The following is a 45,896-nucleotide window of genomic DNA, read 5'->3' as shown; positions in this document are numbered from 1 at the left end:
TAATTCTACGATTAGAACCTTAAAATCGTTTTCATGTTTTCTTGCCATATGTTAAATTTAATCATTTAGGGCTTAATTAAGTTGTCACAACAAATATAGACACTCCAGTCATACTAAACCCAAACCTCAACCCACAAAATCCTGGATACTAATGAACGCTATCAATAAAACTATACGCTCTTATGATAAGACAATTAGCCAGCTCCCCATACTTTTTTTCATGTTTGTTTTGGCCTCCTGCCCCATTTTGGGGCAGCAAGGGCCAGCAAAATCGTTGTTGCAACCAAAGGATTATGATATGTGGCACCACTTGAGAAACACCCAAATTTCAGGGGATGGTTTATGGACTTCCTATAAAATAGACTATGAAAAGGCAGCGGACACCTTGTTTGTTTTGAGCCTTGACGGCAAGACGGAATATCAGTTTCCCAATGCCCATAGCGCACAATTCCAACCCTCTAAAAAGACCGGATATTTCGCTTTTAAAGATGATCAAAAAGGAATTGGGGTACTCAATTTATCTACAGGCAAGACGGTCTGGGAAATGGAAGCGCAACGCTTTGATTTTGATAGTACTGGGAATTTCCTTGCGCTTTATAATCCGCAGCAGCAAGAGGGATATTTAAAATTATGGAATCTGGAAAAAGACCAAACGACAATTTTAAAAGGAATCAGAGACTTTAAATTTGACTCCCTAGGAAAACGGGCTTTGCTAATAAGCAAGGATGCCACCGAGACATCAATAGCCTTGTTGCGGTTAGAGAATATACAACAGTCTGTTATTATTAAAACAGAAAAATCAGAATTCTTGTACCCCACTTGGAACGAATCTGGGGATGGCTTAGTATTTATTGAAAGCACCCAAAATTCGGGGCAGCGACTCTATTATTTTGAAGATAAAAACACACCGAGGCTATGGGAATTAGACAATATAGACCTACGTGAAAATGGAAGGCTAGCAATAAGCAAACTAGACATTTCCTTTTCAAAGGATGGGGAACGGATATTTTTTTGGACCCATATACCAGACAATGATTCAAATGATAAACCGAAAGACAGCATAAAAGTACAGGTCTGGAAGGGGACGGACAAATGGATATATACGAGGCAGCAATTGGACTGGGAATATAACAAGGCAGATAGGCTGGCAGTTTGGTGGCCAAAAAAAAAAAAAGTGTTTCAAATAGGCACAGTAGAACGGCCGGAGGTCATTCTTACAGGAGAACAAAAGTATGCCCTAAGCTTTAACCTCTTGACTTACGAACCGCAATACAGGCAATCTCCCCAATCCGATTTTTATATAACCGAGCTGGAGACAGGGAATACATCCTTATTGTCCAAGGGTTTAGAAACAGCCTTGGGCTATATCAGTATTGATCCCTCGGGTAGGTATATAGCCTATTTTAAAGATGGTGACTGGTGGTTGTATGACATCCAAAAAAGAGAACATTTTAATAGTACAGAAAACCTACCTTTTCCCCTAACCTACGAGTATGCTCCACATACCATAGCAATTACTCCCTTCGGCACAATGGGTTGGACTACCACAGGGGATTTTTTGGTTTACGATGAATTTGATGTGTGGAAAATCAATATAGAAGGAAAGTCGGCAATGCGCCTCACAGATGGTCGGGAAAAAGGAATATGTTATAGGGAGTACAAAGGCCTTTATAATGGATTTCACTCCCTATCCGATATATCCCGAATTAAGCCGAAAGATTTTGCCAAGCCTATTATTCTATCAACGGAGGACTCCCTTTTCAATAAAGGATTTGCCTTATTGAATCCAAATAGTGATGTAGCGAATTATTTAAACGAAACCGGAAGAATCTCCGAATTGAGAAAGGCAAAATTTACCGATTCCGTTATTTATGTGAAAGAGAGTAGTGACGCGCCACCCGCACTCTGGAAAAAATCAGGAAAAGAAGCCAAGCTCTTGGTGCAATCAAATGAACAACAGCATAAATTTTTTATTGGCAAAACGGAATTGATTACCTACATAAATGATCAAGGACAAAAGTTGCACGGAATTCTCCACTATCCCGATAATTATGAAGCGGGAAAACAATACCCAATGATAGTGCACGTATACGAAATGATAGGATATAAATATCAAAAATACCAGAACCCAAGTGACCATAACGGAACGGGTTATAATTACAGGAATTTTACAGCGGCTGGGTATTTTGTACTGGAACCTGATATTTTAATCCAAAAGGAAAACCCTGGGATGTCAGCAATGGATTGTGTTACACAGGCGGTGAATAAAGTTTTGGAAAAGGGAATTGTAAACAAAGATGCCTTGGGACTGATTGGCCATTCCTTTGGGGGCTATGAGAGTGCTTTTATTATCTCACAGACAGATCTATTTGCTGCTGCCGTGGTGGGCGCAGGGGTTTTTGATCTTACAACAACCTATCACACCATAAACAGGGACACTGGCAGGGCGGAACATTGGCATTATGAGGACCATCAGTGGCAGATGGGCAAAAGTTTTTATGAGGCCAAGGAACTTTATAAGCGGAACTCGCCTGTGGAATATGCTCAGAACATAAAGACCCCTACTCTGATCTGGACGGGGAACAAGGATTATCAGGTAAATTGGCATCAAAGCGAGGCCATGTACCTAGCCTTGCGCCGCCTAAGTGTGGAAGTGGAATTACTGATTTATGAAAACGAAGGCCATTCTCTTGCAGTACAAAAAAATCAAAAGGATCTTACAAGAAGAATTCAAGATTGGTTCAATACATATTTAAAAAAGTAAAAATAAATTAGTAGTTATAAATTAAAAGATGCCCCATTTGGGGCATCTCCTTTTTAGGCAAATCAAGGTTGCCAGTTCATAAATAAAGGCAAGGAACAAGTCGTTGGTCCATTCTTACCAAAAACAATTCTACCTGTGTTGTCTGTACAAGTTGCGTTACTTGTCAGATCACATTTCCCATGGGGAACGCAGACACCGTTTTGGTAAATGTAACCCTGCACTAGGGCTGTTTCCTCCTTACCATAGTCCTGTGAGGCAAAGGCCGCTGCAATAGCAAGCATAAAGGCCGCCACAGGTAACAAAAACTTGAATTTTAAATTTCGCATGATTTCTAAAATTTAAATTTATAAATATTGACCTACTCTCTTCTACAGGTTTTCGATCTCATCCCTGTTCTTGCAAGAAAATTCGTTTATTCAAAATGTCTATCAACAATTTTATAAGCCACCAAATAATTACCTTGGAGCGCATATAGCATTCCGTTACTTATTAAAATCTCGCGTGCCTTGTTATTTTCATGTTTGTATAAGTAAAAACTGAATTGATAGCTTTGGTCGGTGAGCCTATATACATCTATTATATTAGCCTGGTCGATCATATTCTCTGGCTCCAGCTTTCCGAGTCGGGGGGAATCGACCAATAAAAGTTCTTTTGTGGTGGCTGTATTTCTATTCACCAAAACAGTATTACCACCCAATTTACGTTGGCCCTTAGCGCTGTTCTCTGCTATATTGAGTTGCGCCACACTAATGGTATCAATGGTTCTTCCGCGATGTTCTAGCTTTAAATCGGGATTTATAACCATATATTCATTACGGTAGTAATAGGTAAATATGAGTTTATCTAGATTGGCATTATAGATTAATCGGCCATCGGTATCAAATCGGCCGTCAATTTGTTTTTCGAGGAGTTGGTTGCTAAAGATTCCTTTAATGGAATCGTCAAGAGTAATTACGCCAAGTATGTTCTCACGGTTTGCGCTACTGGTAGATTGAAGGGCTAGTGTTTTGGAGTTAATAGGTATAATGTGGTTAAAATAGTAGTCATCTTGCATTTCTGTGGTTGCTTTCCAATCGCTTATTTTCCCCTGCAGAATTATGGGCACGGTGCCGTCGGTAACGTAAAATTCTGGCGGAAGAACATGAAGTTTAACTGCGCGATAGGGAAGATCCATTTGGTCCAATTGGATCATTGTGGTCGTAGTATCCTTAAAATTGCTATCTATCAAGGTCAATAAAAGAGGAGCTGTACTATTCCCTAAATAGACCTTGCCGTTGCCAATCCCTGCAAAATAATAGGAACTATATTTTAGGTCAAAACTGTGTATCTTTTCAATGGGATGAGGGATATACCTCCGCTGAAACGCATTGTTCCGATGCATCTTCTTTTCAGAAAAGGCGAACAATATCGTAACGGTACCAACACCAAAAATGGCAAGGGTGGTCAGCATCAGCAAGGTCTTTTTGTTATTCCTTTGCGCAGTAAAAAAGACCGCCACCCCCGCCAGGATTATGAAAAAAATATTAAAAATAAGATGTTGCGTCCAGCTCAATTTTTCCAGCACCCCACCGCAGGAGCAGGGGATAAAGTCGGAGAAATTAAGAATGATATAAATATAGGCCGTAAACATCATCATTAGGGTAAAGGCAGCATTAAAAGCTAGCGTCCTATATTTGGGAATTGTCAATAAAACGGCAATGAGAATTTCCAGACCCGGAACTGCCCAGGCAATAACACTGGCATACGCACTAAGAAGCGGCGACTGCGCCAATTGCACCGTAAAAGTTTCAAAATCCAAAATTTTACTAACTGCAGCATAAACAAACAATAAGACAAATAAATAAGATACTCCACTAACAAAGTGCTTTTTCAGAAACTTCAATATGGATTTTACAAAGGTCATTTTTTGAACTTAAGACTATCTCTACTTAACATTCATAAAGTTAACAAACTAAAGAACGAACATAGGTTGTTTCTGCCTTACTATTAGAAGGGTTCAACCTTTCTATTTGTAAGGAATTTCCGCCATAAGTAAGATTGAAATAATGAAAAAGTAAGAAAATTTAAATAATTGTTGAAGTCTTATGTCTTACGTCTAAAAGTCCTATGTCTAAAAGAACTATGCCTAAAAGACCTATGTCCAGACATTTCACAATCCTAAATGCCATTAATCCTTAATAATTTGCGATAGACCATTTCAAATAAATCCAAGCTCCCGGGCCTTTAGTAAAAGCTGTCGGTCATCCGCTTCTCCTATATCAAAAAGTAATTTTATATGCCGCTTTCTCTTTTCGATAGCAGCAATAGAAAAAGGTAATATTTCTGGTAATTCTTTCATTTTTATTCCTTGCGAAAGTTCATACAGCAGCATCCTATCCCATTTATCAAGTAAAAAATTATTACTTATAGATTTCCGCAAGTATTTCAGTACACTTTTACTGTAAAAAGGAGGATCACTCAAAACATCTAGAATTGCTGGTAATAAAATGCCCGTACTAATATCACCCTTGATTAAAAAACCATCTGGGTTAATGCTTTTAAAAATAGTGTGTATTCTGTAATTATTACTAAACGTAGTCGCTATAATAATCTTTGAATTTGAAAAACGTTCTCTAATCTCTAAACCAATATCTTCTCCAGATAAATGAGTCCCCTTATTCGACGCTGGAATTTCTATGTCCAAAAAAACCAAATCGATATGCTGTCCCGTAGCCTGTAACCTATCAAGAAGTTCCAAAGCAGTATCACAACTATTTGCTTCCGAAATAGTAAAATTCCATGTAGCATTGGCAGCCTCAATATCCATTAAAGAATTTCTATAAGCTTCAATAAGCAATGGATGGTCATCTATAATTATCGTATTTAACTGTTTTATACTCATAATTTATCATTTATTGGAATTGTTACGATGATATCAGTCCCTTTTCCTTCAGTATTGGAAATATTAAATATCCCTTTTAACCTTTTTACCCAAGATTTCATATTGCGCAAACCAATCCCATTTGCGAATGGAACTTATAAAACCCTTTCCAGTATCACTTGTTTTCAATTTAACAAAATCACCTTCTTTTCTAAGGAAAACACAAACTAGTTAGGCTTCCGCATGCTGTATGAAAATTTTTAACGCCTCCTTCAAGATTCTATAAATATTGGTTTAAAAATAATCATCAAAACCCTCCCCATTCTATTCTAGAATTTTCATAATATTCATATTCAAAACCGCCATTATCGCCCCTCTCTTTAATAAACGGTTCCATCCATCGATTACATCTTGTATCACTCAGCATAATCTCACTTCTTAAGTTGTGGCTAATTTTTCTCATTTCTCTTTCTACCAAATCTAAATGATTAAGCAACTTCCAATGCGTTTCTATAACCTCCCTTTTCCCTACTACCTTTAATAGCTCCCAATTCAATATAATCCCAAAAATTCTTGCTAGAATCCCATCATATAACTCTTTTGAAATTCTGGGTCTTTCATCAAGCTTCCCTTACTATAAACTTACTATTTCCTTTCAAATCAATAAATAAATCTGTTCATCCCCTTGTTGCAGTTTAACCTCAAATTCCAATGCCATATTTTGAGATCATTGCCTAAGAAGCACCACAATTAAAATCAAAATTGTTATCAAAAAAATACTACCAATAACTATCCACAATCGTGTTCCTTCCAATCTTTTGGCTTTATGAATATAACTATCGGTTTCACTGTGTATCCTGGTAAATTCATTTCAAACCTCTCTCCGATTTAGTTCTTCGGTAAGTCTTATATACTCCTTCAAATAATAGTTGCTTCTTCCACTATTCGTTTCCGCTTAAAGTAAAATAGCTTCCAATACATCGCGTTTTAAATAAATTTTATTTGCCAAATCAAAAGCATTTTCAGTATTAGTCTTGGCCTTCACCGTATCTCTTACAGCCAAATAATATTGTGAAAGATGGATATGGCTTATCACAAGCCCTTGTAAATTTTCAATACTTACTTTTAGCTGTAATGCTTTATAAAACGGCCAAACATTAAATTTTGCTATAATAAACCATTCGAACACTATCATTTTTAGCCAAAGTATTTTGTTGATAGCCAGCTCTTAGATTTTTCAATCTTTCTTCAGGGATTAATCTTGAATCCATGCCTTAGCAAGAAGTGAATCTATTTTTGTTATTGCTGTCACAACAGCCAAAATTCTTTCATTACAATTTAAAATGATTGTACTTAATGAAACTACTGCTAAGCTGCGAATAAGAAAAGAATGGTACGCTTCTAAAACAATTCATATAAGGGTAACAAAAGTTTAGTTAAGTCTTTCCCTTTAAAAATAGACCCTACGTTACAAGTCATTCTTTGATCCTTATCGTTATCGGGCCTTACACTGTCATCATTTCCTGTGTTTACAACTGTTGGTACATCGTTGGTTTTAGTTAATGAGGTAGGTGTGCACGGGACAAACAATCCCGATAATAGCAATATCAAACATAAAAGTGATAAAATTTTCATGATAAAATTATTTAAATGAAATAATAGATAATTCAGATCACCGCTTTGATGATCAGTATTCACTCGTGCACAAGGAAAACCAGTTGGGGAATACCAGCTAGAAGAACAACTTCCTTACATCGAAGATAAAATAATAAGTCAATAATATAAGTAAGTTTTAAACTGTTATTTGTGAAACCATTACTCCCAATGGTATAACCTCAAATTTCCATGGTAAAATTTAAAAAGAACGATTTCTAACTAAGCGTTCCAAAATCTCCATATTATTCAAATATTTCTCCGAAAAAGGTATCCGTTCCTTTCTTTTTTTTAGCATTATAAAATGCTTACAACGATTGATTCTAAAAATCTGGGAGGCATTTATAATATAGCTCCTTTGAATTCGCACAAAGGGAGCCGATAGTCTATTTTCAAAATGCTTGAGAGAATTAAAAACAGGTAGTATCCTCCCGTCTTTTAAATGGATATCAACATTATTGTTATCTGCTTTCAAATAAAGAATCTCCGATACACGAAGATAGTACGCCTCTTTCGGTGAAGAAATTTTTAGAATGCGCTCTTCCTTGATAATTTGATTTCTGCAAATTGATAAAGATTCAAATAATGCTTCCCTTGAGAAAGGCTTAATTCTAACATCAGTAAAACCATTTTTTACGGCATAGAATGCTTTCTTATAATCAGAAGTCAGACCTATAAGACAAGCACTCCTAAAAACCCTATTCTTTAAAATAGGTTCTTCTTCAAAGTCAATATCTAAAATATCCAAATCCAACACTATAATATTTGGATTATAAGTTATTAGAGACGCTAAGGAATAGCTTGATTCCTTTGATTTACCCACCATTTTATAATCCGAAGAATTTAAACAAAATTCCGTCATATAATCGTCAAGTTTTAAGTTGTCGGATATTGTGTAGATGGTAATCAAAACTGTAATTTTCCAGACCAATAATAATATCCATATTTAAAATAAGAAAAGTATGGTTTCACCTTACTTTTTGTAGGGAAAATCCCTTACGTTTATTTATTATATCCTTCTACCTCAGTTTTCTAAGAACGCCCCAATTTATATAAAACTAAAATTACTTCAACCGCAACCTACCATAAAATACTGAAACCTAATTATAGCCAATTTGGTACGGAAAATTCAAAAAATAAATTCCGAATCCAAAAATATTTTTGAGGAAATCGAATTGGCAATCTTCCACAGTAAAAAAACATTGTGAAAGCTACCTATCAAAATAACATCCAATGGCTATTTAGCTTCTGCAGAGGAATTCCTATTTTTTTTTTGACCATAAAACCAAAACCCCTGAGATACTGGATATATTATCTCATGCTGAATATCTCTCAAACCAGCCGGCCCCAAAACAGTAATAAAAAGATTAAAAACATATCGAAAACCGCATAATGCAATATCAAAGCTATTTTATAAAACATAAAGCATGCTACCAATATTTAGAACGCAAAAGAACGGATAGAGATACAGAATGTTTTTTTCGTTACAATGGCATAATCAAGTTTCATCCAGATGCTTTACCCTATTGTGTTGATGAAGTATTCTCTACTTCCCACGATTTTATTGTAGCAAAAATTTTCGCCCATAAGTTGCATATCAAAAAACGCAATAATGAGTTGAAAATTCTAAATTAGCTTATCACTTCAAAAGCCTCCTCCTCATCAAATATGAACTGGACAGGGATAAAATCAGATTTAATTAATTTATACACTTCACGAAACGGGAAGAATCAACAAAGGCAGTTCACATATAAAAGATTTAGCAGACCTATTTCAGCAAGTTCTAAATATTGACCCTGGTGAAAACTACCCCACCTACATAGATATACGCTCACAGAAAAATAACCAAACCAAATCCCTAGACCGAATGAAAAAAAATCTTATTTAAAAAATCACCGCTACGGCATTCAAATAAAGACCACCCAAGAAAAGATTTGACAATCAACAATCTAAGTCAATTTTCCAATTAATGTTAAATATATTTTACAAAGTACACTATATTTGTAAAATATAATTTACGTTATGACTAAAAAGAAAATGGTGATTTTACCGAAAGCTAGAAAGATTCTCAACAAATTGGGAGAAAATATTAAGCTCGCTCGCTTGAGAAGAAAATTTAGTTCCCAACAAATAGCGGAACGGGCAAATATTAGCAGACCCACTTTATCCGCAATTGAAAAAGGAAAACCTACGGTAAGTATTGGTTCGTACCTCCTAGTTTTACAAGTCTTAGGTTTAGAAAAAGACTTTCTCCTTCTCGCCAAGGATGATGAATTAGGGAGGAAATTACAAGATGCTCGTATCTTCACAAAAAAAAGAGCACCAAAAGGAAAAGATGAAAATGTATAAATAAAATTCAGAAAATGGCAACAAGGGTTTAGCATACGATATTAATCCAATTGAAACTGGCACAGGTTTAAATCTGAACATTTCTGATGAAGATAATTCCTTAGACTTAAACTTAGCCCTGGAAGTAGCAGAGTTTTTCAGACTTTCAAAAAAAAGAGCAACATAAATAATGGAAGAGGTCTTAAATGCTGTGGCAGATCGGAGAAAATTAGCGACGAAATTTGGTATTTCAAGAGCTGAACAAGAATTAAATTCAATAGCTTTTAAAACCACAAAAGATTAACCTAAGAAACTAAATCTAAAATTCTCTATGATTGTTGAGCTTGCCTGTTCAGAGCAGCTTGTCCTGAGCTGCCTGTCCTGAGCTGCCTGTCCTGAGCTGCCTGTCCTGAGCTTGTCGAAGGGCCGAAGGGCCGAAGGGCAGTCGAAGGTCTTGTCATTCTGAGCGCAGTCGAAGGATAACCCACATCACCATCAACCTCAGCGAAAAAGAAACAAAAATTCATTATGATCACCGTGTCCAAAGTCCCCTAAGCGGAATGCTAAACGTTAGTGGCTACGACAAAAATAATAAAGTTAAAAAAAATGAAAACTCCCTCTTTCTGGCCATGGTTCTCCGACAACGAAAATAAGCTCAAACAAATTCACACACTCCCTAAGACTGAACAAAAAGAGCTATTGTACTGGCTTAATAAGCATATAGAATATTACAATCCTAGAATTAAACCGCTACTAAATATACCAACTAACAATGATGGACCATCTACACTTACTTTTACGGTCTATTGCGAACACGAAATTCGTACCTCATTACTCCACTTATTAGAAACAGCGCCACTCTATAAAGATTGGATTATTAATACTTGCCAAGTCGAAACTCCAGATGAATCCAACAAACGTCATCAATCCCAGGAAGAGCAGGATATTCAAGATTTAATTAACTTACTAAATAGTTTCTCATAGAGGCATAATCTTACTATACCCTTTCAAAACATAAATTTTGACAAAAATTACCAGTGAAAAATTTTCAAGAATGAAGCCCCCCCTTGTGCGTTTCCGAAATTTCAGGAGTATCGCGTTCCTCTTCGTTGATCAGTTACCTAGTTTTTAAAAGTAACATCTACCGAGCCAAGTTAAAGTAAATAGTTTAGCCTCTTTAATTCCCCCAAAATCACTATGTATTCCCTAGTAGAAATACTGGTAGGAGGACATTTGTATTGCGTCAGTACCTATTCCGCTTTCAACTCAGATAACGCTAAAGCAAGATCCTGCCAAAATTCATTTTTAGTTTTAATATTATAGGCTTCTAAGTGAATTTTAATTGTATTTATTCTAAAATAATCTTTATTGTCTAGGCAACCTATACCTCTTTTATCCCTAATACTAAAGTTGCCATTGTCCCTTGGAGTCGAGTATCTATAATAACAATTCGATAGATTCGTTGTAATAGAACTATATTTTGCTATAAGATTTGGAAGAATAGACCGAAAAATTTTAAGCTCTATATTTTGGGTGAAGGCAAGCTCAATATAGGATTCTGAATCATCAGGACCTTGAATTCCATACTTTGAATATAAAGTCTGGATATTAGGATTAGAGTTAATTTCAATCAACTTTTCTTTTAAAAACCCATTATCTAACGCCCAGAACCCCTCCTCCATCATTAACAAATTATTGAAGTCCTCCATATAGTAATCCTTCAATTTTGGATTTAAAAATATATCTTCCATTATAAAACTTTTTGAATTTTATCTGACAGTGTGACCAAGTTTAGATTGTACATCTATCTATCCATCGCTAGTACCTACGTCCTCTCCCGAAAACAAATAGATTTTTGAACTCTATAAGCTTTAGTTGTATTTGAATGAACTTTAATTGTGAAGGAAGAGAAAAATAATTTTAAAAATGATTAAAAAAACTACTCTAGGTCACGTTTCAATAGCTCTTTAGGATCAATTACCGGCATAATAAAACTTTCTAAAGCCGTCCCTTGAAAACGTGTCATTAGTACACCTCTTGAAGTGGAGTGAGAAATAGCAGCTAATGCATTCCCTAAATTAATATCTACATCCAATAAACCTTCGGAATTATTAGTGGCAAGTTCCTCTAAATTATGGATATAATAAGTGTAAACAAAATGAAAACTACCCTTAGCTTCCTCAGCGGTGGAAACTGTCGATTTTGTCTCCACAAACACCTTGAAATCTGCCTTTACAAGAGATTCTTGAATATTGAACCCCATCCGAAATTCAACATTAAAAGTATGACCGTCAATAGCCGACATGTCAAACTCAAAAGGGCTTTCTATTTGTCCCTTAATAATCCTGAAATCGACAATCTCGATTTTATCAGCACAAAACTTACTCTCCTGCATGGGCTAATGGTTGAAAAGTTTTAGGTATTCTAAGCGTCTTTTGACCCTCTTCAAATTTTACAGTGGGATCAAATTGATGATTTTTATAAACAGTAAATTGTCTTTTTATAGATTCCTTTTCTGAAAAAGCCACCCGTCTAGGAACGTGGATGATAGGCTCTCCAAGTTCCGCCTGCATTTTGGCAATAGATTTCAAGGTAAGATTATGGTTCCCAGTAAGCCATTTGTTAATTTCAGAAGGACGTTTGTCCAACTTTTCAGCAAAGGATTTTTGAGTATGCCCATTTTCCTTTAAAAGTTGTTTAATTCTTACCAAAATATCTGCATACAGATTCACAAATATTTTTGTCTCTTCTGGAGTCTCAGCCAAAATTCGACGTGCTACTTTGCTTCTCATAATTGTTAAGTTTTGGTTTATAAGATAATATCAGATGACCCATCAAATGATAATAAAATTCGTTTCTGCTTATTGATAACTATGCTGCCATCTTTTAAAGATTGAATGATTCTCTTCGCATAATTACAAGCGTCAACCCATTTATAATGTAAACTGCTCTCTTGATTGGTTCTTCCATCCTTTATTCCACCGCCAAATAAAATCACGATCTCATTTGTAATTCTAAGGGCATAAAGCCGTAAGGGAAAATTTGGAAAGTGATAGTGAAGCTCTCCCAAGTGCAAATGACCATGTGAAGGTAATCCAGCCACTTCATTTTCATATCTATTAAAGAGCTCATCAATTGCCCCATGTCTGTCCCCAATGGCATTAAGAACAAAGGATATTAATTGCTGAATATGCTCCTTATAAATAACGTCATTTTCGTATTTCTCAAAAAACATATCTGTTTCATTAAGGTCTGCACCTTCATCCTTTACAGTGTAAAAAGTACAACACTTAGCTTCATCATCCCATATTTCGAGTTCAAATGTATTCACTAAAAACCTAATTTGCAAACAAAAATACACTTTTAAGTGTATTTTAAGATTAAATATATAATTGTTATCCCGCAAGTTCCAACAATACCCTGATTTAAGTTTTAACTTTAATTATATTAATGTGCTTATTTATTGACACCTGTATAAATAACTAATAAAATAAATTTAGCCTCGCTAATGTCCGAGTCCACTCGAGTGACCTTCCTTCATCATCAAGTAAAATCAGAAAGCCTCTCTCCTAAACCCCACTAAAAAACTCCGCCAAATTCTCACTCTGAGCAATAACCCTATCCGCTTCTATTCGAGCCAAATCAGGAGGGTAGCCATAACGCATTAAAATCTTTCTAACCGTTAACCTCAACTTTGCACGAACATCATCACGTTTACTCCAATCAACGGTAGCATTGTTTCTAACAACATCGACAATGGTGTGAATTAACTCTTTCATTTTTTCATCATCCAACATCTTAGTCGAATCATTCTGAGAAAGAACACTATAAAACGCATACTCCTCTGGACTCAATCCTAACTCCTCACTCTTGTGATCTTCCAATCGCATCTCTTTGGCAATTTCTGATAGCTCCTGAAGAACTTGAGCCGAATCTATCTGATTATTGTGATAACGCTTCACTACCGATTCCAATAACTCCGAAAAACGCTTCCCTTGGGCTATATTTCGGGTCTTACGAATCCGAACCTCATCACTTAATAATTTCTTTAATAACTCGAATGCAACATTCTTTTGCTGCATATTCTTTACCTCAAGTAAAAACTCATCCGAGAGAATACTAACCTTCGGACTCTCAATACCAGCAGCTTCAAATACATCAACAATTCCATCACTAGCTAGTTTATCATCAATAATTTGCTTGATAGCTGTTTCTACTTCATAATCCGACTTCCCACTCCTGCCTGTAAATTTATTAATCCTACTTTTTATAGCTTGAAAAAAGGCAACCACATCCTTAATGGCATTCGCTTCTGGGCTTGGTATAGACATCGCATAAAGCTTTGAAAGCAGCGTTACCTCTTTTAAAAACCTATCTTTTAGTTTCTCACTGGATAGAATAAAGTTCTGACCCGCCAAAATAATTTGCAGCCTTCTGCTTGTTTCAGCCTCGAAGTATTCTTTATAGTCGAAACCATGAAACATCTGCTCTACAATTTCGAACTTCTCTAACATACCAGCAATAGCTTCTCGAATGTCTACAACAGGAGCGCCTTCACCTCCACTTTGCATATAAACCGCCATAGCATTCCTAAGATCTTGACCTATTCCAATATAATCTACGATAAGCCCGCCAGGTTTATCTTTATAAACTCTATTTACCCGAGCAATCGCCTGCATTAAGTTAGCTCCTTGCATTTTCTTATCCACGTAAAGGGTGTGTAAACTTGGTGCATCAAATCCTGTAAGCCACATATCACGTACAATCACCAATTTTAATTCGTCGGTGGTGTCCTTCATTCTAATGGCAAGATCTTTCCGCTGACTTTTAGTGGTGTGATGAGGTTGTAAAATAGCTTCATCGTCTGAAGAACTGGTCATTATTACTTTAATACCCCCTTTGTCCATATTGTCATGGTGCCATTCGGGGCGTAACCTGACGATTTCATTATATAGCAAAACACATATCCTTCGTGTCATACCCACAATCATCGCCTTTCCTTCAAATACTTCCTGCCTTGCTTCAAAATGCGAAACGATATCGGCAGCTATATCTCTAACGCGCTCTGGGTGACCAATTATAGCATCTATATTGGCCGTTCTTTTTTTAGCATATTCTAATTGCTCCTCAGATACTCCTGCTATTTCTTCTATTTCAGAATCGATAGATTCAGTTGTCTTTTCATCCAATTTAATTTTAACCAATCGAGACTCATAGCTAATAGGAACAGTAGCGCCATCATCAACAGCTCGTTTTATATCGTATACATCAATATAGTTTCCAAATACTGCAGGGGTACTTTTGTCCTCTTTTTCAATTGGCGTTCCTGTGAATCCAAGATAAGAAGCATTAGGCAACGCATCCCGCAAATACTTGGCATTTCCATAACGGATCTCTGATCCTTCATCGGTTTCTACTTCACGTGCTTTAAAACCATATTGGCTACGGTGCGCTTCGTCTGCAACAACCACAATATTGGTGCGTTCTGATAGTGTATCGAAAACATTGCCCTCCGCAGGTGCAAATTTTTGAATAGTTGTAAAAATCACTCCACCACCAGACACTTTAAGAAGTTCTTTAATATGATCTCGGCTTGTGGCTTGTATGGGAGTTTGACGCAGTAAATCTTTACAATTTCCAAAAGTGCTAAATAACTGATCGTCTAAATCATTTCTATCGGTTAGAATTACCAATGTTGGATTTTCCATCTCTGGTTGCACAATAATTTGCCCGCTATAAAAAACCATAGACAATGACTTTCCGCTTCCTTGCGTATGCCAAACTACGCCAACCTTACGGTCGCCATCCTCGCTATGAGTAGCACGAATGGTTTGTTCTACAGCTTTTTGTACTGCGTAATATTGATGATAGGCAGCAACCTTCTTAATTTTGATTTGAAAAATTAAACCTGTTTTTTCATCTTTTTTCTCTTCTTGCTCAAAAACAGTACAGTACCTGATTAGCCTTACAAGCACCGTTTTATCCAACATATGTTCTGTGAGAATCTGCAATTCTGTACGTGGATCATTTTCTATAAGCTCAGGCGCGCGCCAGCTTAGAAAACGAGAAAAGGGAGCAGATAAACTAGAGGTCTTTGCTTCTATACCATCGCTAATAACACAAATAGAATTATAATAGAAAATACTAGGAGTCGCAGTTTTGTAGTTACCAATTTGTTGGTGAGCTCTACGCAACGTGGCTTTTTCGTTTAAAGCACTCTTTAACTCTATAAAGACTAGTGGTAAACCATTGATAAACAAAACGACATCAAATCGTTTTTCACTATTGTTTTCTTTAACCACCAACTGATTGACAACCCAAAACGAATTGTTCGTTGGATTTTCAACATCCATCAACCTGGCATTTACCCCAACCGTTCGTCCCTCTTTATTAAATTCAACCGTAACACCGTTAGTTAGATAAGTATGAAAACGCTCGTTGTTTTCCATAATATCTTCTGTCCCTAGGTTGATGACTTTTTGGTAAGCTTCCGCTAGTGCTGATGCTGGAATATTAGGGTTTAGTCGTTCAAGCGAATCTTTAAAATGATTCTCTAATAATACAGAAGCAAAATTTTCTCTTTGTGGATTGTCACCAAAAGGCGCAATGTCTGGACCATAATAATAAGTATAGCCTTGTGCAATTAATTGCTCAATTAATGATTGTTCTATGGTGTTTTCGGTTAGCATATTATTCTTTTGTTTTAAACCGCCGTTCAATGTTCTTTTTTTATTCTTTAAAACCTATATTTGGTTGAGTATAATTTGTAGGCTTGTTTATAACATCTATTTTTATTTGTTTATATTGAATATTATATGTACTTTTGTGCTATCTCAATAACCATGTGTTAAAGGAGAAAAGAAGCCGCTTTAATCAGCGGTTTCGGCATTTTTATAAGCTTCGTATTCCTTTAAAAATCTTCTTAATTGGTTCTTATATTCGATGAAGTACGCTGTCCAAGGTAAAATATAGTCGTTTCTATCCTCAAGAACTACAACATATCTTTCTTCTTCATATAAAATTAAAATTCTGTTTTTAGTTCCTCTTTTATTACGCCATACTTTTAATGATATAGAAGTGGAATGATCAATTATTGGTTTTGGATACCCTATCCTTTCCATTCTTCTAAAGTCAGGAGTTCTTTCATTTTCAATATCTCCAGAGTGTGTGAAGTGATAATAGGTATATTCTTTACCATTTACTATTGGATGCTTCTTTAAGGCTAAACGTTTCCCTCTATATATCGGTTTATTGATAACAAAATCCTTTCTGAAAATTTCATATACAGCCTCATTAAAAGCATTAAAATTTCCTCCGAAATCATTTAATTCTATTATTTCTGGTAGTTCAACTAAATCCATATATTCAACTAATTCTAGGTTTCCAAATGAATAAATTTAATTTTGATTCTCTAAAAAGTGTGGAACTAAATAAATTATAACCCGACCTTTGTTGAATTCTATTTATGAGCGCTAATTTGGCGGAATTAGTTTTTAAACCGCGGTGTAAATAACCTATAGCACCTATAAATAAATCTGCAAGAGGCAACAACTCTACTTCGTGCGATCTAATTTGTTGAACCTTCTTGACTATTTTCTTGTCATAATCGTAATGACTATTTCTTAGAATGTTTTTCAATTTGTCAACCTTTTCTTGACCTTGCGTATCCTTTATATCGATATAGATATTATATGAATTACTTGGCTCTAATATCACTTTCAATAAGTCAAAATACATTTTATAGTAAAATTCATCGTGCGTTTGATTGTGTTTATCATGATCAAGTATGGTTTTATTCACAACAAGCCCTCTGAAATGGAGATCATCATCATCAAAAAAATAATCAATTAGATTCATATAAAAGTCTAGTTTTCCCGGCGAAACTTTATTCCATTTTACTTCAAATTTCTCAGGTAATCCATGTTGAACTTTTATTTCTCTTAGCCGCTTAAAAATCTCTTCCTTCTTATCCTTTAAACACCAGATACCACCTAGAACCATATAATCACAAGTGTCGTTTGGTAAATGACAGCTTTCGTCACAATATATATTATACTCCATATCTTTTATTTTTTAAACCCCTCAACCCGCAACTCCCCACTCATGAGTTTAGGCAATAAAGTGTCTCTAGTTTTGGTTAGAGATTGGATTTGTTTGGAATTATTTAAAATTTTATCGAAAACAGGTTTTATTAATTTATCAAAATCTTTTAAAGCTTGATTAGATGGTATAATTGTTTCGTAGTACCTTAATATATCGGTTTTTAAATTCACAAATACGCTCCCGCTACCTTGTTGAACTAATTTTGGTCTAATGTGTAAAAAGAGTAAATACAAATACTCATTTGATACGATCGAGCTAGGGAAATGCATCCAACCATCATGAACACAAGTGTCAACAGCTAAAAACTTTGGCATACCTGGTGTAGCACTATTGGATAAAACTAAATCACCTGCTTTCTTTAAGGTTGTTTTACTTAATCCTTCAACTTTAATATGTTCTTTTATTTCAAAAATATACGGAGAGTCAGTTGCGGTTGCATCTGAAATCTTTAACCATCTATAACCAGAATCTGAAATATAATCTTTAATCGGTCTGGGGGAGCCACCTCTCTTAATTACTGTCAAATCACCAATTTCACCAACACGCCAACCCTCCGGCAATTCATCCCCCACCTGATATTTCCCACCTGCCTGCCGGCTAGGCAGGAACCACGCTGCAAAAATGGTTTGTGCCAAGGTTTCTAGGGTTTGGTTTTGAGCACGTAGGTTTTCTATTTTATCATCAAAGGCGGTTAAGACTTCGGCTATGGCTTTTTGTTCTTGGAGGGGTGGGAGATTTATTGGAAACATCGCAAAATCGTTTGCATTTGCTCCACCTTGTGCTGAACCACTTTTTACAGATTTAACAAAACCGCTCCATAACCTTGAGCGAACTAAAAAATCAATAAAATTATAGTCAGCTATTTCTGAATTGAGTTGAAATCTAATTAAATATGATGCAAATACTGCGTTTATTTCTTCTTTAATTGTTGCAGTAGCACCTGTAGAATTACCTGTTCTAGCTATTACAACATCTCCAATTTTTAGTTTATATTTTTCTAAATCTGAATCTGAGATAAGACAGAAAGGAACTGTCTTCCAATTAATAAAATCATTCTGGATATCGGTAATTCTTAGAAATTTTGGTCCAATTTCCTCATTAGATGCACTTTCAGTGTATCCGTATTGCTTTCTAATCGAAACTTCACCCAAAGTAGTTTCCACCCAACCTTCAGGAATTTTGTCTTCTACACTACTCATAACGAAAACCCAATTTTAGCCAGTTGTGTTTTAATTTCTTGGTTTAGGGCTTCTTCTTCCTGCATTTGTTGTTTAAGTGTTGTGGTAAGGTCAGCCATTTTATCTTCAAAGGGGATGCCGTCGTCCTCTTCGTCTGGAATACCTACATAGCGGCCAGGAGTTAATACGTAGCTGTGTTTTTGTATGTCTGCAAGCGATGCGCTTTTGCAAAAGCCTTTTTCATCTTCGTATTTAGATGCTGAGCCTGTCGAAGCACGCCAATTATGGTAAGTATCACAAATCTTAGCAATGTCTTCTTCAGAGAAGTCTCTATGCACACGAGATTTCATAAAGCCCAGTTCAGAGGCATCAATAAATAAGGTTTTGTCGCTAGTTTTATTCCTACGCATAAACCAAATACAAGCAGGAATACCCGTGTTGTAGAATAGTTGTTTTGGTAAGGCTACGATGCACTCTACTAAATTTTCATCCACAAAGTTTTTACGGATATCGCCCTCGCCTGAGGTGTTAGAACTCAACGAACCATTTGCCAATACCGTTGCCATAACACCCGTAGGCGCTAAGTGATAAAGCATATGCTGTAACCAACCGTAATTAGCATTCCCTTTGGGTGGGATTCCGTATTTCCAACGTGCATCCTCTTGCAAAATATCCACACCCCAATCGCTTTGATTAAACGGTGGATTGGCAATAACAAAATCGGCTTTCAAGTCAGGGTGTGCGTCTTTTAAAAAAGAACCTTCTGTATTCCAAGCCACAAACTTAGAGTTGATATTGCGAATAGCCAAGTTCATCTTAGAAAGCTTCCAAGTCGTTTGGTTACTCTCTTGCCCATAAACCGTAATATCTTTTATGTTTCCTTGGTGTTCCGTAACAAATTTTTCACTCATCACAAACATTCCCCCAGAACCACTTGCTGGGTCATATACCCTACCTTTGTATGGCTCAATCATTTCAACCATTAATCTCACAATAGCTTTAGGAGTATAGAACTGTCCGCCTTTTTTCCCTTCGGCATTGGCAAATTCGCCTAAGAAATACTCATACACTCGACCAAAGAGATCTTTAGAGTTTTCATTTTCGGCTTGTAAATCTGTATTAGAAATCAAATCGATCAGCTCACCCAAAGCAGTTTTGTCTAGATTGGCTTTTCCGTACACCTGCGGCAGCACGTTTTTAAGTTCTTTGTTTTCCTTTTCTATAGCTTCCATAGCTTCATCCAAGGTTTGACCAATAGAAGGAAGCTTGGCTTGTGCATGAATATGACTCCAGCGTGCCATTTTAGGAACAAAGAAGACATTCTCGGCCAAATATTCATCGCGGTCTTCAGGATCGGACCATTCGTCTGCCTCTAATTTATCGTACAATTCTTTAAAAGATTCCGAAATGTATTTTAAGAATACAAGCCCTAAAACTACGTGTTTATACTCTGCAGCGTCTATGTTTTTACGCAATTTATCTGCTGCTTTGAACAGGTCCTGCTCAAAATTATTTTTTGTTTTTGCCATTTATAAGATGATACTCTTTTTGTGATTAATTATTTAATAAAATTTTTCTCCTAAATTAAAACATTACATATCATTCCCTCTTAGGAAAAAATTACTATCAATAAATTTCAAGGGGAGATAATTTCAAATATAACATTTATTTTAAGATTTAATTAAGAAGAGTTTTAACAGTTCAAAACAGTTGTAAAAGTGTTATTGTTAAGTTGAAATAAAAACAAACTAAAGTTGAGATTTTTGAACGAAAAATGATACTAAACAAATAATACCGTTTTAGAAATTATTGCTGGCAAATAACTTGAAAAAGCGATTAGACTATATCTTTTAAAATCAACCTTTGAAAAATTCTTTGAAAAAATAGTCAAAACATCTGCGTGAGATTTAGTTTCTTTATATGCTTAAGTTTAAAAATCGTTGAATCTTTAATTAATTGAGAATATGAATTATGTAGAAATATTGGAAAAATTATGTTTGTCAGATAAAATTCCCGAGAATAAAGATTTTCTAATGCAAACTTTCAATTACCATCCAAACTACGAAGTATTAAATTTAGCAATAATTGAAAAAGCTAAGAATGAAGAAACACATATCAGCTTTGATTTTATTGACACTGACATGAAAGGATTTAAAGAAAAATCTATTTCCGAGGTGGAATATAATTATCGACGAATTTATCCTTTCAGCGGTGGTAATGCTTTAATGAATACATTTAATTATCCAAAATATTTAGCTGCAAGAGGATTCAAGGTTGAAATCAGAGCGGCACAAAAAAATCACGGTTACCAGTCAAAATCCTATTATATAAGTTGGAAATAAAATAAAACTATCCTCAAGGAGGGTGTTTTAAGGAATCGATAATTAATTTTATATTACCTTGTTGGATCGCCGTAAATTTTTCTAATTACAAAAGCCGAAATCCATCCACCCCGCTAGTGCGCGAGTCCTCTCGTGTTCTTTCCTCATTGAACTTAAATTCTCAAGATCGATTTAAACACCCCACCTTCAGCACTTACTCATTCTTTCGTTCCGCATGCTACAATCCTTTAATCGTAAGAGCCTACGGTGTAGTTTATCTTGAGCGAAGTGGAAAGACGAAACATAAGCAATAATTTAATAAACAGAAACTCTTTCCATTAAAGCAATATCAAATTATTGCCAATGCTATTTGACTTTGCGCGCACTGCAGGAAATAACATAATATTTTCGGTTACTCAATTTAATATAGAAAGGTAAGCGGCCACATCAAAAATTGCAGTCAACAATCCCAATTAAGGGAAAACCAATCCCGGTTCAGTCAACACTGCATTCATGTTGGGTCGTACCGACCACACGAATGCTTAGTTATTAGGCAACGTTTTTATTTCTTTTGTTTAACTCTTTTCAATTCTATTTCTCCTGTCGTTTCTCTTGATGTCCAATATTCACCTGTCATTTTATCGACTTTAAAGCCATCGAAATTCAAAAGTGTCGAACCATAATGAATTGCACTCCTTTCACGAATTCCAGCTTTTGGTGTATTTAAATATGAATAGAATAATTGTTGAACATTACTGTCTTTATCAATGTTGAAGGAAGAACTAATACTATGACTAACGCTCTCTTCGGTTTTAATTCTTACGGAAATATTAAAAAAATCTTGTTTTATTATTATTTCAGTTGGTATTGATTTAGTTTTTCCCTCATTCCAATTGGACTTAATTTTTCCTTTCCAAGTTCCAGATAAATTTGGTGTTTGCACAAGCCAAGAGTAGAATATTTTTAATTTCCAAGCCCAACTAATGAAAACCATCCAAATAATAATATTTATAGATATTGTTGTTGAAATATGTGATAAAGCTTTTTGAAAATCGATACTTTCAAGGTTTTGGGTGATTAGAAAAATAATTGCATAAACAAAGAATGCTAATCCAATTATTGCAAATGCAAAAACTCTAATATTGTGTCTTACCATTACTTATATTCTAAATGTTCCCAAAGTAAAATCATATAATCATTAACATCCTTTCTTGTCCATTTTCTACCAGAATGAAAAAGGTAAAATAATTCTGAAACTTCTCCCCATTCTTTGCAATCAGCGTCAGTTTTTGTTTTACCATAAATGTAGACAATAGATTCTCTTAAACGCTCATTCCAAGTGTCATAATCTGTCATTATTCTATTTGGAACATTCCAAACTAAACATTCAAGTAAAAATGATGTAATGTTGTCGCTTACAGCTTCGCCATCGTCAATCATTTTATATCTTAATTTTCGATGCAAGCGTGTTAGTCTTTTAAATCTTCTTTGAGTATTATTATTTTTATTAATACCGTTGGAAATATGTTGTTTCGGAAAATTGGTTATGTAACCACCAGCATCTCTTCTAAATTCTGTCCCAACTGTATATTTTCCGTTCTCACTATATCTTCTGTGTTCCCAAGTTGGTACAACATCTGTTTCTATTCGAGTTGTGTTGGCGACTATGGTTATACACTTGTCGTTTCTTTTTACATCTTTTCTGCCAAACTTATTGACTAAAGCATTTTCCACATCATCTTTGAATTCCGAAAAACTATACGAAGAAGGATTGTTTAAACCGTAATCTTCTTTTTTCTTTTCTTTTGGCAATTCAAAGAAAAATCCACCAGTGTAACAAACGTTAATGTCAATGTCACTATTTAGTCTAACATTCGTGTTATTCGCGTATGAACCTTGTCCAAAGGTTTCAGTTGATTTCTTTTTTAACTTCTCGTCAGAACTTATTGCGTCTCTAACCATTTTTTCCGAATTCTCAAGTTTTGTTTGTTCGGTGTCACTTGGTGGTTTTGTCCAATTGGTTAATTGTTGTTCTGAATATTTTGCCATTTATAATTTTGTTCAAATGTTGCCTAACAGTCTTGGCTATGGTTTCGCTGCGGAATAATTCAAGCAGAATTATTCCGAGTATTCCTCAAAGTTAATAAAATACTTGGGGTTTCCGACAGGGAATTCCGTAGCAGTGAACTATAGCCAGTGTTGTAGCACGTTATTCTTTTAATATTTATAACTCAATAATTCAATTTCTTTATCATAGGGTGTGAATATTTTTGAGTTTTTAATTACAATTGGAAAATAGTCAAAACCTGGTTTGTACTTAAAAGGAAAAGTAACAGCCTTTTTTAAACTAAAAATTAGTTCTTTTATCAAATCAATTGATTCATTATCTGCTTTTGAAATAATCGATACATCAATTATTTTTTTATTTGTTCCTGTTTTTATTTCCACTAAAAACCAATTGTCAGTAATTGATTCGTTTAATTTCAACTTGTAGAAGCGTTTTTTAATTTTTTCATAAAATTCGTCATTTACTCCAATGTCCGTTTTTTGGTCACATCGAGAAGGTCCAATTATCTTTAGTCGTTCTAAAAATACGATTCCAGTAAATGTTGCATTGAAATGATTATAATACAAGTCATTACCTAAAACTGGTGATATAGAGATTCCTTTTTTAAAAGTAAAATTTTCAAAATATTCTTTTCCATAATTGGTGTTTCCAGCATAAAAGTTCCATTCTCCATCAGGTAATCCGTCTTTTACGTTTCCGGTTAATTTGGATTTTTGAGAACTAGAAATAGACATAAAAAGGCTATCAATAAATTTTCCATTTCCATTCTCAACAATAATTTCCCCTAGTTCAGTACTCTGTTCCAATAGGAATTCGTTATTGTTTTTGTAAATCACTTTTTTTATTGATTTACCATTTTTTGAGAAGCTCTCCCAAATTCCTGTTCTGTTTCCTGAAGTGTATTCAAATTCCATTTTCTTTCCCCCGTTTCTATAAAATGAATTGAATTTTCCGTTTAGTTTTCCATTTTGATAAGAGCCAGTTAAGAATAAATTATCACCATTGTAAAAGACTTTTAAAGAATCTTTAAATTGAAAAAGTTTGTCATCAAATTCTGCAATTAAGTAATATTTAGAGCAATCTTTGTAGGAGATACGAAAAACTCCATCTAAATAAATCTTGACTTTTCCATCTTGAGTTTTTTCTATTAAATCGTCAAAATATTCATATTCTTGTGCAGTTAAATCTGTGTATAAACAAAACAATAGAATTGTTAAAAGTTTGAATGTAAGTTGAAAAAAATTGTTCACTAATGATTTCGGTTTTAATGTGCTACAACGTGAGTCTGTGCATCAACTCACTTCGGACTAAAAATAATGAATCCATTGTTATCTAGAGCGGCTTTAAAACGATATTATTTTCGATTCTTAAATATGGATATTTTTTATCAGGTAAAAGAAAGCCTTCCATATAAGCCAAAATCACTTCAAATAGGGTCGAAAATTCAGTCATAAGCCCTTTGAGCCTTTTTTTCAACCCCCGCTAGTGCGCGATTGTATCTGAAAGGAATAATAATTCTTAGAAAAAAATGAGTTATTATATTCGGCAAAGTTTAACGGTTTCATTGCAGTCACCTACCTCTGTTTTGGTTATTTAGAAAATATGAAGTTATCGAATCCGAGAGGCTCTCAGCCTTTGAATTGCAATTGTTGGTAAAAGATTAGAAGCGTTTTTATTTAACGATAATAAAATTTCGAATCATTTTATAATACTTATATTCTTGGGGTCACGCAACACTATCTGTCCCTTTTCATCATATTCTTTAACAGTACCGGTCACAGCTATATGCTTTCCTTCATATTCACTTAAATCTATTTGGAATTTAGACTGATCCCTTTCCCAAACTACAACAGTAAAAGAATGGTTAGGAAATTCACCACCAAGATTCAGATAAATAGGTTTACCTTGTGAATTTTTTGCAGCATGCACCTGAGTAACTACACCACAAACAGTAGCTTTTTTATTTTTATACTCAAGTGATTGATATGCATTTATAGTGCAATTTTGAGAAAAAACGACTGATCCACATAAAAGGAATAGCGAAATTAGAAATGGTTTCATAAAATTGGATATTTATTTTCAAAGAAACATATTTTTAGTTAAAACAACAACCAAATCAAAACGAAGTTTCGTTATTATAATCTCTTTGCTATTATTTTTCATAAATTTTTACAGATCCGAAACACCTACAAAATCCACTCCCCAACTGGCGCACGATTGTATCCCTTCCCAATTCCTATTATTCCTCTAAAACTAGTCCAAAAGATAATTCTCCATTCATAAAACATAACACAATCAACAACCCAACTAATTTACAGGTTCTTTCAATGAAAAACATAAGGTTTCCCTCACACCCATAAAAAAAACAAAGCCAATAATCCCGACGTTTCGGGAGGCCTAAATAGAGTTGATTTTGGTGAAATTATAGGGTTGTGCAACGATAACCTGTGTCGTGCGCTGATTTTTTTATTTACTTTTTGTAATAATCAATTTCATTTCGCATTAAATGTTCAATTTCTTGGCTGTTTTCAATCTCTATTTTTATCATCCAGCCATTTTCAAAAGGTTCGCTGTTTACCAATGTGGGTTCTTTTAAAAGTAGTTTGTTGGTTTCAGTTATTTTTCCCGACAATGGCATAAATAAATCGCTTACGGTTTTAATGATTAATAACCACGTCTTAAATTTTCTGCATATTCGTTAGGCAGCGGACTATCTTCTACGGCTTTCGCAGCTTTTTCAATGTCGTATTCAAATCGAATAAATTCTACTTTGATGCTGTCTTTGTCCAACACAGAACTGTTTTCATTAATCGAAAGCATTACATAACCGCCTCTTACATCGCTGTCTTTTGGTTTGCCTACCGACCCAATATTGATGGCGTGTCTGAAATGATTTTGTCCATCAACTCCCGAATTTAAAACTCTGTGATACGGTTTGTGTGTATGTCCGAAACACATAATGTCTGCATCGGCTTGCTCCATAATGCGAAGCATACTTTTTTCCTCACGGTCTTCAAAAAGGTATTCGTTTATTTTTCTCGGACTTCCGTGTACCAAAAGTAAATTCAGCTTGTCTTCATTCAGTTGAAATTCAACTTTGATATGTGCCGGAAGTGCACGCAAATAGGCTCTTTCTTCATCTTTCATCAAAGAATTGGTGAATGAAATAGAAATGTTTCCGTTGTCTTTTTCACTATCTGTTTTGTAAGCACAACCACATTCGTTGCTCATTCTTCCAATGCCAAAATCGTAATTTCCTGCAATGGTTGGGATTTTTCTTTTACGGATTTCGTTTACCACTTCGTTTGGCCAAATATTATAGCCCACCAAATCGCCCAAACAATAGATACTGTCGGGATTTCTTTTTTCTACATCTGCAAAAAAGGCTTCTAATGCGGGTAGGTTTGCGTGAATGTCACTAAATAATGCAATTTTCATTTTTAATTCGTTAAGAGTTTAAAAAAAATTCTATCTCCTGTACCGTTTGTTTTGTACTTCGGTTTAATCCAATTAAGGTTGCGGATGCATAGCCTGTCCAATTGCCATAACCTACCAACCACAATCCATCTGTAGTAGTGGATTTACTTTCAATTGTTTCCGTGCTGCCTCGCTCATCGAGTGTTACAACAGTTCTTAAATGCTTGGTATCATAACCAAAACCTGTACACCAGATAATTGTATCGAACTGTTCTTGTTGTCCATTTTTCCAAATTACTCCTTGATCATATAACTCCGTGAAGGAACCCGACGAAGTAAGCACACCTCTTTCTCGCGCCTCTTTTACGGGCGGCACCATCACTATATTTCCTAAATTATATGCTGAAGCATCGAATGGCCTGCCCTCTTTTTCTGCTCTGTATCTTGCTGATGCTACATTGAAGAGGTAATATCCATCGACATCATCCGGTAAAAATTGGGGTTCTTTTTTGGTTGACCATTTAACCTCCGTAACTTTCGAAACTTCAGCAACGATTTGTGCCCCTGAATTTCCTTCCCCAACCACTAAAGTTTTAAGCCCTTTAAAATTATCAGGTGATTTATAATGTGCGGAATGTAATTGGATACCACTGAACTTATCAATACCTTTTATATTTGGAATGTAGGGGTTGCCCCATGTACCAGTTGCTGAAATAACCGTTTTTGCTTGGAATATACCTTTGGATGTATGAATATGAAAAATACCATTGTCTTTTAAGATGTGGGTAACTTCAACACCTCGTTGTATGGGTAATTGATAATGTTGTTCATATTTCATCAGATAATCAACCACTTGTAAGCGCAGCGGGAATTTTTGCTCTGTTTTGGGCATTGGCCAACCTGGCAAGGAGCTGTAATCTGCAGGAGAAAAAAGAGTTAAACTATCCCAAGCGTTCAGCCAGGCGCCCCCCGGTTCTGATTGCTTATCCAAAAGCAGAAATTTTAGTTTCGCTTTTCTTAGGTAATAGCCACATGCCAGACCACTCTGCCCTGCTCCAATTACTATGGTATCGAATATTTTGTCCATTCGCAATTTGTTTTTTTGTCTATATTTAACTAGCAGCATCCGCCACCCGGTGTGCAGGAATTGCTTTGGGTTAGGTTTAATTCAGCCAAATTTTTCTTTGCTTTTTCGGACGGAATTCCACACGCATCTTGTGCTAAACAAGCAGTTGTTTTGTTTTGCAAAATAAAATTTGTTCCGTCAAATGCCAAACCGTACTTTCCTATGGTTTCACTTTGATATTCCACTTCAATTTCTGCATCTTCAATGCCTAATTTTTCTTCGGAAAGTTTAATGATGTTTAAAAGTTTAGCAGGTTTTAAACGATGTTCAAAATCATCGGCATTCCATAGCTGAAAATTTACCGTTTTTTCTGTGCGAATTACTCCACCACAATCAATGAAGTTTTTTATAACCATTCCGACTTCGGTTACGTGAAAATGTTCTGGAACGAAAGAGCCGTTTTCCAATTTGAATGTTACATTTTCTAAAGTTGGTAAAAGTGCTTTTACTTGTGATAATTTCATTTTTGTATTATTTATATGATTAACAACAATTTTTGTTTTTTAGAGTAAGTTTTGCCGAAATATTTGTAAAATATTTTTGCAGTTCTTCAATAGTATTTTCGTCAATGCAATAGCAAATCGTGTTACCTTCAATGGTTCCCTTAATTAGTTTTGCATTTTTAAGTTCTTTTAAATGCCTTGAAACAGTTGGCTGTGCTAAAGGAAGTACATCAACAATATCTCCGCAGATACAAGTGTCAACTGATAATAAATATTCTATGATAGCCACCCGGGCAGGATGTCCCAATGCTTTTATAGTATGAGCAATTTCGTGTTGGCTGTCTGTAAAATCCTTTGGTTTTGTTAGTTCTGTTTCCATTTCTTTATTTCTATATTGCAATATTACGATAAAGAATTTAATAATCAATTATTTTATTGAAATAAATTTCAACTGACTATAAAAGTTAAATGAGTTTGATTTTTTAGAGTGTTGTCGATTTATGTACGGATGTTCGACAGGGTTGCACCTAACGGTAAATTGTATGAGTAGTGGCAGATTGCGTGGCACTTTCCTGTCAAACCGCTACGCAGTTTGAGCGGGTTACAAACCTTGATATTTACCACCCCCGCTAGTGCGCGAGTCCCCTCGCGTTCTTTCCTCATTGAACTTAAATTCTCAAGATCGATTTAAACACCCCACCTTCAGCACTTACTCATTCTTTCGTTCCGCAGGCTACAATCCTTTAATCGTAAGAGCCTACGGTGTAATTTATCTTGAGCGAAGTCGAAAGACGAAACATAAGCAATAATTTAATAAACAGAAACTCTTTCCATTAAAGCAATATCAAATTATTGCGAATGCTATTTGACTTTGCGCGCACTGCAGGAAATAACATAATATTTTCGGTTACTCAATTTAATATAGAAAGGTAAGCGGCCACATCAAAAATTGCAGTCAACGACCCCAAATCAGGGAAAACCGACTCCTGAAAACCCATCCCAAACTAGACCAATCCCCATAGAGGCAAACCAACTAGCTCCGGTTCAGTCAATCCCGCAGGTGCGGGACATTCATGTTGGGTCGTACCGACCACACGAATGCTTAGTTATTAGCCACTGTTTTTTTATAGTTTTTTATATTCTAAATAAAGTTTGTTCGAAAGTAAGTCATAAGAATCAACATATTTATTGAAGTTCTTCAAATCCTTTAAATCAGTAATGAAATATGGATGTCGTTTTAGAAGTAAAGAATAGTTCAAAAGTTCGGTAGGAAGTCTTTCTTTAATCGTAAGAATTGAGTCCAAATTTTTATGTAATTTTTTTTGAAATTTCTGTAAATACTCCTCAATATGAACTTTTTTACTATTTATTACTATTTCAGGGTTTTCATCGAAATCAGTATTTTTTATATTAAGCAGAATCTTTCTGTATGTTATGATGTTTATAATGTTATTATGTATAACTTTCTTTATAGTTTTAGAATTTTTCTTTTCTGGTAAATAATTATTTATGTAACCCGTTGTGCATTTTAAATAATGCTGATTTTAATATTGTTGATGTTTCTGCCAAAGATAAACTTGTTGATATAATGAATAGTTGTAAGTGCCGTTATCTTTGAGATTATCCTTGTTTTGAATCCCTTAAAGGACTTTGCATAATTGCGTCTTATCATAAACTGGTCACATAATTGTGAAAACAGCGTTTCTATTCTTTTTCTCTTTTTTCTAAATATATAGGGTTGCCTCTTATATTCTTTTTGGTTCCTTCTCATTGGTGTGTTGAGCGTTATGTTACAGGTTTCAAAAAGGTTGAGCTGTATTTTTGCAGACAAATAACCTCTATCGCCAATTAACGTACAGTCGCCCATCTGCATCTGGATATCTTTTAGGTAATTGATGTCGTGCACGGAAGCAGGGCTTAGGTCAATACTCTGAAAAACACCGTTTACAGAGCAAACCGCGTGCAGTTTGTATCCATAATAATTAGCACTCTGTGCGGCACAGTACCCCTTGTCAGGAAAAGCAAAATCGTCTTCTTTGCATATTTTAGAACGTGAACTGCGGGACAACTTACAAACCTCTAAAGGCATACTGTCAACGACAAAATAATCTTCAAATTCATTGAAATGCGATGCCAGTTTTAAGCGAATTTTATCAAGCTCATTGGCGAGCCTTCGCCTTCGCCTGTTGTATACACTTCGCTCAATTTTTGTATATATCATTTCGGGAAGTTTTCTGAAAAGATCGTTTTCACTATCTATGCCCATAAACTCAGCCGTTAAACTCAAACTTATCAGTTCCAAGTCACAGAGCTTTGGTTCACGCCTTTGATAGGGTAAAAGTTGATCTTTTGATATTTTTCTTAAAACTTCCAATATTCTTTCGTAATTTGCACTTAAGTTGTTCATATATAATGTTTTATAGCTAAAACAAGATACTGATTATCAGTAATATGGACAACTTTTTTCTTTTAAATCATAATGCACAACGGGTTATAAAAAGTATAGATGTAACTGAAAGCTGCAACAACAATTTTCGTTGTTAAGTAAAAAGCTACACATTATATATTTTGGATATTATGTTGTTGTAACTTTGAAAGAACAACGTAGGTAGGGTTCCTTTTATAGCGCCAAAAAAATGTTCATAATTTTACACTGTTCAGTGACAATGAACACTCAAATAAAATGAACGCTCCCGAAGTGGCAATATTCTGGTTAAGATAATCAGTAAATTGAATAGTTTATAAACTTAAGGTCCTAAGGAAATAGGTAACAATTATAATTCTACATTAAAACGTTGGCTTCTCCCCCGCTCCCAAAACTTCGGGAGCATAGTGTGACAACCATAATTTCTCTCATCCCTAAGAAATATCGTTCCAAAAGAATGGTCAACCATCCCACAAACATAAAGCAATGCTACACCACTTCATTACGGGAAACCGTAACAAGGACACATTTGTCAAAATAATCCTAAAAAACTTCGATAATTTATCGTCCTTAAAACACTCTGATTTTGAATTATTCCACTATTGTGGAATAATTCCAAGCGATGAAATACATTAAATATTTTAGCACCTTCCTAAAGGCAAAAGGAACTCCTCATTTAAATTCCGATCAAATGAGAAGATTATTAAATATTGTGGCTTTAGAAACCACAATCAAAAACATTGAAGACTTACGCATAATGGGAAGCACAGCATATAAAATGACGGAAAACTCAAAATACTCACTAACGCATCTAACAAAAGAACAAACCCTAGAAAACCTCTTAGAAGAAATGATGAGGCAATCCAATTCATAGGCGTAATAGAAGAAATACTGTAAATGAAAAACTCAAAATCATTTTTTCAAACCTACTTCCACTTTTCTAGTGGCTTCACAATAAGAGAAAGACATTAAAGTATAAATAGAGTGTGTCGATGACGGGTAAACAGAAAGCTCCTCCACTCCCTAACAAAACAGATACGAACTCCATTTCTTTAATTGCCTATTTTAAAGTTTACACAAATCCCCTTATGATCAGAAAGTTTTAAATCAACATTCCATTCCGTAATTTCAATATCTAAATTTGTCATAAAAGCTTTATTAACAACAATATGATCAATGGTATTAGGTATGTTTTTGGTAATATTTTTAAGATTATTTTGTTTAAAACAGTTGTTAAAATTATCTCGACCGAAGTGAGTGAAATAGAAATTATCACAAAAAGAAGTATTTAAATCCCCGGTGTAGCAGAGATTTCCAAGTTGGGAGAGCGATTTTATATCTTCAATTTGGCTTTTGAAATCAGACTTAAAATTAGCATCCGCATAACCGGTAATTCCGACAATTGTTCCATAAACTATTAGCTCACCAAAAACTGTTTCAATATCAGCACAGCAGGAAGTTTCGGCGTCATAAGTTTTGTAGGTTTTATTAATAGGAAAGTGTGAAAATATAGCAACTCTTCTTTCAGTTTCTGCGTAGTTGTATGGTTGTCTTGGAAGCGGTAAAGTTTCAGTTTTATGTTTGTAAAAAGGCAATTCCAAAAGATTGTTAAATTCTGTGAGAATCAAAATATCAGCGTTTATTTCCTTAATAATCTCCGTAATAACCGGGATGTTTTTTTTCGTTTTGAGCCGGTCAATATTCCAAGTTGCAATTTTCATTTTGATGTCGGGTATTTGCTTGTGCTTATCCTCTTATCCAAGTGGATCAAATATAAAATATAATTCTAAAAGGTTTTCTTCCTTTAGTCGACTCTTTTACAAACCAGCTCTTTATTTTATCGTTGCTCGCAATACTGTTTTAAATAAACTTGCCCAAGTAAGCCACCCCATATTTTGCTGTACTTGTTTTAGTTCTTCTTCATTAGTTGTAAGGTCTGCCAAAATATCTTTTAAGGGTTTCAAACTTCTTTTATTTCTGTAATAATTAAACCACCAAGCACTTTTCCATTTGTCTGCAAAAGTATAAGTAGCTGCTTCTGCTTCAGCTTTGGATTTACGTAATGACGATTTTTCTAATGGAGCAATATCAAGAAATATAAAATAAAACTGTTTGTTATTGCTTAAGGCATAATCTAATCCAACCCGGATTTTTCTAGCAATTTGATTGTAGGGCTGAATAGCTGTTGGAAGACTAATCAACGAATACAATTTTGCTTCTATAAAAATCAGCTTGTCATCTGTTTCTATGCTTGTATCAACTTCCGTTTTTTCTTTCTTATTTAGAAAACTAGGTGCAGTGTATTCCTTACCGATTTCAACTTTTATGTTTTTTTCCTTATTAAAATCGAAAGGACTGTTTCCTTCAAAAGAGTCTTCCATAATTTCATTTAGGGCATCTCTTAAATTTTCGGGTTTGTAATTGCGTAATGTGTCAAAGCACGACCAAGTCAAGGCATCTTCACTGTTTGAAGAACAGTAATGTCGCAGTTTGTGCTTTTGTTGTTTCCCGTTGATGAGGGTTGTCGAATTTAAAAATTCTTCCAAGGCTTTTTCCTGCCCTTTTACGATGACGTGATTCCGTTGGTAATTTTTGTATTTCATAAGAATTATATTTCCTCTTTGTTTTGCTTATTGATTTCGTTATTAAATTCTTCAGGATAATGAGCTTTTAACCACATCATTTGATAGGCGGTTGCAGCCTGTAAGACTGCTCTATATTTACTCCAAACAGGATATCCTTCTTTTCCAATCTTCTTTATAATTTTTTCACAGACCTTTAATGAATAACCGTTGGCAACACAACCTTCAATAAATTGGTTTTGTATAGGTTTAAAGCGAATGTTTTTATAAAATTCTCCTGAATCATTTTTAGAGAAATTCGCTAATTTCTGTGCCAATAACATTAGTTGTTCTCTATAAATAATCAGCCCATAGGTTTCGCCGAGTATGCTTTCCATTTCAGGCAAGAGATATTTTACAGGCTTTGTTCCGTTTTTTAAAGCTATATACTTGAGTAACTTGACTTGCATCTTATGAGAAGGCATCGAAAACAACACGGCTAAATGTTCAATAGTAGTTGGTTGAAGTTGTATAACTAACTTCTGTACTAAGGGATCAAAATCAGTAGCTTTTTCACTAACAACATCTTCAAGGAATCTGGAATCATTTAGAGGAATGCTAGTCAAGTCAAGTTTAATGCTGCGATTTTTTATAATTTGACTAGAGAGAAATGTATTTTTGTTAAGATCAAATAATCTAAACATAGGAAGTCCCAGTCTTTCAAGCGTATTACGTTGAATCAAACAAACCTCTCTTTCTTCCTTTTTGGAGAAAAGTACAGGAAAGAACGATTTTAATGTTTTTGAAACAATAGCAATAGATGATGGATCTATGGAAGTTGTCCTGTTGTCCGAATGAGCTGCAGTATGCCAGATAGATTCTGTTCCATATTTTTTGATAAGGTATTCCATCACTTTAGCCTTCCCTCCTACACTAAAAAAAATGGTATTAATAGGTGAACCTAATATGTTTGACAACCCGTACTTCAAAGGATCTATATCATTCATATTTAAGACATAACACAACAAAAAATCTTTAAAACTTCCGTCATATTCAACAAAAAACCCCATCCTTTTTACCTCTTGTATCATATCGGAGATAATTAAAAAGAAGCGTTCATTGTCTTCTGAACGAATCTCCAAAAGTTCCGATTCCAATCGTTCTGTTACTTTTCTGGGTAATGGTACTCCATAGCGTTTTACTGCGCCCTCGAAAGCCAGAACCTTTAAATAACCATTGTAATCATTTTCGTAACGGGAAGGAACTGGAAAATCGGGAAGTCGGTGCAGCTTACTTTTTGGGTAGTTTTCCTGATACTCTTCCCACGATCCTAAATCGATTGGTGTGTTCATTTCACTCATAATATTTTAAATTTATTTTGAGCAAAACTCCGAAGTCACCGTGTCAAAAAATGGCGCAGTCGGGAAAGATTTCTAATATTTTTTAGAGAATTTAATGATTGTCCGTAAAACAACCTAACGTTCTAATTTGACATAGGAAGAAAGGACATAAGACGTATGACTGTTTCTGGTTTTACAAAAAAATAGGCTCTTCGATGCTTTTTTGTCTTATGTCTTAAGTCTTACCGTCCTAAGTCTATTTTAATTTCCTTAACGAACATAAAGCATTCTCATAAGTCGTTCTCAACTTGTTGGCAAGTTCTTCGGGTTGGAGAACTTTTACCTTATCTCCATAGGATAGAAGCTCCATAATGAAGTCGTCAGTAAGGTAAAGTTTTAGTGAAATGCGCAATTCATCTGCAGTATCAAGTAAAATCTGCTGAGTATGATGTAAAGGCAATGTTTTGATATACAGACCATTAAACGGATTAAAAGATAAAACTATATCGCTTGGTTTTTCTGCATTCGGGCTCACAATACCGAAACAGTATTTTAGTTCCTCAGACAAATTGTAGTTTGTTAACGGAACAAAATTAGTATTAGAAATCTGTAAATTACTCATTCGGTCAAGGCCGTAGCATTTCACTTTTTCATCTGTAGTACTTTGTGCAAACAGATACCAACGATATTTGAATTCTTTGATTGCCAAAGGTTTTACTGTACGTTCTATGGCGTTTTCATGATAAAAAGTCTGATAGCTGAACGAAACCTGCAGGTGTTTGTTAATTGCGTGCAGCAAGTCGTATAGCTGCGCTGTTCCTGTACTTTGACGCGTGTCTAATAAAATATGCTTTTCCTGCCGCTCTTTGATTTTTAGGGCATTGAATATATCAAAAGCTTCAAGTCTTCGCTTTTGTAAATCATCTGAAAGATCCTCTTCAATCCTATATGCACATAACGAAAAATCGTATTTTATGTAAATGCCATAAACTTCACCTATCTGGTCAATATCCCGAATAAATGTCCGTTTTGAAATGCATAAATCCTCCCCTCGAATATCGGACTCACGTTTAAGGTAATCACAAATCTCAGCAAATGTTGCTTGTTTTTGTCGTCTTAACTTGTTGATAATAGCATTGTGACGAATTATGATTTTACTTAGGGACATTTTAAAGTGAATTATTTTGGGCAAATTGCTTGGCAGACAAACTTCAGGAAACTGAATTCGAGAATTTCCCACATGAAAATCAGATACATCAAATACGCAACTACCTTTGTTTTAGTGCTAAACTGAAATGATTTTTAAATGATGATGTAAGTAGATGTTTAATCTTCAATTTTTTCTCTTTTCAAATAAGAAATATAAAATTCAATATTCGATATTGTCTTAAATGGACCAAATAATTTATTGTTCTCAACTTTATCATTAACGTTAAAACAATCTACTAGTTTTTGTATCTCTTTCTCAGTTTTAGTAACTTTTGTTTTTTCATCTATTTGAATTTGATAAATACAAAAAACACATTTTTTAATTTCTAGTTTTTCTGCAAATTTTATTGTTCCAAATAATCCTGTTAATAATTGATATTTTAATTCGTTATAATTTTCAATTCGAGAATTTTGCCAGAGACAATCAATAATGGTTTTTATTCGATTATGAATATTAGAATTTTTCTTATATCCTTCTTCCCATTGTCTTGATAATTTTACACCTAAATCTTCATTTACTTTTGCCTCAAAACAAACAGCTATTTTTTCTGATTCATTTCTTGTAAACAAGGCTAAATCGTGATTTCTTTGTCCACCAATGTAATCGTCTAATTTTGAAATTTGTTCTGGAATTGCAAGAATAATCTTTTGATTAGCACTAATTTTATCAAGAATGTTTTGTTTAATATCATTTTCGAAAGAAATATCTAAAACAAGTTTTGCAAATTCTAATGCACTATGATTTACGGCCCATTGAGTTTTTCTATTTTTCGGACCTGCTTTAATATACCATTCATCAATGTTTTTTATTTCTCCTGAAATTATCATATTTTGCATTTTATTAATTAACAAACCTTTTTCTATATGTGCTATCCCAAAATTCAGTACAAAACTCCGCTAGTGTGCTCCCGAAGCTTCGGGACTCTCGCGTTCAATTCTAATTAAACTTAAACTCTAAAATATCTATTTAAGAACAATACCGTAATACTACGGTATCACCCTCAAACTTAGCACAAATAAATCTTATTTTATTACGGGATTCCGCAATCAAGTAACATTTAATACCAATTCCACTCAAAAAATATAAACATACCGAAGTAGTAAAGCAATTTAACAAATAATCAAACGCACCACCTCCTGCACTTACTCATTCTCTCGTTCCGCAAGCTACACTCCTTCAACCGTAAGAGCCTTCGGTGTAGTTTATCTTGAGCGCAGTCGAAAGGCGCAGCATAAGCAATAATTTAATAAACAGAAACTCTTTCCATTAAAGCAACATCAAATTATTGCCAATGCTTTTTGCCTTTGCGCGCACTGCAGGAAATAACATAGTATTTTCGGTAACTCAATTTAATATAGAAAGGTAACCGGCCACATCAAAAATTGCAGTCAACGATCCCAAATCAGGGAAAACCGACTCCTGAAAACCCATCCCAAACTAGACCAATCCCCATAAGGGCAAACCGACATACACCGGTTCAGTCAACACTGCATTCATGTTGGGTCGTACCGACCACACGAATGCTTAGTTATTGTACACAGTTTTTATTTAAATTCTTCAGTAAATGAGTCGTCCCATTTAAACGCATTTACAATCCAACCATTATTGTTTCTATAGTAAGTGAAAATCAATCGTATTGCAGTATTTTCATATCTTATTAAATAGGTCTCTCTAATTGCTATATCAGAGATAGTCTCATTTTTTACTTTTATTGTTCCAATGGATTTTCCGAATCGTTGTTCAATTATATTTAGATATTTAATGGTTTTTTCCTCAATCGACTCAAGTTCATTTTGTGGCATTGGCCAATAAGGAGTTAACTGGTCAAAGGATTCAGAGATTTTATTGTCATTAAACAATGAAACAACCTTTTTAGAAAGCTCTATAGTCTCATTTATGTCTTTCATATACTTTTCTTGAGCAAATAAGCCAAGACTCATAAATGATAAAGCGATTGCCATACTTGTTCTTTTCATGTTTCAGTTTTTTTAATTGTGTACAACGTGTCGCAGCTAAGAGACGTGGGGCTTTTTGAAGCATTTTCCTGTCCGCCCGCGACAAAGATAGCCACGAAGAACGAACTTAGCTAAAACCACCGCCCGCCCCATGTTTTCTTAGGTGCTGTTGTAGGGCGTTTTTATTTCCATTCAGGTATTCTCAATTTCAAATAATTCTTCTTGATCAACTCATTTTGTGACATTTCGATAATTTCATCGTTTCTACCGTCGGCTTTCCATTTTGTTATAGCATTGACTGTAAATTCAATTGCGTTATTCATTCTCGGTGGACTAAATGCCTTATCAAAGTCAATCCAAGTTGTTGTCTCTAATCTTTCCAATTTTGTCAGGTCGCAATTATGGCTGTCAAAGTGGTCTGGTAACCAATCTAAATAGTCGTTCATTAATTGCTTACTCTCTTTTGACTCTGCGTCAATTGGTTGAATGGTCTTGTTGATAAAGTCAAAAGTCGTCTTGGGCTCAAGTCCGAGGTTGTACAAGTCAATAAGCACATTTACTGCAAGTCGACCACTTTTCAAGTAGTCAATGCTCATAAAAGAGTGAGTAAAATTGTGGATAGCCGATTTATAATTCTTGTACTTCATTTTTTTCTTGTCCAAATATTCGCAACTTCAAAATGCCTATAAAACATTACCCAATTGGTTTCTTCTGAAATTATAGTCACATCATCTGAGCTCGGATAACAGAAGTCGTCCCAATATTTTAAAAAAATTTCTTTAGTTGTCTTCAGTGCCGTAGTTCGATTCCAAGTAACAATCACATTTTCGTCCCAAGTATCAAGAATTGAGGTGAGTTTATTGCGAAATGTGTCTATTTTTTCGTCATTTTCACTGCTTGCACTTATCCAATCAGTTTCAATAAAGTCATTGCTTAAATTATCTTCAATTTCAAAATAGTCAATTACCTTATTTAACCGTTTTGATTCTATTTCACTTACTGGTTCAATTTGAGCTTTTTCTAAATCAGAAATATCTGGGTTATGAGTCTTTTCCCATCTCCAATTCAACTCGAACTCCTTCAAGTCAATGATTTCACTGTTGATTATTTCTATTCTCAATTAGTCAGTTTTTTAATGCCCTACAACGGCAGTCTGTCTCAAAACTACACTAATTTTCTTTTAAATTCAGTTTTAGGGTTAAGATTTCCGTATTTCATGAATTTTATGAAATTTCTCGGGAATTCGATTTTTAAAGCTTGCTGAGTGGATAATTGTGTTATAGCAAGCAATATAACCCCTAAAAACGAATTGAGCGCAGCGCAAACGGCCGTTATATCGAACTTTACACCGCTAGTGCGCGAGTCCCCTCGCGTTGGTTCTCATAGAACTTAAATTCTCATTATCAGCATATACACCCTAACTACACCATCACATTCAAACATAGCACGAATAATTAAAATTTTATTTCGGGAAGTAATATCTTGTCAAATAATTGTCAACAATTACACCTAAATAATATGATTCTAACACCATAAACCCCAAAATCATTAAGAACAAATAATCGTAATAAGAAAAGAAATTAGGGACTTTATAACAACATGTAGTGAATACATCAAAGTTCGGGAGGACAGTTAAAATGTCACCCAAAACATATAATTGCCATTCCAAAACAACAAATACAAGATAAACTAATAATCAAACACACCCCCTCCGGCACTTATACCAATTTAACTTTTAAAAGTTGTATGAAAAATTTGAATTATTTTTAGTTCAGTTTAGGAAGAAAAACTAAGCATAGCTGTGTCTATGTTTATATTTTATGACAACAAATGGGCTAAAAAGAAGCAAATTTTATGCGACATTTGAATGCTAAAGTTTATACACATATGTTGTGGGCTGACATTTTATAAGTTTGCTTCTTCAGCATCGATAAATTGAATTAAGCTGTTATGAAAAATTTTGAAATTATATTTTATTCGTTCGTCCCGAATAGTTTTATCTGGATAATGCGAACAAAAAGCGTTTTTGCAAAAGATTAAAAACTCATCAAATGCTCTTTGCTCATCAATGGGAACCCTACTTGTTATTTCGCTTTTCTGGGTGGAAATTTGTCGCTTAATATATAAGTGCATAGTTGGAAATGAATGTTTTAATAATTTCTCAGCCTCTATTGGGTTTTCAACAAAAAACCTATCAAAATACTTCAGAGTAAAATTTATTAATTCTTTGAAAGGATTTTGATGTTCATCTAAGTGAATTTGGTAATAGCCCTCTATTAATTCGTTTATAGCTACCGACTTACCGTATTGATGTTCTCTATATAGAATGAAACCCAGTTCCGCAATACTTTTTATAAATTCCCATTCAGGATTGTCATAAAAAATTTTTTCTTCTTCCGTAAATTCCTCATTATACAATTCCTTTTCCTGCAATTTAATAACTAATTCTTCTTGGTCATCACAGTTATATTTTTTTTGTAATAACTTAATTTTATTTGAGTCCAACCCAATATAATTTTCGGTTTTGTCTGTTAAATCGCTAGCTTTTCTATTATCACTAGCTTTTGATTTAGACAACAAAGCGTACAAGGATTTTAATAATATCATCGATTTCTGTGTATAATAGTTTGTTCATTTTAGGACCGGCAAATAATTTAGCTTGCCTATAAAGACCTCGGCTATGAGTAGTTGAATGGGTTAGCTCTTAACTTTGCTTATCGCCACTGTTGTCATAGATTTTATTCAAAAGTTGTTCCATCAGCAAAGATTATTTTTTCAGGTGTCCAAACAACTTTTAAATCGTTCATATCTTTACTTTTTAATCGAGTATCTTCATCTATAAATTGATTGTAATTTGTCGTATAAGTTCCTTTAAAAGCCCCCTGCTAATGTGCGAGTCCCCACGCGTTCTTTCCTCATCGAATCCCAGCTCGGACTCGATTGTCACTAAAAGGGACTATAATTCTTAGCATAAAATGAGTTATTATATTCTGCAAAGTTTAACGGTTTCATTGCAGTCACCTAACTCTATTTTGGTTATTTAGAAAATATGAAGATATCGAATCCAAAAGGCTCTCAACCTTTAAATAGCAATTGCTGGTGAAAGGTTAGAAGAGTTTTTATTTTACGATAATGAAAAATCGAATCATTTTATAATATTTATATTCTTAGGATCACGCAACACTATCTGTCCCTTCTCATCATATTCTTTATATGTTGATTAGTTTTTATATTTCATTGCGTCATTTGGATTCACATAGTAGATTCTTTGGTCGTTATACAGCATATACGTTTTTCCAAAGTTTCCTCCTCCAACATAATCTTGAGCGATGTAAAAACCTTCGCGTTTATAATTACCTTGAGGTGTTTTCATTACCACAATAGCTTTGGCTACTCGTTTTAATGTTGCTCCAGTAAAAGGATGTTTTTTAATTTCCCAATCTGTTGAAGTCACATAAGCATAGATTACTTCTTCTTTCCATTTGTACCCTTTTGCAGTTCTTTGAATCAAAGCCAAAGCGTCAGATTTCAAAGCCGCGTCTTTCATTCCTTCTGCAGGCAATGGCTTCGCATCTTTAATTTCATCGTTTTTCCACATGGCACGCAAAGCATCAAATTTTTCAAATACAACTTTCGATGTGTATTCTACATTTTTTTGGTACTCTTTAAACTTCGTAGTGTCTTTGGCAGCGATGATGAAAGATTCTGGTGTAATATTGTTCATCCACTGGTGTCCAATCTCATCATTTTTATGGTATACATTAGCACCTATTAAAATTACACCTGGTTCTAACAATAAACATTCTGCATTATACCAAGAAGATGGTCCACCTGTCATTCCCATTTGAAACATTACATTTCCTTTGTCAGCAGATGACTTATATCGATCTGGCACCATTGCATAATTTGAGTTTCCTTCATCCCAATGAATTTGCATAGTGTGTTTTTCTTGGTCGTATTCAATTGCAAACCCTAAATAAGCTTTTGTAGTATCCTTGCTGAATTGATTGGCTGGTGCTTCAATGGCAAAAGTGTTGATATAATAATTACCTGAGAAATTGATATCATCTGTATAATCTGCGGTGTGTACCCCTTTAATAATCATTTGACCGTTTTCTGCCACAAACAATCGATCATGGTCCGCATAAGTTTGCTCATCTAATTCTTTTTCACCAATAACAGGCATTGATGCAGACTTTACACTCGCTTTAGAACTCTCGATTTTATTTTTCATTTTGTTTAACGCACCTAGCTGAGCCATAGTGCTGTTACCAAGGCAAAGTAATGCGATAATCAGGGTTAACTTGTTCATTTTTCTTAGATTTTTATTTTAAATTCAGAGCAAATTAAACAAGAAGAGGTCAAATTATTTGTAAGCAATTGCTGAACAACAGATATAATTGCTAAACGACAAAACCATCGATTTTTTTTATATTAATTTTGAATATGTTTAAACATAACATAATAGCATTCATCACATTTTTACTTTGTTTCCCTCTATTTAGTCAGGAAAATGAACCAATGACTATTCCTATTGACTATGAACATTTCGGAACTGTATATGATATTGTCGAATATAAAGCCAAGAATGAAATATTGATTGCCTCAGAAAAAGGGCTATTCAGATATACAGGAAAAGTGCTATCACCACTTCATAGTGAATCAGAAGAAACTTTTCATAAAATATACTTGCAAGAAAACAATATTTTCGCCTTAAGTTTCAACAACAGTATTTATCAATTAAAAAATGATAGTCTTTTACTCATCCAACATTTTGAGGAAAACATCAAAGACTTAGTGGTCATCAAAGATTCAATTTTTGTAACTACACCGAACTCACTTTTTATTGGTCAGAATACTAATTTCAAGAAAATAGATTTTGGAATTGATCAGTATCATCATGGGTTTATAAAAACAGAAAAGGGTTATTTCTTAATCCGACAAAGCCATAATACAATTGACTTATATAACCTACAAAAACAATGTAAAATTCCAACACAATTTAAAAAGTCAGTTCGCAAGGTCTTCACATCTAAAGAAAACAATTACCTCGTTTCTGAAAACATGGTTTATGAATTTGATCAAAAATCAGGTCAAATCAATATGCGATTTGATTTACCTATTCGACTTTTAAATGTAAAACTATACGATATTAAAATTCAAAAAAATGGTTTGATTACAATAGGTCATAATGATGGATTGTCAATATGGATTCCTAAGCAACAAAAATGGAAACATTATTACCAAGGAACGCCTATTCATGCTATTTCATTTGATCAATTTGAGAATATTTGGATGGGGACGAAATATGAAGGAGTACTTCAAATTCCTTCTACTGAGATAATGAAAAATGACATGAGCTCTATTCTTCAAAGAAAGGAAAAAATTGTAGCGTCTTATTTGACGAATGGGAATTTATTTTTGGGAACTAATCTCGGTTCACTTATTTCGTGGAACATCGAACAAGACATCAAGAAGGTAATCCATTTGACTAAAAATGGAGAAGTACAATCTATAGCACACAAAGACGACCTTTTATATGTTTACTGTGATCGATTATTTGTGATTGACTTAAATACACATACTGTAATTGAATCAGAAAAGGTTCACTCCACGAAAGCTATTTATGTAGATAGCGATGTTTTTGTGGCTACTTCTGAAGATTTTCAAAATCTGACAAAAGGGATTAAAATTAACAAAGGAAAGTGGCATAACAACATTTATTTTGACAAAATAAATTCACAGTTTTATTTAAGTACTAAAACAGGATTAATAATCATCAATAGAAGTGACTATTCTATTGAAAAGACAATCGAACAAAATAGAAATCTTATTGCAGTCAATAAACTTGGAAATCTCATTTATCTTTTTGATTATAATGGAGAAGTGCTTGAATTTAAGACTAAAAATTCAACACAACTTCCATTAAAAAACATTCGGAAAATCACAAAAATAAGTGATGAAGAAGTACTTTGTTATAACAAAAATGAAGTCGTTTTATACAACGCAAATATTGATCAGGTAAGAAAAATAAATTTTATAGCACAGCTTACAAAAGGGAAAGACATTGTTAATATTTCGAAGAATAAGACAGACTTACTTATCACAACATTAAGTGATGTGTATATAATTCATAACTATTCGGAATTCATATACCAAACTCCTCCAAAAGACTTAGCATTGATCATTAGTCAAAAGAATGGTGAAATGATCACCGAAACCATTAACTTATCTCATCAAAACAAGGGAATAGAGTTGTTTTTAAAAACCAATAAAGACCTTTCTTTTTTCACCAATTATGAGTTGTATTACACATTAGGAAACCAAGATGAATGGACAAAAATGGAAGCCAATCAGCAAAATGCTTTCCAGTTTAATATGGCTTTCGTTCCAGAAGGAAATTCAACATTAGCGTTTATTCTAAAAACCAATGAAAACACAACAAATTATCCTGTAAAAATCTATGTTAATTCTCCTTTTTATAAATCGTTTTGGTTTATTCTCGTTGTTTTTATTTCCGTCATTCTTTTGTTAATCGGCATCCAAAAAAAGAGACTCTCTACCATGAGAAAGGAAAACCTAAAAAGAATACAAGAAGAGCGTTTAAAAGCCAGGGTTTTTAAATCGGAACTAACCGCAATTCGATCTCAGATGAATCCACACTTTGTTTTCAACACCCTTTCATCTATTCAATTGAAAATTGCAAAAAAAGAAACAGGTGCAGCCTTCAAAATGGTTCAGAAATTTTCTTCATTAATGCGTGGAATATTAAACTATTCACAAAAAGAACTGATTTCTTTAAGGCAAGAATTAGACATTCTCAATAACTATTTAGAATTAGAGAGAAATCGATTTGAAGATAAGCTGAATATTGAGATGAATATCAATGAAGAAATGGATTTAGAAGACTTTAGAATTCCATCCTTAATTACACAACCCATTGCAGAGAATTCAATCCATCATGGATTAAAACATAAACATGGCGAAAAGAAGATCAGCATTATTCTTCATAAAATTGATGATTTATCTTACACCCTAGAAATTAGTGATAACGGGATTGGAATAGAAAAAGCCAATCAAATTAACCAAGAAAACAACAAATCTGATTCGTTTGCAATGCAAGCGATTAGAAAGCGAATTAAGTATATCAACTCCCTCAATGAGATTAGTGTTGATTTAGAAGTCTCTTCTACTGACCAAGGAACAAAAACCACCATAAAAGTGAAAGAAAATGATTAAATACATTGTTATCGATGATGAGCCTAACCCAAGAGAATTATTGGTTTTTTCAATAGAATCACTCGGACTTCCGTACCAATTAGTTGGTGAAGCTAAAAGTTTGATGGAAGGGGTTGATTTAATTCGAAAAGAGCAACCTGATGTTGTATTTTTGGACATTCAAATGCCCGAACATATTGGATTAAAAATCAAATCATTTTTAAATGAAGAAGAATTCAATTTCAAATTGATTTTTGTCACCGCATATGATCAATATACCATTCAAGCGATAAGACTTTCAGCTTTCGATTATTTACTAAAACCAATAGAGTACACTGAACTTTCTGCATGTTTGGAGCGCATTTTAAAAGAAAAGAAAACAGAAAACACCTATCAGCAATTAAAAACAATTGAGAATCAAAATGTCATTGTGATTAAATCACATGAAGGAACTTATTTCATCAATATTCACGAAATACTATCCATTACCGCAGATGGAATGTACAGTAAATTTCAACTAAAAGACAAAGTGATACTTTCCTCAAAACCACTAAAAGTTTATGAACAAATACACGATAAGTTATTCCGTTGTCATCGTTCACATATTATCAATATTGACCACATTGAAAAATTAGAAGGACAAAGTGTGGTACTCAATGACCATCAACAGTATCCTGTTTCACGAAATTACAGAGCTGAATTAATTGAGGTTTTGAAAGCAGGATTGGATGGTTAATTGAATGGGATTAATGCGCAGAATACAGTGTATTTCTATCAACCTTTCTTGTTATTGGTTGTTAAATTTATTTTTCTCCACTTTTCCCAAGTCTCGTCCAAAACATTCCATAAATGCTTCATCGTCCGAAATGATTGTAAAACTTGGTATTGCTATAATTTCGTCAGTTTTAGAGTTGTAATAACAGTCA

General features: G+C 34.3%; 45 protein-coding genes. 9 read left to right on the top strand and 36 right to left on the bottom strand.

The features are described from left to right. Positions 1 to 151 precede the first annotated feature (151 nt). Positions 152 to 2,764, top strand: a complete 2,613-nt coding sequence (locus FHP04_RS12975; RefSeq protein ID WP_139856567.1) for a S9 family peptidase — start codon at positions 152 to 154, stop codon at positions 2,762 to 2,764. 62 nt (positions 2,765 to 2,826) lie between these two features. Here the strand turns inward: FHP04_RS12975 and FHP04_RS14845 are convergent, their stop codons facing one another. From FHP04_RS14845 to FHP04_RS12945, 7 genes are all read right to left on the bottom strand, one after another. Further along, positions 2,827 to 3,090 (bottom strand): DUF6520 family protein, encoded by a 264-nt coding sequence (locus FHP04_RS14845; protein ID WP_394344275.1) that lies wholly within the window; start codon positions 3,088 to 3,090, stop codon positions 2,827 to 2,829. An 86-nt stretch (positions 3,091 to 3,176) separates the two neighbouring features. After that, positions 3,177 to 4,667 carry a MauE/DoxX family redox-associated membrane protein gene (locus FHP04_RS12970; protein ID WP_139856566.1) on the bottom strand — a complete coding sequence of 497 codons (1,491 nt, stop codon included), beginning with the start codon at positions 4,665 to 4,667 and terminating at the stop codon, positions 3,177 to 3,179. Positions 4,668 to 4,961: 294 nt separating this feature from the next. Next, entirely contained in the window at positions 4,962 to 5,645 is a 684-nt protein-coding gene (locus tag FHP04_RS12965; protein WP_139856565.1) for a response regulator, read from the bottom strand. 286 nt (positions 5,646 to 5,931) lie between these two features. Beyond that, positions 5,932 to 6,231 carry a hypothetical protein gene (locus FHP04_RS12960; protein ID WP_139856564.1) on the bottom strand — a complete coding sequence of 100 codons (300 nt, stop codon included), beginning with the start codon at positions 6,229 to 6,231 and terminating at the stop codon, positions 5,932 to 5,934. Positions 6,232 to 6,579: 348 nt separating this feature from the next. After that, positions 6,580 to 6,819, bottom strand: coding sequence for a hypothetical protein (locus tag FHP04_RS12955; RefSeq protein ID WP_139856563.1), 240 nt, complete (start codon positions 6,817 to 6,819; stop codon positions 6,580 to 6,582). Positions 6,820 to 7,025: 206 nt separating this feature from the next. Further along, positions 7,026 to 7,259: a hypothetical protein gene (locus FHP04_RS12950; RefSeq protein WP_139856562.1), complete on the bottom strand. Its 234-nt coding sequence runs from the start codon at positions 7,257 to 7,259 to the stop codon at positions 7,026 to 7,028. A gap of 220 nt (positions 7,260 to 7,479) precedes the next feature. Further along, positions 7,480 to 8,139, bottom strand: coding sequence for a LytR/AlgR family response regulator transcription factor (locus FHP04_RS12945; RefSeq protein ID WP_139856561.1), 660 nt, complete (start codon positions 8,137 to 8,139; stop codon positions 7,480 to 7,482). 515 nt (positions 8,140 to 8,654) lie between these two features. On the opposite strand from FHP04_RS12945, the gene FHP04_RS14840 reads away from it, so the two are divergent. The 4 genes from FHP04_RS14840 (at position 8,655) to FHP04_RS12925 (ending at position 10,589) form a co-directional block, all read left to right on the top strand. Then, entirely contained in the window at positions 8,655 to 8,912 is a 258-nt protein-coding gene (locus FHP04_RS14840; protein ID WP_394344276.1) for an RteC domain-containing protein, read from the top strand. Between the two features lie 67 nt (positions 8,913 to 8,979). Further along, positions 8,980 to 9,165 carry an RteC domain-containing protein gene (locus tag FHP04_RS14835; protein ID WP_139856569.1) on the top strand — a complete coding sequence of 62 codons (186 nt, stop codon included), beginning with the start codon at positions 8,980 to 8,982 and terminating at the stop codon, positions 9,163 to 9,165. 134 nt (positions 9,166 to 9,299) lie between these two features. After that, on the top strand, positions 9,300 to 9,626 hold the full coding sequence (locus FHP04_RS12930; protein WP_179951789.1) for a helix-turn-helix domain-containing protein: 327 nt from the start codon (positions 9,300 to 9,302) through the stop codon (positions 9,624 to 9,626). Positions 9,627 to 10,211: 585 nt separating this feature from the next. Then, positions 10,212 to 10,589: a hypothetical protein gene (locus tag FHP04_RS12925; RefSeq protein WP_139856559.1), complete on the top strand. Its 378-nt coding sequence runs from the start codon at positions 10,212 to 10,214 to the stop codon at positions 10,587 to 10,589. A gap of 266 nt (positions 10,590 to 10,855) precedes the next feature. On the opposite strand, the gene FHP04_RS12920 is transcribed toward FHP04_RS12925, so the two are convergent. From FHP04_RS12920 to FHP04_RS12880, 9 genes are all read right to left on the bottom strand, one after another. Next, the gene (locus FHP04_RS12920) at positions 10,856 to 11,356 is read right to left on the bottom strand and encodes a hypothetical protein (protein ID WP_139856558.1); all 501 of its coding nucleotides are present in this window, start codon (positions 11,354 to 11,356) and stop codon (positions 10,856 to 10,858) included. 188 nt (positions 11,357 to 11,544) lie between these two features. Further along, the gene (locus tag FHP04_RS12915) at positions 11,545 to 12,000 is read right to left on the bottom strand and encodes a hypothetical protein (RefSeq protein ID WP_139856557.1); all 456 of its coding nucleotides are present in this window, start codon (positions 11,998 to 12,000) and stop codon (positions 11,545 to 11,547) included. Next, a complete protein-coding gene (locus tag FHP04_RS12910; protein ID WP_139856556.1) occupies positions 11,987 to 12,397 on the bottom strand; it encodes a helix-turn-helix domain-containing protein in 411 nt (136 codons plus the stop codon). Before FHP04_RS12910 ends, FHP04_RS12915 begins: the two co-directional genes overlap by 14 nt. A 17-nt stretch (positions 12,398 to 12,414) precedes the next feature. Further along, entirely contained in the window at positions 12,415 to 12,936 is a 522-nt protein-coding gene (locus FHP04_RS12905; protein WP_139856555.1) for a hypothetical protein, read from the bottom strand. Between the two features lie 238 nt (positions 12,937 to 13,174). Continuing rightward, positions 13,175 to 16,294, bottom strand: coding sequence for a type I restriction endonuclease subunit R (locus FHP04_RS12900; RefSeq protein WP_139856554.1), 3,120 nt, complete (start codon positions 16,292 to 16,294; stop codon positions 13,175 to 13,177). Positions 16,295 to 16,474: 180 nt separating this feature from the next. Next, entirely contained in the window at positions 16,475 to 16,966 is a 492-nt protein-coding gene (locus FHP04_RS12895; RefSeq protein WP_139856553.1) for a hypothetical protein, read from the bottom strand. A gap of 4 nt (positions 16,967 to 16,970) precedes the next feature. Next, on the bottom strand, positions 16,971 to 17,666 hold the full coding sequence (locus FHP04_RS12890; protein WP_139856552.1) for a DUF3800 domain-containing protein: 696 nt from the start codon (positions 17,664 to 17,666) through the stop codon (positions 16,971 to 16,973). Between the two features lie 5 nt (positions 17,667 to 17,671). Beyond that, positions 17,672 to 18,907, bottom strand: a complete 1,236-nt coding sequence (locus FHP04_RS12885; RefSeq protein WP_139856551.1) for a restriction endonuclease subunit S — start codon at positions 18,905 to 18,907, stop codon at positions 17,672 to 17,674. Further along, entirely contained in the window at positions 18,904 to 20,415 is a 1,512-nt protein-coding gene (locus tag FHP04_RS12880) for a class I SAM-dependent DNA methyltransferase (protein ID WP_139856550.1), read from the bottom strand. Before FHP04_RS12880 ends, FHP04_RS12885 begins: the two co-directional genes overlap by 4 nt. 435 nt (positions 20,416 to 20,850) lie before the next feature. On the opposite strand from FHP04_RS12880, the gene FHP04_RS12875 reads away from it, so the two are divergent. Then, positions 20,851 to 21,228, top strand: coding sequence for a hypothetical protein (locus FHP04_RS12875; RefSeq protein WP_139856549.1), 378 nt, complete (start codon positions 20,851 to 20,853; stop codon positions 21,226 to 21,228). Positions 21,229 to 21,769: 541 nt separating this feature from the next. Here the strand turns inward: FHP04_RS12875 and FHP04_RS12870 are convergent. The 10 genes from FHP04_RS12870 to FHP04_RS12825 all read right to left on the bottom strand — a co-directional run bounded on the left by FHP04_RS12870 (position 21,770) and on the right by FHP04_RS12825 (position 30,668). Next, on the bottom strand, positions 21,770 to 22,363 hold the full coding sequence (locus FHP04_RS12870; protein ID WP_139856548.1) for a Cap15 family cyclic dinucleotide receptor domain-containing protein: 594 nt from the start codon (positions 22,361 to 22,363) through the stop codon (positions 21,770 to 21,772). Beyond that, positions 22,363 to 23,256, bottom strand: coding sequence for a nucleotidyltransferase domain-containing protein (locus tag FHP04_RS12865; RefSeq protein ID WP_139856547.1), 894 nt, complete (start codon positions 23,254 to 23,256; stop codon positions 22,363 to 22,365). The genes FHP04_RS12870 and FHP04_RS12865 overlap by 1 nt, the downstream gene beginning before the upstream one ends. 168 nt (positions 23,257 to 23,424) lie before the next feature. After that, the gene (locus tag FHP04_RS12860; protein WP_139856546.1) at positions 23,425 to 24,525 is read right to left on the bottom strand and encodes a toxin-antitoxin system YwqK family antitoxin; all 1,101 of its coding nucleotides are present in this window, start codon (positions 24,523 to 24,525) and stop codon (positions 23,425 to 23,427) included. Positions 24,526 to 24,973: 448 nt separating this feature from the next. Continuing rightward, positions 24,974 to 25,336, bottom strand: coding sequence for an OB-fold nucleic acid binding domain-containing protein (locus tag FHP04_RS12855; protein ID WP_139856545.1), 363 nt, complete (start codon positions 25,334 to 25,336; stop codon positions 24,974 to 24,976). Between the two features lie 409 nt (positions 25,337 to 25,745). Then, positions 25,746 to 25,937: a glycine cleavage system protein H gene (locus tag FHP04_RS12850; RefSeq protein ID WP_262710120.1), complete on the bottom strand. Its 192-nt coding sequence runs from the start codon at positions 25,935 to 25,937 to the stop codon at positions 25,746 to 25,748. A gap of 2 nt (positions 25,938 to 25,939) precedes the next feature. Further along, the gene (locus tag FHP04_RS12845; protein ID WP_139856543.1) at positions 25,940 to 26,713 is read right to left on the bottom strand and encodes a metallophosphoesterase family protein; all 774 of its coding nucleotides are present in this window, start codon (positions 26,711 to 26,713) and stop codon (positions 25,940 to 25,942) included. 10 nt (positions 26,714 to 26,723) lie between these two features. Further along, on the bottom strand, positions 26,724 to 27,779 hold the full coding sequence (locus FHP04_RS12840) for an ArsO family NAD(P)H-dependent flavin-containing monooxygenase (RefSeq protein WP_139856542.1): 1,056 nt from the start codon (positions 27,777 to 27,779) through the stop codon (positions 26,724 to 26,726). Between the two features lie 29 nt (positions 27,780 to 27,808). Further along, positions 27,809 to 28,282, bottom strand: coding sequence for a DUF6428 family protein (locus FHP04_RS12835; protein WP_139856541.1), 474 nt, complete (start codon positions 28,280 to 28,282; stop codon positions 27,809 to 27,811). Positions 28,283 to 28,301: 19 nt separating this feature from the next. Next, positions 28,302 to 28,640 (bottom strand): ArsR/SmtB family transcription factor, encoded by a 339-nt coding sequence (locus FHP04_RS12830; RefSeq protein ID WP_139856540.1) that lies wholly within the window; start codon positions 28,638 to 28,640, stop codon positions 28,302 to 28,304. Positions 28,641 to 29,789: 1,149 nt separating this feature from the next. Then, entirely contained in the window at positions 29,790 to 30,668 is an 879-nt protein-coding gene (locus FHP04_RS12825) for an IS982 family transposase (RefSeq protein WP_139856539.1), read from the bottom strand. 640 nt (positions 30,669 to 31,308) lie between these two features. Between FHP04_RS12825 and FHP04_RS12820 the strand changes: the two genes are divergently transcribed. Beyond that, positions 31,309 to 31,560 (top strand): hypothetical protein, encoded by a 252-nt coding sequence (locus FHP04_RS12820; RefSeq protein WP_139856538.1) that lies wholly within the window; start codon positions 31,309 to 31,311, stop codon positions 31,558 to 31,560. 178 nt (positions 31,561 to 31,738) lie between these two features. On the opposite strand, the gene FHP04_RS12815 is transcribed toward FHP04_RS12820, so the two are convergent. From FHP04_RS12815 to FHP04_RS12770, 10 genes are all read right to left on the bottom strand, one after another. Further along, positions 31,739 to 32,407 (bottom strand): endonuclease/exonuclease/phosphatase family protein, encoded by a 669-nt coding sequence (locus FHP04_RS12815; RefSeq protein ID WP_139856537.1) that lies wholly within the window; start codon positions 32,405 to 32,407, stop codon positions 31,739 to 31,741. Positions 32,408 to 32,518: 111 nt separating this feature from the next. Then, the gene (locus FHP04_RS12810) at positions 32,519 to 33,289 is read right to left on the bottom strand and encodes a hypothetical protein (protein WP_139856536.1); all 771 of its coding nucleotides are present in this window, start codon (positions 33,287 to 33,289) and stop codon (positions 32,519 to 32,521) included. Positions 33,290 to 33,294: 5 nt separating this feature from the next. Next, on the bottom strand, positions 33,295 to 34,608 hold the full coding sequence (locus tag FHP04_RS12805; RefSeq protein ID WP_139856535.1) for a DNA polymerase III subunit alpha: 1,314 nt from the start codon (positions 34,606 to 34,608) through the stop codon (positions 33,295 to 33,297). A 235-nt stretch (positions 34,609 to 34,843) separates the two neighbouring features. Further along, on the bottom strand, positions 34,844 to 35,755 hold the full coding sequence (locus FHP04_RS12800; RefSeq protein WP_139856534.1) for a helix-turn-helix transcriptional regulator: 912 nt from the start codon (positions 35,753 to 35,755) through the stop codon (positions 34,844 to 34,846). Positions 35,756 to 35,913: 158 nt separating this feature from the next. Next, on the bottom strand, positions 35,914 to 36,624 hold the full coding sequence (locus FHP04_RS12795; protein WP_139856533.1) for a DUF6946 family protein: 711 nt from the start codon (positions 36,622 to 36,624) through the stop codon (positions 35,914 to 35,916). Positions 36,625 to 37,341: 717 nt separating this feature from the next. After that, positions 37,342 to 37,773, bottom strand: coding sequence for a hypothetical protein (locus tag FHP04_RS12790; RefSeq protein WP_139856532.1), 432 nt, complete (start codon positions 37,771 to 37,773; stop codon positions 37,342 to 37,344). Between the two features lie 161 nt (positions 37,774 to 37,934). Beyond that, entirely contained in the window at positions 37,935 to 38,399 is a 465-nt protein-coding gene (locus tag FHP04_RS12785; RefSeq protein WP_139856531.1) for a hypothetical protein, read from the bottom strand. Further along, a complete protein-coding gene (locus FHP04_RS12780; protein ID WP_139856530.1) occupies positions 38,396 to 38,872 on the bottom strand; it encodes a hypothetical protein in 477 nt (158 codons plus the stop codon). The genes FHP04_RS12785 and FHP04_RS12780 overlap by 4 nt, the downstream gene beginning before the upstream one ends. A gap of 785 nt (positions 38,873 to 39,657) precedes the next feature. Beyond that, a complete protein-coding gene (locus tag FHP04_RS12775) occupies positions 39,658 to 40,359 on the bottom strand; it encodes a hypothetical protein (protein WP_139856529.1) in 702 nt (233 codons plus the stop codon). 613 nt (positions 40,360 to 40,972) lie between these two features. Next, entirely contained in the window at positions 40,973 to 42,064 is a 1,092-nt protein-coding gene (locus tag FHP04_RS12770; RefSeq protein WP_139856528.1) for a hypothetical protein, read from the bottom strand. Between the two features lie 134 nt (positions 42,065 to 42,198). Between FHP04_RS12770 and FHP04_RS12765 the strand changes: the two genes are divergently transcribed. Together FHP04_RS12765 and FHP04_RS12760 are read left to right on the top strand one after the other, a co-directional pair. Further along, positions 42,199 to 44,991 (top strand): sensor histidine kinase, encoded by a 2,793-nt coding sequence (locus FHP04_RS12765; protein ID WP_139856527.1) that lies wholly within the window; start codon positions 42,199 to 42,201, stop codon positions 44,989 to 44,991. Next, positions 44,984 to 45,706: a LytR/AlgR family response regulator transcription factor gene (locus FHP04_RS12760; protein WP_139856526.1), complete on the top strand. Its 723-nt coding sequence runs from the start codon at positions 44,984 to 44,986 to the stop codon at positions 45,704 to 45,706. The genes FHP04_RS12765 and FHP04_RS12760 overlap by 8 nt, the downstream gene beginning before the upstream one ends. Positions 45,707 to 45,896 lie beyond the last annotated feature (190 nt).

Source organism: Aequorivita sinensis, from assembly GCF_006346335.1.
In the GTDB taxonomy this organism is placed as follows: domain Bacteria; phylum Bacteroidota; class Bacteroidia; order Flavobacteriales; family Flavobacteriaceae; genus Aequorivita; species Aequorivita sinensis.
Note: the sequence above shows the minus strand (reverse complement) of the source record. Positions and strands in the feature narration are given on the sequence as shown.

Excerpts from the sequence above, each read along its gene's own strand:
- FHP04_RS12910 (WP_139856556.1), bottom strand. The coding sequence starts at position 12,397 with ATGAGAAGCAAAGTAGCACGTCGAATTTTGGCTGAGACTCCAGAAGAG.
- FHP04_RS12760 (WP_139856526.1), top strand. The coding sequence starts at position 44,984 with ATGATTAAATACATTGTTATCGATGATGAGCCTAACCCAAGAGAATTA.
- FHP04_RS12835 (WP_139856541.1), bottom strand. The coding sequence starts at position 28,282 with ATGAAATTATCACAAGTAAAAGCACTTTTACCAACTTTAGAAAATGTA.
- FHP04_RS12805 (WP_139856535.1), bottom strand. The coding sequence starts at position 34,608 with ATGAGTGAAATGAACACACCAATCGATTTAGGATCGTGGGAAGAGTAT.
- FHP04_RS12845 (WP_139856543.1), bottom strand. The coding sequence starts at position 26,713 with ATGAAAATTGCATTATTTAGTGACATTCACGCAAACCTACCCGCATTA.
- FHP04_RS12955 (WP_139856563.1), bottom strand. The coding sequence starts at position 6,819 with ATGATAGTGTTCGAATGGTTTATTATAGCAAAATTTAATGTTTGGCCG.
- FHP04_RS12820 (WP_139856538.1), top strand. The coding sequence starts at position 31,309 with ATGAAATACATTAAATATTTTAGCACCTTCCTAAAGGCAAAAGGAACT.
- FHP04_RS12920 (WP_139856558.1), bottom strand. The coding sequence starts at position 11,356 with ATGGAAGATATATTTTTAAATCCAAAATTGAAGGATTACTATATGGAG.
- FHP04_RS12930 (WP_179951789.1), top strand. The coding sequence starts at position 9,300 with ATGACTAAAAAGAAAATGGTGATTTTACCGAAAGCTAGAAAGATTCTC.
- FHP04_RS12785 (WP_139856531.1), bottom strand. The coding sequence starts at position 38,399 with ATGAAGTACAAGAATTATAAATCGGCTATCCACAATTTTACTCACTCT.
- FHP04_RS12790 (WP_139856532.1), bottom strand. The coding sequence starts at position 37,773 with ATGAAAAGAACAAGTATGGCAATCGCTTTATCATTTATGAGTCTTGGC.
- FHP04_RS12765 (WP_139856527.1), top strand. The coding sequence starts at position 42,199 with ATGTTTAAACATAACATAATAGCATTCATCACATTTTTACTTTGTTTC.
- FHP04_RS12870 (WP_139856548.1), bottom strand. The coding sequence starts at position 22,363 with ATGGTAAGACACAATATTAGAGTTTTTGCATTTGCAATAATTGGATTA.
- FHP04_RS12885 (WP_139856551.1), bottom strand. The coding sequence starts at position 18,907 with ATGAGTAGTGTAGAAGACAAAATTCCTGAAGGTTGGGTGGAAACTACT.
- FHP04_RS12855 (WP_139856545.1), bottom strand. The coding sequence starts at position 25,336 with ATGAAACCATTTCTAATTTCGCTATTCCTTTTATGTGGATCAGTCGTT.
- FHP04_RS12825 (WP_139856539.1), bottom strand. The coding sequence starts at position 30,668 with ATGAACAACTTAAGTGCAAATTACGAAAGAATATTGGAAGTTTTAAGA.
- FHP04_RS12895 (WP_139856553.1), bottom strand. The coding sequence starts at position 16,966 with ATGGATTTAGTTGAACTACCAGAAATAATAGAATTAAATGATTTCGGA.
- FHP04_RS12900 (WP_139856554.1), bottom strand. The coding sequence starts at position 16,294 with ATGCTAACCGAAAACACCATAGAACAATCATTAATTGAGCAATTAATT.
- FHP04_RS12875 (WP_139856549.1), top strand. The coding sequence starts at position 20,851 with ATGAATTATGTAGAAATATTGGAAAAATTATGTTTGTCAGATAAAATT.
- FHP04_RS12880 (WP_139856550.1), bottom strand. The coding sequence starts at position 20,415 with ATGGCAAAAACAAAAAATAATTTTGAGCAGGACCTGTTCAAAGCAGCA.
- FHP04_RS12925 (WP_139856559.1), top strand. The coding sequence starts at position 10,212 with ATGAAAACTCCCTCTTTCTGGCCATGGTTCTCCGACAACGAAAATAAG.
- FHP04_RS12770 (WP_139856528.1), bottom strand. The coding sequence starts at position 42,064 with ATGAACAAGTTAACCCTGATTATCGCATTACTTTGCCTTGGTAACAGC.
- FHP04_RS12830 (WP_139856540.1), bottom strand. The coding sequence starts at position 28,640 with ATGGAAACAGAACTAACAAAACCAAAGGATTTTACAGACAGCCAACAC.
- FHP04_RS12965 (WP_139856565.1), bottom strand. The coding sequence starts at position 5,645 with ATGAGTATAAAACAGTTAAATACGATAATTATAGATGACCATCCATTG.
- FHP04_RS12945 (WP_139856561.1), bottom strand. The coding sequence starts at position 8,139 with ATGACGGAATTTTGTTTAAATTCTTCGGATTATAAAATGGTGGGTAAA.
- FHP04_RS12810 (WP_139856536.1), bottom strand. The coding sequence starts at position 33,289 with ATGAAATACAAAAATTACCAACGGAATCACGTCATCGTAAAAGGGCAG.
- FHP04_RS12840 (WP_139856542.1), bottom strand. The coding sequence starts at position 27,779 with ATGGACAAAATATTCGATACCATAGTAATTGGAGCAGGGCAGAGTGGT.
- FHP04_RS12890 (WP_139856552.1), bottom strand. The coding sequence starts at position 17,666 with ATGGAGTATAATATATATTGTGACGAAAGCTGTCATTTACCAAACGAC.
- FHP04_RS12795 (WP_139856533.1), bottom strand. The coding sequence starts at position 36,624 with ATGATAATTTCAGGAGAAATAAAAAACATTGATGAATGGTATATTAAA.
- FHP04_RS12975 (WP_139856567.1), top strand. The coding sequence starts at position 152 with ATGAACGCTATCAATAAAACTATACGCTCTTATGATAAGACAATTAGC.
- FHP04_RS12815 (WP_139856537.1), bottom strand. The coding sequence starts at position 32,407 with ATGAAAATTGCAACTTGGAATATTGACCGGCTCAAAACGAAAAAAAAC.
- FHP04_RS12775 (WP_139856529.1), bottom strand. The coding sequence starts at position 40,359 with ATGATATTATTAAAATCCTTGTACGCTTTGTTGTCTAAATCAAAAGCT.
- FHP04_RS12915 (WP_139856557.1), bottom strand. The coding sequence starts at position 12,000 with ATGCAGGAGAGTAAGTTTTGTGCTGATAAAATCGAGATTGTCGATTTC.
- FHP04_RS12950 (WP_139856562.1), bottom strand. The coding sequence starts at position 7,259 with ATGAAAATTTTATCACTTTTATGTTTGATATTGCTATTATCGGGATTG.
- FHP04_RS12865 (WP_139856547.1), bottom strand. The coding sequence starts at position 23,256 with ATGGCAAAATATTCAGAACAACAATTAACCAATTGGACAAAACCACCA.
- FHP04_RS12800 (WP_139856534.1), bottom strand. The coding sequence starts at position 35,755 with ATGTCCCTAAGTAAAATCATAATTCGTCACAATGCTATTATCAACAAG.
- FHP04_RS14845 (WP_394344275.1), bottom strand. The coding sequence starts at position 3,090 with ATGCGAAATTTAAAATTCAAGTTTTTGTTACCTGTGGCGGCCTTTATG.
- FHP04_RS12970 (WP_139856566.1), bottom strand. The coding sequence starts at position 4,667 with ATGACCTTTGTAAAATCCATATTGAAGTTTCTGAAAAAGCACTTTGTT.